This window comes from Psychrobacillus sp. PGGUH221, assembly GCF_042055255.1.
In the GTDB taxonomy this organism is placed as follows: Bacteria; Bacillota; Bacilli; order Bacillales_A; family Planococcaceae; genus Psychrobacillus.
The window spans coordinates 1-57,671 of the sequence record NZ_JAQMHQ010000003.1; the positions used below are offsets into that span (position 1 = coordinate 1).

The 57,671-nt window shown below is 35.2% G+C and carries 51 protein-coding genes and 1 riboswitch; of the genes, 27 read left to right on the top strand and 24 right to left on the bottom strand.

Annotation, left to right across the window (positions count from 1 at the left end):
• The 4 genes from PGC35_RS05865 to rlmN all read left to right on the top strand — a co-directional run.
• On the top strand, positions 1 to 206 hold a 206-nt coding region (locus PGC35_RS05865; RefSeq protein ID WP_375218496.1), incomplete at its 5' end, for a hypothetical protein.
• Positions 207 to 224: 18 nt separating this feature from the next.
• Positions 225 to 3,812: a dynamin family protein gene (locus PGC35_RS05870; RefSeq protein WP_375218497.1), complete on the top strand. Its 3,588-nt coding sequence runs from the start codon at positions 225 to 227 to the stop codon at positions 3,810 to 3,812.
• 18 nt (positions 3,813 to 3,830) lie between these two features.
• Positions 3,831 to 4,649: a sulfurtransferase gene (locus PGC35_RS05875; protein WP_375218498.1), complete on the top strand. Its 819-nt coding sequence runs from the start codon at positions 3,831 to 3,833 to the stop codon at positions 4,647 to 4,649.
• A 530-nt stretch (positions 4,650 to 5,179) separates the two neighbouring features.
• The gene (rlmN, locus tag PGC35_RS05880; RefSeq protein ID WP_056829566.1) at positions 5,180 to 6,247 is read left to right on the top strand and encodes a dual-specificity RNA methyltransferase RlmN; all 1,068 of its coding nucleotides are present in this window, start codon (positions 5,180 to 5,182) and stop codon (positions 6,245 to 6,247) included.
• Positions 6,248 to 6,263: 16 nt separating this feature from the next.
• Here rlmN and ytzI read toward each other — a convergent pair whose 3' ends face one another.
• Together ytzI and PGC35_RS05890 are read right to left on the bottom strand one after the other, a co-directional pair.
• A complete protein-coding gene (gene ytzI / locus PGC35_RS05885; RefSeq protein WP_156316774.1) occupies positions 6,264 to 6,407 on the bottom strand; it encodes a YtzI protein in 144 nt (47 codons plus the stop codon).
• A gap of 72 nt (positions 6,408 to 6,479) precedes the next feature.
• The gene (locus PGC35_RS05890) at positions 6,480 to 8,228 is read right to left on the bottom strand and encodes a GGDEF domain-containing protein (protein ID WP_375218499.1); all 1,749 of its coding nucleotides are present in this window, start codon (positions 8,226 to 8,228) and stop codon (positions 6,480 to 6,482) included.
• A gap of 239 nt (positions 8,229 to 8,467) precedes the next feature.
• Between PGC35_RS05890 and PGC35_RS05895 the strand changes: the two genes are divergently transcribed.
• Genes PGC35_RS05895 through PGC35_RS05905 form a run of 3 tightly spaced genes read left to right on the top strand, consistent with a single transcriptional unit; the run spans position 8,468 to position 11,327 of the window.
• Positions 8,468 to 9,484 carry an ABC transporter substrate binding protein gene (locus PGC35_RS05895; protein WP_375218500.1) on the top strand — a complete coding sequence of 339 codons (1,017 nt, stop codon included), beginning with the start codon at positions 8,468 to 8,470 and terminating at the stop codon, positions 9,482 to 9,484.
• A gap of 18 nt (positions 9,485 to 9,502) precedes the next feature.
• Positions 9,503 to 10,537 (top strand): ABC transporter permease, encoded by a 1,035-nt coding sequence (locus tag PGC35_RS05900; RefSeq protein ID WP_375218501.1) that lies wholly within the window; start codon positions 9,503 to 9,505, stop codon positions 10,535 to 10,537.
• Positions 10,530 to 11,327, top strand: a complete 798-nt coding sequence (locus tag PGC35_RS05905) for an ABC transporter ATP-binding protein (RefSeq protein WP_375218502.1) — start codon at positions 10,530 to 10,532, stop codon at positions 11,325 to 11,327. The genes PGC35_RS05900 and PGC35_RS05905 overlap by 8 nt, the downstream gene beginning before the upstream one ends.
• 100 nt (positions 11,328 to 11,427) lie before the next feature.
• Here PGC35_RS05905 and PGC35_RS05910 read toward each other — a convergent pair whose 3' ends face one another.
• The 4 genes from PGC35_RS05910 to PGC35_RS05925 form a co-directional block, all read right to left on the bottom strand.
• Positions 11,428 to 12,906: a catalase gene (locus PGC35_RS05910; RefSeq protein ID WP_375218503.1), complete on the bottom strand. Its 1,479-nt coding sequence runs from the start codon at positions 12,904 to 12,906 to the stop codon at positions 11,428 to 11,430.
• A gap of 171 nt (positions 12,907 to 13,077) precedes the next feature.
• The gene (gene ilvA / locus PGC35_RS05915) at positions 13,078 to 14,340 is read right to left on the bottom strand and encodes a threonine ammonia-lyase IlvA (protein WP_375218504.1); all 1,263 of its coding nucleotides are present in this window, start codon (positions 14,338 to 14,340) and stop codon (positions 13,078 to 13,080) included.
• A gap of 236 nt (positions 14,341 to 14,576) precedes the next feature.
• Positions 14,577 to 15,752: an amidohydrolase gene (locus PGC35_RS05920; protein WP_375218505.1), complete on the bottom strand. Its 1,176-nt coding sequence runs from the start codon at positions 15,750 to 15,752 to the stop codon at positions 14,577 to 14,579.
• A gap of 19 nt (positions 15,753 to 15,771) precedes the next feature.
• Entirely contained in the window at positions 15,772 to 17,091 is a 1,320-nt protein-coding gene (locus PGC35_RS05925; RefSeq protein ID WP_375218506.1) for a YfcC family protein, read from the bottom strand.
• Between the two features lie 423 nt (positions 17,092 to 17,514).
• On the opposite strand from PGC35_RS05925, the gene PGC35_RS05930 reads away from it, so the two are divergent.
• The 3 genes from PGC35_RS05930 to PGC35_RS05940 all read left to right on the top strand — a co-directional run bounded on the left by PGC35_RS05930 (position 17,515) and on the right by PGC35_RS05940 (position 19,970).
• Entirely contained in the window at positions 17,515 to 18,063 is a 549-nt protein-coding gene (locus tag PGC35_RS05930; protein ID WP_375218507.1) for an NADPH-dependent FMN reductase, read from the top strand.
• A gap of 210 nt (positions 18,064 to 18,273) precedes the next feature.
• The gene (locus tag PGC35_RS05935) at positions 18,274 to 19,170 is read left to right on the top strand and encodes a DMT family transporter (protein ID WP_375218508.1); all 897 of its coding nucleotides are present in this window, start codon (positions 18,274 to 18,276) and stop codon (positions 19,168 to 19,170) included.
• A 26-nt stretch (positions 19,171 to 19,196) separates the two neighbouring features.
• Positions 19,197 to 19,970 (top strand): IclR family transcriptional regulator, encoded by a 774-nt coding sequence (locus PGC35_RS05940; RefSeq protein WP_375218509.1) that lies wholly within the window; start codon positions 19,197 to 19,199, stop codon positions 19,968 to 19,970.
• A 10-nt stretch (positions 19,971 to 19,980) separates the two neighbouring features.
• On the opposite strand, the gene PGC35_RS05945 is transcribed toward PGC35_RS05940, so the two are convergent.
• The gene (locus PGC35_RS05945) at positions 19,981 to 20,970 is read right to left on the bottom strand and encodes a 5-oxoprolinase subunit C family protein (protein WP_375218510.1); all 990 of its coding nucleotides are present in this window, start codon (positions 20,968 to 20,970) and stop codon (positions 19,981 to 19,983) included.
• Positions 20,967 to 21,695, bottom strand: a complete 729-nt coding sequence (gene pxpB / locus PGC35_RS05950; protein ID WP_375218511.1) for a 5-oxoprolinase subunit PxpB — start codon at positions 21,693 to 21,695, stop codon at positions 20,967 to 20,969. Before pxpB ends, PGC35_RS05945 begins: the two co-directional genes overlap by 4 nt.
• 246 nt (positions 21,696 to 21,941) lie before the next feature.
• Here pxpB and PGC35_RS05955 point away from each other — a divergent pair, with 246 nt between their 5' ends.
• From PGC35_RS05955 to PGC35_RS05965, 3 genes are all read left to right on the top strand, one after another.
• Positions 21,942 to 22,703: a LamB/YcsF family protein gene (locus PGC35_RS05955; protein WP_375218512.1), complete on the top strand. Its 762-nt coding sequence runs from the start codon at positions 21,942 to 21,944 to the stop codon at positions 22,701 to 22,703.
• Between the two features lie 90 nt (positions 22,704 to 22,793).
• Positions 22,794 to 23,936, top strand: a complete 1,143-nt coding sequence (locus PGC35_RS05960) for an NRAMP family divalent metal transporter (RefSeq protein ID WP_375218745.1) — start codon at positions 22,794 to 22,796, stop codon at positions 23,934 to 23,936.
• 35 nt (positions 23,937 to 23,971) lie between these two features.
• On the top strand, positions 23,972 to 24,754 hold the full coding sequence (locus PGC35_RS05965) for a putative hydro-lyase (RefSeq protein WP_375218746.1): 783 nt from the start codon (positions 23,972 to 23,974) through the stop codon (positions 24,752 to 24,754).
• 105 nt (positions 24,755 to 24,859) lie between these two features.
• On the opposite strand, the gene gltC is transcribed toward PGC35_RS05965, so the two are convergent.
• On the bottom strand, positions 24,860 to 25,762 hold the full coding sequence (gltC, locus tag PGC35_RS05970; RefSeq protein ID WP_375218513.1) for a glutamate biosynthesis transcriptional regulator GltC: 903 nt from the start codon (positions 25,760 to 25,762) through the stop codon (positions 24,860 to 24,862).
• Between the two features lie 124 nt (positions 25,763 to 25,886).
• Here gltC and gltB point away from each other — a divergent pair, with 124 nt between their 5' ends.
• From gltB to hisF, 4 genes are all read left to right on the top strand, one after another.
• Positions 25,887 to 30,419 (top strand): glutamate synthase large subunit, encoded by a 4,533-nt coding sequence (gene gltB / locus PGC35_RS05975; protein WP_375218514.1) that lies wholly within the window; start codon positions 25,887 to 25,889, stop codon positions 30,417 to 30,419.
• Between the two features lie 18 nt (positions 30,420 to 30,437).
• Complete coding sequence (gene gltD / locus PGC35_RS05980; RefSeq protein WP_375218515.1) at positions 30,438 to 31,919, top strand: glutamate synthase small subunit; 1,482 nt, start codon at positions 30,438 to 30,440, stop codon at positions 31,917 to 31,919.
• Between the two features lie 96 nt (positions 31,920 to 32,015).
• Complete coding sequence (gene hisH, locus PGC35_RS05985; protein WP_375218516.1) at positions 32,016 to 32,615, top strand: imidazole glycerol phosphate synthase subunit HisH; 600 nt, start codon at positions 32,016 to 32,018, stop codon at positions 32,613 to 32,615.
• Between the two features lie 13 nt (positions 32,616 to 32,628).
• Positions 32,629 to 33,402, top strand: a complete 774-nt coding sequence (gene hisF, locus PGC35_RS05990; protein WP_056829603.1) for an imidazole glycerol phosphate synthase subunit HisF — start codon at positions 32,629 to 32,631, stop codon at positions 33,400 to 33,402.
• A 54-nt stretch (positions 33,403 to 33,456) separates the two neighbouring features.
• Here the strand turns inward: hisF and cdaS are convergent, their stop codons facing one another.
• A complete protein-coding gene (gene cdaS / locus PGC35_RS05995) occupies positions 33,457 to 34,086 on the bottom strand; it encodes a sporulation-specific diadenylate cyclase CdaS (RefSeq protein WP_056829606.1) in 630 nt (209 codons plus the stop codon).
• A gap of 272 nt (positions 34,087 to 34,358) precedes the next feature.
• On the opposite strand from cdaS, the gene PGC35_RS06000 reads away from it, so the two are divergent.
• Positions 34,359 to 35,174, top strand: a complete 816-nt coding sequence (locus tag PGC35_RS06000; protein WP_375218517.1) for a hypothetical protein — start codon at positions 34,359 to 34,361, stop codon at positions 35,172 to 35,174.
• Positions 35,175 to 35,406: 232 nt separating this feature from the next.
• Here the strand turns inward: PGC35_RS06000 and PGC35_RS06005 are convergent, their stop codons facing one another.
• The 4 genes from PGC35_RS06005 to PGC35_RS06020 form a co-directional block, all read right to left on the bottom strand.
• Entirely contained in the window at positions 35,407 to 36,066 is a 660-nt protein-coding gene (locus PGC35_RS06005) for an HAD family hydrolase (RefSeq protein WP_375218518.1), read from the bottom strand.
• A 112-nt stretch (positions 36,067 to 36,178) separates the two neighbouring features.
• Positions 36,179 to 36,829, bottom strand: a complete 651-nt coding sequence (locus PGC35_RS06010; RefSeq protein ID WP_375218519.1) for a spore coat protein — start codon at positions 36,827 to 36,829, stop codon at positions 36,179 to 36,181.
• Between the two features lie 199 nt (positions 36,830 to 37,028).
• A complete protein-coding gene (locus PGC35_RS06015; protein WP_375218520.1) occupies positions 37,029 to 37,619 on the bottom strand; it encodes a branched-chain amino acid aminotransferase in 591 nt (196 codons plus the stop codon).
• A complete protein-coding gene (locus PGC35_RS06020; protein WP_375218521.1) occupies positions 37,616 to 38,182 on the bottom strand; it encodes an SLOG family protein in 567 nt (188 codons plus the stop codon). Before PGC35_RS06020 ends, PGC35_RS06015 begins: the two co-directional genes overlap by 4 nt.
• A 101-nt stretch (positions 38,183 to 38,283) precedes the next feature.
• Here PGC35_RS06020 and PGC35_RS06025 point away from each other — a divergent pair, with 101 nt between their 5' ends.
• Together PGC35_RS06025 and PGC35_RS06030 are read left to right on the top strand one after the other, a co-directional pair.
• Complete coding sequence (locus PGC35_RS06025; protein ID WP_056829617.1) at positions 38,284 to 38,520, top strand: YuzF family protein; 237 nt, start codon at positions 38,284 to 38,286, stop codon at positions 38,518 to 38,520.
• A 16-nt stretch (positions 38,521 to 38,536) separates the two neighbouring features.
• Positions 38,537 to 39,430: a manganese catalase family protein gene (locus PGC35_RS06030; protein WP_375218522.1), complete on the top strand. Its 894-nt coding sequence runs from the start codon at positions 38,537 to 38,539 to the stop codon at positions 39,428 to 39,430.
• 28 nt (positions 39,431 to 39,458) lie between these two features.
• Here PGC35_RS06030 and PGC35_RS06035 read toward each other — a convergent pair whose 3' ends face one another.
• From PGC35_RS06035 to PGC35_RS06060, 6 genes are read right to left on the bottom strand one after another with little or no spacing between them, the layout of a single operon-like run.
• Positions 39,459 to 40,652, bottom strand: a complete 1,194-nt coding sequence (locus PGC35_RS06035; protein ID WP_375218523.1) for a CaiB/BaiF CoA transferase family protein — start codon at positions 40,650 to 40,652, stop codon at positions 39,459 to 39,461.
• A gap of 28 nt (positions 40,653 to 40,680) precedes the next feature.
• Positions 40,681 to 41,823 (bottom strand): alpha-hydroxy-acid oxidizing protein, encoded by a 1,143-nt coding sequence (locus tag PGC35_RS06040; RefSeq protein WP_375218524.1) that lies wholly within the window; start codon positions 41,821 to 41,823, stop codon positions 40,681 to 40,683.
• A gap of 11 nt (positions 41,824 to 41,834) precedes the next feature.
• Positions 41,835 to 42,611, bottom strand: coding sequence for an enoyl-CoA hydratase/isomerase family protein (locus tag PGC35_RS06045; protein WP_375218525.1), 777 nt, complete (start codon positions 42,609 to 42,611; stop codon positions 41,835 to 41,837).
• A gap of 14 nt (positions 42,612 to 42,625) precedes the next feature.
• The gene (locus PGC35_RS06050) at positions 42,626 to 43,297 is read right to left on the bottom strand and encodes a methionine ABC transporter permease (protein ID WP_053589712.1); all 672 of its coding nucleotides are present in this window, start codon (positions 43,295 to 43,297) and stop codon (positions 42,626 to 42,628) included.
• Positions 43,294 to 44,313: a methionine ABC transporter ATP-binding protein gene (locus tag PGC35_RS06055; protein WP_375218526.1), complete on the bottom strand. Its 1,020-nt coding sequence runs from the start codon at positions 44,311 to 44,313 to the stop codon at positions 43,294 to 43,296. Before PGC35_RS06055 ends, PGC35_RS06050 begins: the two co-directional genes overlap by 4 nt.
• Before the next feature lie 59 nt (positions 44,314 to 44,372).
• Positions 44,373 to 45,200: a MetQ/NlpA family ABC transporter substrate-binding protein gene (locus PGC35_RS06060; RefSeq protein ID WP_056829628.1), complete on the bottom strand. Its 828-nt coding sequence runs from the start codon at positions 45,198 to 45,200 to the stop codon at positions 44,373 to 44,375.
• Positions 45,201 to 45,293: 93 nt separating this feature from the next.
• Positions 45,294 to 45,404, bottom strand: a riboswitch (SAM riboswitch).
• A gap of 150 nt (positions 45,405 to 45,554) precedes the next feature.
• Between PGC35_RS06060 and PGC35_RS06065 the strand changes: the two genes are divergently transcribed.
• The gene (locus tag PGC35_RS06065) at positions 45,555 to 46,055 is read left to right on the top strand and encodes a PPC domain-containing DNA-binding protein (protein ID WP_375218527.1); all 501 of its coding nucleotides are present in this window, start codon (positions 45,555 to 45,557) and stop codon (positions 46,053 to 46,055) included.
• Positions 46,056 to 46,450: 395 nt separating this feature from the next.
• Here the strand turns inward: PGC35_RS06065 and PGC35_RS06070 are convergent, their stop codons facing one another.
• Positions 46,451 to 47,614, bottom strand: coding sequence for a pyridoxal phosphate-dependent aminotransferase (locus PGC35_RS06070; protein WP_375218528.1), 1,164 nt, complete (start codon positions 47,612 to 47,614; stop codon positions 46,451 to 46,453).
• Between the two features lie 85 nt (positions 47,615 to 47,699).
• On the opposite strand from PGC35_RS06070, the gene PGC35_RS06075 reads away from it, so the two are divergent.
• The 4 genes from PGC35_RS06075 (at position 47,700) to PGC35_RS06090 (ending at position 50,389) form a co-directional block, all read left to right on the top strand.
• Positions 47,700 to 48,485: a carbon-nitrogen family hydrolase gene (locus PGC35_RS06075; RefSeq protein WP_375218529.1), complete on the top strand. Its 786-nt coding sequence runs from the start codon at positions 47,700 to 47,702 to the stop codon at positions 48,483 to 48,485.
• Between the two features lie 20 nt (positions 48,486 to 48,505).
• The gene (locus PGC35_RS06080) at positions 48,506 to 48,988 is read left to right on the top strand and encodes a PaaI family thioesterase (protein ID WP_053589706.1); all 483 of its coding nucleotides are present in this window, start codon (positions 48,506 to 48,508) and stop codon (positions 48,986 to 48,988) included.
• Positions 48,989 to 49,076: 88 nt separating this feature from the next.
• Entirely contained in the window at positions 49,077 to 49,652 is a 576-nt protein-coding gene (locus tag PGC35_RS06085; protein ID WP_331457310.1) for a YitT family protein, read from the top strand.
• A gap of 401 nt (positions 49,653 to 50,053) precedes the next feature.
• Positions 50,054 to 50,389, top strand: coding sequence for a hypothetical protein (locus tag PGC35_RS06090; RefSeq protein ID WP_375218530.1), 336 nt, complete (start codon positions 50,054 to 50,056; stop codon positions 50,387 to 50,389).
• 930 nt (positions 50,390 to 51,319) lie between these two features.
• Here PGC35_RS06090 and PGC35_RS06095 read toward each other — a convergent pair.
• Positions 51,320 to 52,600, bottom strand: a complete 1,281-nt coding sequence (locus PGC35_RS06095) for an MFS transporter (RefSeq protein ID WP_375218531.1) — start codon at positions 52,598 to 52,600, stop codon at positions 51,320 to 51,322.
• Between the two features lie 210 nt (positions 52,601 to 52,810).
• Here PGC35_RS06095 and PGC35_RS06100 point away from each other — a divergent pair, with 210 nt between their 5' ends.
• Both PGC35_RS06100 and PGC35_RS06105 read left to right on the top strand, forming a co-directional pair.
• Positions 52,811 to 54,352, top strand: coding sequence for a Ppx/GppA phosphatase family protein (locus tag PGC35_RS06100; protein WP_375218532.1), 1,542 nt, complete (start codon positions 52,811 to 52,813; stop codon positions 54,350 to 54,352).
• 5 nt (positions 54,353 to 54,357) lie between these two features.
• Positions 54,358 to 56,466, top strand: a complete 2,109-nt coding sequence (locus tag PGC35_RS06105; protein ID WP_375218533.1) for an RNA degradosome polyphosphate kinase — start codon at positions 54,358 to 54,360, stop codon at positions 56,464 to 56,466.
• Between the two features lie 14 nt (positions 56,467 to 56,480).
• Here the strand turns inward: PGC35_RS06105 and PGC35_RS06110 are convergent, their stop codons facing one another.
• Together PGC35_RS06110 and PGC35_RS06115 are read right to left on the bottom strand one after the other, a co-directional pair.
• On the bottom strand, positions 56,481 to 56,756 hold the full coding sequence (locus PGC35_RS06110) for a hypothetical protein (protein WP_375218534.1): 276 nt from the start codon (positions 56,754 to 56,756) through the stop codon (positions 56,481 to 56,483).
• Complete coding sequence (locus tag PGC35_RS06115; RefSeq protein ID WP_375218535.1) at positions 56,753 to 57,637, bottom strand: TetR/AcrR family transcriptional regulator; 885 nt, start codon at positions 57,635 to 57,637, stop codon at positions 56,753 to 56,755. Before PGC35_RS06115 ends, PGC35_RS06110 begins: the two co-directional genes overlap by 4 nt.
• Positions 57,638 to 57,671 lie beyond the last annotated feature (34 nt).

Genomic DNA, 57,671 nt, shown 5'->3' on the forward strand with positions numbered 1-57,671 from the left:
TCCTGCGCAAGCTCGTCGCAGAAAATCAAGATCTTTTGCTCCTGCGCAAGCTCGTCGCAGAAAATCAAGATCTTTTGCTCCTGCGCAAGCTCGTCGCAGAAAATCAAGATCTTTTGCTCCTGCGCAAAGCTCGTCGCAGAAAAACAAAGGAACGCTTTTGCGTTCCTTTGTTTTTTGCTATGATATACATAATTGTCGAATTATAAAGGAGATTTTTTTTTCAAATGGAGAATTTAGAAAATATACAACTATTAAAAGAGAAAAATGCTTTGCTTGCTACTCTTTTTCAACGAAATTTAGATGAGGAACGTTTTGCAAAGGCTAAATTGTTTGCAGATAAACTGGAAAATGGCACATTCACTATTGCGTTTGCAGGACATTTTTCTGCTGGAAAATCTAGCATGATTAATGCTCTAGTAGATGAGCAGTTACTTCCAACAAGTCCAATACCTACTTCGGCAAATATTGTTACTGTAAAAAAGACAAATAATAATTATGCCCTCGTTCATTTTGTTGATAGAGCACCTGTAAGATTCTCAGGTGAATATGATATTCAACTTGTAAAAAAATACTCAAAAGACGGAAGTAAAGTATCTCAAATTGAAATTGGTCATTCAACCTCCAGTTTACCAGAAGGTATTACTGTTATGGATACTCCAGGAGTGGATTCAACGGATGATGCACATAGGATATCAACTGAGTCAGCTCTTCATCTGGCAGATATCGTTTTTTATGTAATGGACTATAACCATGTCCAATCTGAGCTAAATTTTCAATTTACAAAGCAATTGCTTCACTATAACGAAAATGTTTATTTAATTGTTAACCAAGTGGATAAGCATCGAGAAGAAGAGCTTTCCTTTGACGCTTTTAAGCAATCCGTTGCAAATGCTTTCAAAGCATGGTCCGTTGAACCGAAGGATATATTTTTTACCTCTTTAAAAGATAAACAGTTTATACATAATGATTTTAAGAAGGTACAAGAAATTGTTCTAAATTCTATTAATAACAAAGAACAATATTTTATTACATCTGCACATGCGACATTAGAGAAACTAGCGGATGAGCATAAACAGTATTTAGAAAATGAAAAAGCTGCATGTCTAGAAACTTTTGATGGACAACTAACAGAAGAGGAATGGAATAATAAAGAAGATATTAAAGAGCAACTTGAAATAGCTCAAAAGCAATCTGCATTACAAGATATAAGTCTATGGAAAAAGACGTTTGAAGAACAACGAAAAGAAATCTTAGAAAACGCTGTAATTATGCCATATGAGGTGAGAGACTCACTCAAGACTTATGCTGAGAGCATGCAAGGTTCATTTAAAGTAGGTTTTATAGGAAGCAAAAAGAAAACAGAAGAAGAGCGATCTAAACGCCTTGAGGATGCAAGAATTCTACTTGAGAAGGTTGTACTAACGAATATTACCGTACATCTGAAACAGCTTATGAAAAGTATGCTAAAGGATGTTTCTTTGTTAAGCAATGAAAGAGCCAATGAAATTGATGGGTTGGATTTCGAAATATCCTCATTGTTTATTGCAGATTCCTTACATGAAGGTGCTGGTATAACCGGAGATTCTATTCTTCATTATGCAAACAGGGTTCAAGAAACAGTCAACCGATTTTTTGTACGTGAGACAGATATTTGGAAAGAAAAAATGATCATCGCAATGAATGAAAATCCGGTGGAAGACACAGAAAAAGCAGATCAAAAAACTGAAGTTCTCAATGAAAAAATACTAGCTATCCAATCATTGGAAGAAATTGACGAAAGAATACATGGTTTTGAACAGGAAACAAAGACTCCGGCTTTAGCTATAAGGAAAGAACGGGATCAATTATTAATAGCATGGGATGAGGAACGAAATAGTTTTCAAAAATCTATTGCCGAATATGATCCAAGCTTGGAAGAACAGGTACAAGAATTAGAAACAATAGCTCCCATAGAACAAGAAGAAGAAAATAGTATACTATCTCCCGAGCAAGTCTTAAAGCGAGCAAACAGAATTGGTGAGGTATTAAAAGAGTTACCAGCTTTTAAAGAGGAAGCTGAGATTATTAAACGAAAAGCTAAAAGAGTTGAAAATCAACAATTTACAATTGCATTATTTGGTGCTTTTAGTGCAGGGAAATCTAGTTTTTCTAATGCGTTAATGGGTGCTAATGTATTGCCAGTTTCACCAAACCCAACAACTGCTGCAATAAATAAAATACGCCCAATATCAGAAAAACATCCACATAATACTGCTGATGTTACATTTAAAACAAAAGAGCAATTATTAGAAGATGTATCGTTTGCTTATAAACAATTAGGAATAACTATTATGTCTTTAGATGAAGCATTCGATCAAGCAAGTGGGGCAATAAATCAAACAGTCTCAGAAGAGGTTCATAAATCTTTTATTTCCGCTTTTCATAAAGGGTATCCAACATTTCAAAGTCAACTTGGAAATGTGTTACGGGTGAATGGCGAAGAATTTGAAAGTTATGTGGCGGAAGAAGCTAAAAGCTGTTTTGTAGATTTCATTGATTTTTATTACGATTGTGAATTGACTAGACTTGGAGTTACATTAGTTGATACTCCGGGAGCAGATTCTATCAATGCAAGACATACAGGGGTTGCATTTGACTATATACGGAATGCGGATGCAGTATTGTTTGTGACTTATTTTAACCATGCATTTGCTAAGGCTGATAGAGAGTTTTTAATACAACTAGGTCGAGTAAAAGATGCCTTTGAATTGGATAAAATGTTCTTTATCGTTAATGCCATTGACCTTGCAGAAACAGAGGAAGAAGCAAACCTTGTGAAACAATATGTGCAAAATGAGCTTCAACGATTTGGCATTCGTTTCCCAAGAGTATATGGTATTTCAAGCTTACAAGCACTTAAAGAAAAAGTAGGACATTTACCTGTACACGAAGGAATGGTGCAATTTGAAGAAGCCTTCCATCGTTTCTTGGAAAAAGATTTAAAGCAAATTGCGGTTTCATCACTAGATGAAGAGGCGTCTCGCCAACAAAATAAATTATTAACATTAATAGAGCAAACAGAAAAGAACTTAGCTAGAAAAGATGAAAGGTTAAAAGAATTACGTGAGCAAGAACAAAAAATTCGCAAACGTTACTCAAATTCCATGTCTTCTGTAATAGCGAAGGAAGCTAAGCAAGAACTAGAAACTTTGTTGTACTATGTATTACAACGAGTATATTATCGTTTCAATGAATTCTTTAAAGAGGCATATAATCCTTCTTTGTTTAGTAATCAATCAGCAAATACAGCACTTGGAATTGCATTGAAAGAACTGTTAAGTATGCTTCGTTTTGACTTGGAGCAGGAAATGCGTGTAACAAACTTTCGAGTACTGCAGTTTATACAAAAACAAATTAAACAGTTAGAAAAAGAAGAAATACGTGTGCTAAAAGAATGGAATGAAAGTTTTACTTTTACACCTCATGAGAGTGAAGACCGTGATTTATTAGAATTTGTTGGTCCTTTTGAGGAAATTCAAAAATATGAAAACGTAAAATCTTATTTTAAAAACAATAAGTCTTTTTTCGAGAAAAACGATAAAGAGAAGCTTCGTGATTCCTTATCTGAGCAAACGAAAATCGAAGCGGAAAGCTACTTAAAGCTGGAGCATGATCGACTTACAAAATGGGCAGATCAATATGTAGATATCGAGACAGAGGCAGTTCGATTAAAGTGGTTAAACGAGTCAATTATTCAAATTGATGCCGAACGAAATCTTTTAGAGCAAGAAGAAACCCTTGCCAAATGGAAAGAGATTTATGCCAAAATTTAATTGAAGGGAGAGAATAACATGAGCAATATTTTTATTGATTTGGATAAAATAATTGGAAAAAATGTTCGATTTATTGATACTCGTTTTGATTTAGGAAATGTGAATGCAGGAAAAGAAATGTTTAGGATGGAACATTTAGAAGGAGCAATCTATTGGGACTTGGAAAATGATTTGTCCGAAATGGGAAGTGAAAATGGACGCCATCCAATGATTTCAAAGGATAAGATGACAAATCTAATTCAAAAGGCAGGATTGCTTTTAGATGATCATATCGTCATTTATGATCAAGGAGGTTCACCATTTGCTTTAAGAGCATACTTTTTATTGGAATGGGCAGGCTTTAACCATGTTCATGTACTTCGTGAAGGATATGAAGAGGCGAAGAAGAAATTGCCTGTTTCCAATGAAGAAATTGAAATTAATGCTTCGTCTATTTCCCCAAATTGGAAAGATGAAATTTATGTAGATGTAAACAAGGTGAAAAAAATTGTTAGTGGTGAAATGGATGCACAGTTAATTGATGCACGATCTGCAAATCGATATCGTGGAGAAATGGAACCAATAGATCCTGTTGCTGGTCATATTCCGACTGCTCTAAATTTCGATTGGGAACAACTTAAAAGTGATGGTAAGTTTCTGCAACAAGAGGATTTACATGAAAAACTAACAGGATTAACTGATAAATCAAAGCCTGTCGTTGCTTATTGCGGTAGTGGGGTGACTGCTGCACCACTTTATGCAAGTTTGAAGGAAGCCGGGTATGAAAATGTCCAATTATATGTAGGCAGTTACAGTGATTGGATTCGAGAAAATGAAGTAGAAACAAGTAAAAAGTAGTCTTAAAGGAACTAATTAAAAAGTTGAAAATTGCGCCTGAAACCTCCATTTGAAATGGAGAAATTCAGGCGCTTTATTTTTTTCTAAGACTTGTTAATTGATACTGTTGTTAATTACTAGTTAAAAAGTACAAACTTTCAAAACCGTGGTTTTAAACTCCATGCATTGATGAAATGAATACGAAACTATATCCGCAGGTGTCATCAGGATTTGCGCCTTATACGCCGCATGAGCGTGAAGAATGAGACTCCGCGTAAGGATGTGGGAGTGAGTGAAACGAATGACTCATCATGCGTAGCGTGAGGCAAGCGCACGTCCGAGTGATTGGCAACGCTAGATGAACAGATTTCTTTCTAATACAACAAAGAAGTTTAACAGAGCCATTCCAATAAATACGGACAAGAGTGATTTATTTAGGGAAAAAGCTAAATTTATATCTTTTATTTCTTTTTTTTTGTATAATTAATTGTAGAATGTAAACATTTATAGTATAATGGGCAAATTGTACACGAATGAAATGAGGAATATTAATGCAGAAATCAATTTATGGTCTAACAAAGGATCAGTTAATAGAGTGGTTATTAGAACATGGTCAAAAGAAATTTAGAGCAGAACAGGTTTGGGATTGGTTATACATTAAAAGAGTGCAAAGCTTTGATGAGATGAATAATGTCAACAAGGATTGTCTTCAATTGTTGAAAGACAACTTTGTCATTCAGACGTTGAAAGAATCTGTAAAGCAAGAATCTGCCGATGGAACCATTAAGTTTTTATTTCAAATGCAGGATGGGAATCTTATTGAAACAGTGTTAATGCGTTTTAAATATGGACTGTCTGTTTGTGTAACGACACAGGTAGGGTGTAACATTGGTTGCAGTTTCTGTGCTAGTGGATTGCTTAAGAAAAGTCGTGATTTAGACGCAGGTGAGATTGTAGGGCAAATTATGAAAGTGCAAGAGCATTTGGATAATTTAGGTAAGAGTGAGCGAGTAAGCCATATCGTAGTAATGGGTATCGGAGAACCATTCGATAACTATACAAACTTAATGAGCTTCTTACGCGTCGTGAACGATCAAAAAGGACTTGCGATTGGAGCAAGACATATTACTGTTTCAACAAGTGGACTTGCTAAGAAAATCTATGATTATGCTGATGAAAATCTTCAAGTGAATCTTGCTGTTTCATTGCATGCACCAAATGATGAGCTTCGTTCACGTATTATGGTCATCAATAAAGCATTCCCTATTGAGAAGGTAATGGCTGCAGTTGATTACTATCTAGAAAAAACGAATCGCCGAATTACTTTTGAATATATTCTGCTTAAAGATGTAAATGATCATGTAGAGGAAGCACAACAATTAGCAAAACTGTTGGAAAACAAACGTCACTTATCTTATGTGAATCTAATTCCTTACAACCCAGTAGACGAGCATGGCCAATATCAACGTAGCTCGGAGGAATCCATTAGTGCGTTTTTCCAAACGTTGAAAAACAAAGGAATTAACTGTGGTGTTCGTATGGAGCAAGGAACTGATATTGACGCAGCTTGCGGGCAACTACGAAGCAAACAGATAAAAAAACAAAAAACTACTGTATAACACAAAACGCATCACCTTATGGTTGATGCGTTTTTTCATTTTTTTCTTTTGGTATTTCATCAATTGTATGTTTAAATGCGTAACCTTTATTTATGGTGAAAAAAGAAAGGCACATAACAAGAATAAAAATAAATACTGTCAAAATCAAAACCCAAACCATCTTTTCTCCTCCTAAATCATGTTCAACCATTATCATAGCACATGGGATTAGAGGCTTATACAAATTTCATTTTCATATATCTAGGAGTGAGTTGCTTCCAGCGAGTTGTTTGCATTGTTTTTTTAAATAACTTGCTTTTTCTGAAAGTTCATAAATAGATAAAACAGTTTTGTTTGTAACACCTGCGATGGAAATAGTCAAAAGTGGAAAATGCTCTTCAATTCCATGACGGTTTTTAGAGATTATACTTCCTTTTAGAAGATCATGCGAATGATAGAAGTGTTCAACGGAAGAATTGAATTCCTCTATAACTTTTTCACATAATTCCTTACTTTTATGGGTATGGACAATCATGATGAAATCGTCACCACCTATATGTCCTACAAAGCCATTCTCTGGTGCATTTTTTTCTAATATTTCTGCTAATCTTATAATGACTTTATCGCCCTTTTCAAATCCATATACATCGTTATAGGGCTTAAAATTATCAATATCAAGATAAAGAACTGTTAACTCATCAGCGCTATCGATACAGTTTTGTAATTCTTTTTCAATCATTATATTACCAGGCAACTCAGAAAGTGGATTTAAATGCTTGGCATAGTCAATTTCTAACTGCATACTTTTTTCAAGTAAATCTTTTACCGTTACAACTCCAAAGTATTCGTCTTCTTTTGTAATCGTTATGAAATCGTATAAATGAATCGGATCACGTTTCATGGCAATTTTAGCAACTACATCAATAGGTGTGGATGCATCCACTTTCATATAATTTCTACTCATAATTGCGGTGACTGGCTTAGTATTATAAAGACTGTATCCGTACGGGCCACTAAATTTTAGATGTAACTTGTTTCTTGTAATAACTCCAATTAATTTATTTCCATCTTTTATACAAAAACCTGGTAAGGCATCGTTAGAATCCATCAATTTACTAACTTTAGAAATAGATGTATGACTTGCAATAGTACGTAAGGGAGTAGCGATTTGTTCAATGGATGTGTCCGTTAAACGATTGGAGCTTATTCTATTTTTTCGAACACTTTCTAACTCGATAAGTTTTTTTAATTCTTTTCTAACAGGGAAGAGTTGTTTATTTGGTTTTTGTATGAAGTATCCTTGTCCATAATGAACTCCTATATCAATTAAAGTAAGCAGCTCTTCTTGTGTTTCAATTCCCTCGGCAATAATATGTATTTGTGAATAATTTGCAAATTCACTTAAACTTTTCACGAGAAGTTGTTTAGTACGATCTTTTTCTATATCACGAATGAGCTTCATATCAAGTTTAATAAAGTGTGGACGTACATCTGTTATGACATTTAACCCTGAATATCCAGAGCCGACATCGTCAATTGCAATTTGGTAAAACTGCTTTTTATAATGTTCAACAGTACTAATAAAATCCTTTAAATTATTAATCGCTTCTCTTTCCGTTATTTCAAAAACAATTGAATCCGAATCCATATTAAATCTACTTAGAAATTCTTTCGTAAATCCTTGTTTGAACTTTGGGTCATTCATAATATTAGGATTCACATTAATAAACAATTTTCCTTCTGCCTTTAAGTGATGTGCATATTTTAATGCATTTCCTCGACATAAATTTTCGAGCTCCCATAGTTTTCCACTTTTCATAGCATAATCAAAAAGTACTTCTGGGTTTTGTAAAGGAGTATTTTCGGGACCTCGAGATAATGCTTCATATCCATAAATATGGCCGTTTTGAAGCGAGATAATTGGTTGGAAAACAGTTTGAATTGCTTTTTCTTCAATTATATAAGAAAGTAAATCTCCGTAATCTATTTCCTCAATTGCCATCTAACTTTATCCTCCTACAATGAGCAAATTCTCGTCAATTTATATTATAAAAAAGTAATGTCAAGAACATGTAAAGAAAATGTAAAGATTTCATTTAACGATTAATATCTTCATATATTTATCAAAATATTTTTAATGTTATTGACTATCAGTCAATTGCAGTGTAACATATCTTTAAATTGACACTTTAGCGAGTTGAATCGGTAGTGTGAATGATTTAATTAGGGGGTTTTAGAAAGATGAGAAAAAGTATAAAGAGATTAGCATTTATTCTTATTGGGGTTGTTCTTCTTTTAGCGGCATGCGGAGGAAAAGATAATTCAGGTTCAACCGCTACTTCAAGTGAAGGAGCAAGCTCAAATGGAAATGGGGATGCTAAAAAGGTAAAAATAGGTGTGACTCAAATTGTAGAACATCCATCTCTAAATGCGGCTTTTGAAGGATTTCAAAAAGCATTGGAAGATGCAGGCATAGAAGCAGACTATCAAATTGAAAATGCTCAAAATGACAATAGTGCCAACACTACGATTGCAAATAACTTAGTAAGTTCTGGTGTTGATTTAATATTTGCGAACTCTACGCCAAGTGCTCAAGCAGTAGCAAGTTTAACGAAAGACATTCCTATCGTTTTTACATCTGTGACAGATGCAGTAAGCGCTGAACTTGTTCAATCGATGGAAAAACCAGGAGCAAATGTTACAGGTACTGTAGATACTCAACCAGAAGCGATTCCTAGTACAGTAAAATTTTTAAAAGAAGAACTAGGATCTAAAAATGTAGGAATGGTGTTTAATTCAGGTGAACAAAATTCACGTGCACAAGTAGACGCAGTAAAAGCAGAGATGAACAAGGTAGGATTAAATGTAGTGGAAGCTTCAGTTTCCACATCAGCTGAGGTTAAACAAGCTACGGAATCCTTAATCGGAAAAGTAGATTCACTATATATAATTACGGATAATACGGTAGTATCCGCGCTTGAATCAGTTGTGTCAGTCGCAAATGATAATAAGTTACCTATGATGGTTGGTGAATTCGACTCGGTAAAACGTGGTGGATTAGGTGCTTATGGTTTTGAGTATTTTGATATCGGATATGAAGCAGGTGAAATGGCTGTTAAGATTTTAAATGGAGAAAGCACACCAGCTGATCTACCAGTCCAATATCCTCAAAACTTAAGATTTGTAATGAATAAAGAAACTGCTGATTTGCTTGGCTTAGAGATTAAAGACGAGTGGAAAGCAGAATTTGCAGAATAGATAGGAGATTGATTCTTTATGTTTTCAGCTATTTTTGGATCTGTTGAGCAAGGAATCATCTATGCAATCATGGCACTCGGAGTGTATCTTACATTCCGAGTACTTGATTTTCCGGATTTAACGGTAGATGGAAGTTTCGTTACGGGAGCTGGAACAGCAGCTACGATGATCGTATTAGGATATCATCCGGCACTCGCAACATTAGTAGCAATACTAGCTGGTTTTATAGCTGGCTGTATAACTGGTTTATTACATACGAAAGGCAAGATTAATCCTTTGCTGTCAGGTATTCTAATGATGATTGCTCTTTACTCCATTAATCTAAGGATTATGGGGCTAACAGTTGAGAATTCGATTGGAAGACCGAATATTCCACTTCTAAACTCTGAAACATTGTTTAGTCAGTTTTATAGTTGGTGGGGGAGTTTAGGAATTGATGAAGTCATAAATAATTTTTTGAGAAGTATAGGAATAGAGTTTGTTCCTTCAACTTGGGGAACGATTGTTATCGTTGCAGTTTTAGTTCTTGCTATTAAACTAATAGTAGATTGGTTCTTGAAGACAGAAGTTGGCCTAGCTATCCGTGCAACGGGAGACAATAAAAAAATGATCAGAAGTTTTTCAGCTAATACTGATACTCTCGTTATTATAGGTCTAGGTATTTCAAATGGTCTTGTTGCTCTCTCTGGTGCACTAATAGCACAATATGCAAAATTTGCGGACATTGGAATGGGTATCGGAATGATTGTCATAGGTTTAGCATCCGTTATTATAGGTGAAGCAATTTTTGGTACAAAAACAATTGTACGAACTACTTTAGCGGTAATTGCTGGAGCGATAATCTATCGTATTGTACTTGCACTTGCACTTCGTGTGGAATTATTAGATACCGGTGATATGAAACTAATCACAGCAGTTATCGTTATTTGTGCATTAATTCTACCTCAATATTTTGATAAGCGACGAGAAAAAAGTAGAAAAGCTAAGCGTCATGCTGAGCGTGCCATTTCCAATGTAAATGTGATAAAGCGGGAGGGGAATGACCTTGCTTAAACTACAATTTATTAATAAAATATTTAATGAAGCGACTGCAGATGAAAAAATTGCACTTGATGAAATAAATTTAGAACTAAAAGCAGGGGATTTTGTAACAGTCATCGGAAGTAACGGGGCAGGAAAATCAACGATGATGAATATGATTTCTGGTGCACTAACACCAGATTTTGGGCGTATTTTAATAGATGGAAAAGATGTGTCTAAACTTGCAGAATATAAACGATCTCAGTTTATTGGTCGTGTATTCCAAGATCCAATGGCTGGTACTGCGCCTTCGATGACTATAGAAGAAAATCTTGCTCTTGCATACTCAAGAAATAAAAAGCGCGGGTTAAAAACTGGTGTTGATAAAAAAAGACGAGCGTTTTTTGTACAATCGTTAGAAATGCTCCATTTAAATTTAGAAAATAGATTGAATGCAAAAGTTGGATTACTATCGGGAGGGGAGAGACAGGCGCTCTCTTTATTGATGGCGACATTTACGAATCCTTCCATTTTATTGTTAGATGAGCATACTGCTGCACTTGACCCATCTAGAGCAGAGCTAATTACTAACCTAACAAAGCAACTTGTGGAGAAAGATAAACTGACGACACTAATGGTTACGCACAATATGCAACAAGCTTTGGATTTAGGAAATCGTTTAATTATGATGGATAAAGGCCAAATTATTTTAGAGGTAAATGAAGAAGAGAAAAAGTCACTCACAATTGAAAAGCTTATGGATGAATTCCAAAGGATTCGCGGTGAAAAGTTAACGAGTGATCGAACACTGTTATCAGTATAAAAAAAGAGCTACTACCTAAGTCATTATTGACATAAGGAGTAGCTTTCTCGTATAAAGAGAGCTGTCTTTCTACAAGAAAGACAGCTCTTTCTTGTTACTATTAAGCCATAGCAGCTTCAATATTGCCCCATGGAATATCCATTGCTTCTGCAAGACCTTTACCGTATGCAGGATCTGCTTTGTAGCAATGAATGATGTGGCGAACTTTAATATGTTCTTCTACGCCCGTCATATTACGAGCAGTGTTTTCAAACAATACTTGTTTTTGTTCTGGACTCATAAGATTGAACAATTTACCTGGTTGTTCATAGTAATTGTCATCGTCTTCACGGAAGTCCCAAATTGATGCTTCGCCATTGATAGCTAATGGTGGCTCTTTGAATTCAGGTTGTGCTTTCCATTGACCATAGCTGTTTGGCTCATAGTGAAGTGTTCCGCCTTTGTTGCCATCTACACGCATAGCACCATCTCTATGGAAAGAATGAACAGGACATTTTGGTTGGTTAACCGGAATTTGATGGTGGTTAACTCCTAAACGATAACGTTGAGCATCTCCATATGAGAAAAGTCGACCTTGTAACATTCTATCAGGGGAGAAGCTAATACCAGGTACTACATTCGCTGGTGTGAAAGCAGCTTGTTCCACTTCTGCAAAATAGTTTTCTGGGTTACGATTTAATTCCCATTCACCAACTTCAATTAGTGGGAAATCTTTTTTATACCAAACTTTTGTTAAATCAAAAGGATTATAAGGCATATTATTTGCTTGTTCTTCTGTCATCACTTGGATATACATTTTCCATTTAGGGAAGTTACCTTGCTCAATACTATCGAAAAGATCACGTTGATGACTTTCACGGTCTTTACCAACTAGCAATTCTGCTTCTTGATCTGTTAAGTTTTCGATAGGTTGCTGAGAGCGCATGTGGAATTTAACCCAAACACGTTCGTTGTTTGCGTTGATCATACTGAATGTATGGCTACCAAATCCATGCATATTACGGTATGTTGAAGGAATACCACGGTCACTCATGACAATTGTTACTTGATGAAGCGCTTCCGGCAAAGAAGTCCAGAAGTCCCAGTTGTTATTTGCACTACGCATATTCGTACGTGGGTCACGTTTAACTGCATGGTTTAAATCTGGGAAGTTAAGTGGATCACGGAAGAAGAATACTGGAGTATTATTACCAACTAAATCCCAGTTACCTTGTTCAGTGTAGAATCGCATTGAAAAACCACGGATATCTCGTTCTGCATCAGCAGCCCCACGTTCGCCAGCTACTGTGGAGAAACGAACGAACATTTCTGTTTCTTTTCCGATCTCAGAGAATATACTAGCTTTTGTATATTGAGTGATATCATTAGTTACAGTAAATTTACCGTAAGCAGCAGAACCTTTAGCATGCATGCGGCGCTCAGGAATAACTTCTCTATCGAAGTGAGCTAATTTTTCTAATAACCACACGTCTTGAAGTAATAATGGTCCTCTTGGTCCAGCTGACATGGAGTTTTGATTATCTACTACAGGTGCTCCAGCTGCAGTTGTCAATTTGTTATTATTTTGATTCTCTGTCATTGACTATTTCCCCCTAGATTAGAATATTTATAATACAAGAATGATTATATCAAAGGAATAAATATTTTGCTAGGAATCTACTGAGAGAAATTTATTTTTTTTATTTGTTTCTAATTTGGAGACAAAAACACTCGTGAAACCTAGATTTCACAAGTGTTTAAACAGTGATTATTATATTAAAAGCTCAAAGAGAGTACTGTCTTTATTCACTTCTTTATAAGAGAAGCCATTCTCACTTAGACGGGAAATTAGACCATTATAGTCCGAGCTATTTTTCAATTCAACTCCTACAAGGGCTGGTCCGCTTTCCTTATTGTTCTTCTTAGTATACTCAAATGTCGTAATGTCGTCGTCCGGTCCAAGTACTTTATCTAAAAACTGTCGCAGCGCCCCAGCACGTTGAGGGAAGTTTACAATAAAGTAATAAAGTAGGCCTTCATGCATTAATGACTTTTCTTTAATTTCTTGCATTCTACCAATATCGTTATTCCCACCACTGATAATGCAGACGACAGTTTTTCCTTTTATTTCGTCTTGAAATAAGTCGAGAGCGGTCACAGGAAGTGCTCCTGCGGGTTCTGCAATGATTGCGTGTTTATTATACAAATCTAATATGGTTGTACAAACTTTGCCTTCTGGAACGAGAAGGATATCATCTACATATTTTTGGCAAACATCATAATTGAGATTACCAACACATTTTACTGCAGCACCATCTACAAATTTATCGATAGATTCTAAAGCTACTGGTCCATTGTTTTCTAAAGCAGCTTTCATGCTGCCGGCCCCAGCAGGTTCGACTCCAATAATTTTAGTTTTTGGTGATATGTTCTTTATATAAGTAGAAACTCCAGATATTAATCCTCCACCACCAATACTTCCGAAAACAAAGTCAATGGGTTCTTCCATGTCATTCATTATTTCCACAGCAACAGTACCTTGCCCAGAAATAATTTCTCGGTCATCAAATGGATGGATAAAAATCCGATTCTCAGCTTCAGCATAAGCGATAGCGTTAGTAGCAGAGTCATCAAAAGTATCACCTGCGAGAATTATTTCAACATACTCACGACCAAACATTCTCACTTGGTCGATTTTTTGTTTTGGAGTAGTAAGAGGCATGAAAATCTTTGCGGTAATTTGCAAATGTGCACATGCATAAGCGACTCCTTGAGCATGATTACCCGCGCTAGCACACACGACTCCTTTTTCCCTTGCATCATTCTCAATTGTTTTAATCTTATAGTAAGCTCCACGGAGTTTAAATGAGCGAACATGCTGCAAATCTTCTCTTTTGAAATATACTGTACAATTATATTTTTCTGATAAATACTCATTTTTTTGTAAAGGTGTATGAATAACTACATCTTTCAAAAAATGATGTGCTATTAGCACATTTTCTACTTGAATGGTTTTCGTATCTGTTACTTGCATATAGATAATGACTCCTCCAATTTAAAGATTAATATATTTTAACACACTACAGTAGTAAATCGCCATTATTCTTTCGAAGAATTCGAAATAATGTAACAACTATATTCCTTACAAGGATGTTATTAGTGGTTGTATTACAGAGGTGTTACTGGTGCCTGGCACCAGTAACACCTCTGTAATAATATAGGAGGAGGTTACCTAATATATGGCGACCTCCTCCTGTAAGTTTTATATTTTTACTTCATACATAGGTGTTCAGCTATTTTAACGAAATACTCTGTACCATACTGTAGAGCTTCTTCATCTACCATGAACTTTGGATGATAAAGAGGGTAGTTGTTTCCGAGTTCTTCATTGTAAATACCAAGAAATTGCATAGAGCCAGGACTTTTACGTAGATATGCTGAGAAATCTTCTCCACCAAAGAAAGGTTTATCTATATGAATGACATTTTCTTGCCCAAATACTTCAATAGCAGCTTTTCTTGAAATCGTAACACTTTCTTTATCGTTAATAACAGGATCGTATCCTTCCATCCAATTAATCTTAAATGATGCTCCGTGTGCTTCTGAGATTCCTTTAACTATCTGATTGACATACTTTTTTGCTTCTTCTCTGCTCACACTATCAAGGGAGCGAAGTGTTCCCCCGATATAGGCAGTTTCTGGTATAACATTTAGTACATTGCCGCTTTGAAAAACAACAACAGATAAAACAGGAACATTTAATGCTGAAATTTTTCTAGCTGTTATTTGATGAAGATTGGAAACTACTTCTGCTCCAATTGCAATTGGATCTATAGATTTTTCGGGCATTGATGCGTGTCCGCCTTTACCTATTATGGTAATTTCAAAATCGTCAATTGCTGCACATAAGACATCATCCTTCATTGTAATCGTACCTGATTTAACGAATGGATCCACATGTAATGCAAATATATGGTCAACATTGTCAACGACACCTACATCTACTAGTCCTAACGCTCCTCCAGGGCTTACTTCTTCTGCGTGTTGGAAGATGAAACGAATTTCTCCACTAATTTCTTCTCTTTTGGAGGAAAGTACTTTTGCTGCACCAAGTAACATGGCAGTATGTGTATCGTGTCCACATGCGTGCATGACACCCTCTTTTTTGGATTTAAAAGGAACGTCTGCTTCTTCTACTATCGGAAGTGCGTCGATATCTGCTCGAAAAGCAATAGTAAGAGGGGAGGCAGAAGGCTTTAATCCTTTAAGTACTGCTAGCACACTTGTTTTAGTTGGCCTTGATATTTCTAAACCAGAAAATGATTGCAACAGTTGATAAATGTAATTCGATGTTTCCACTTCTTCAAATCCGAGCTCAGGATTCTCATGAAGTTGCCTTCTCCATTTAATTACTTCTTCTTTAATTGTTGTTTCCTTTATTGTCATTATTCATTAACTCCTTTAATTAGAATGGACCATAATTCGTGAATTGTGCGAACATTAAAAAGCAAATGGAAATTGCTATTAATATTCCTATGAACGGGAAGACCCATTTTAGCCATTTCGTATAGGGGATACCATTTAAAGCTAGTGCTGCTATTAAAACACCTGATGTTGGGAAAATGAGATTGGAAATACCGTCTCCAGTTTGAAAGGCAAGCACGGCTGTTTGTCTTGTAACACCAATCAAATCTCCTAGAGGTGTCATAATAGGCATCGTCAGTGCTGCTTGTCCACTTCCAGATGGAACGATAAAATTCATACACATTTGGGTAAAGAACATACCAAGTGCGTTAATAGCAGGAGGGAGATTCCCAATTAGACTTGACGCATAATATAAAATAGAATCTAACAGCAATCCATCACGTACGATTACTAGAATAGTTTGAGCGACTCCAATAATTAAAGCCCCAGAAATCATTTCCTTTGCACCATCAATAAATCCTTTAGACATATCGCTAGGGGAGAGCTTACAAATAAAACCTATAATAATCCCAAATAACAAGAATATCCCAGCGATTTCTGAAATATACCATTGAAGTTTGATAACCCCATACATGAGAATAATGAAGTTTAAAAGCAAAGCATACAAAGAGATTTTATGTCTCATTGAAAGTTTGAAATTTTCTTCAATTGTATCAGTGGATTGTCTAGTATATTTTCCAAACACACCTAACTCCGGGTTCTTTTTAACTTTCATTGCATGACGGTAAATATATAAAACTGTTGCTAGATACATTACAACAAATAGTGCAATTCTCAGCTCAATACCTGAGTATATTGGAAGCTCAGCTATACCTTGAGCTACACCGACGTTAAATGGATTTGTAATACCTGTAAGAAAACCGACCATAATACCAAGCATGACTATAGCAAATCCAGTAAGCGCATCAAATCCTAAAGAAATAGTCATAGGTACAAGGATTGCTAGATAAACAAGAGAATCTTCTGCCGAACCAATTAAAGTGCCTAACAAAGAAAATACTAAAACCATAATTGGTATAAGCAATTTTTCTTTAGAAGAATATTTCAAGGATACTATTTGAATAAAAGAATTTAATGCACCAGTCATTTGTATTATTCCAAGTGCTCCACCAAATAGTAGTACAAAAAGTATAATAGGCGCGGCTTCAGTCATACCAACATGAACATTACTAAATATATCAAAAAAACCAACAGGTGCATTTTCAACAAAATGAAATGTGGAAGGGTCCACTACTTGTCGTCCATTTACTTCCACTTGATCGTATTGTCCAGCGGGAAAAATATACGTTAATATAGCCACTATTAATACTACACAAAACAAGCATCGATAGATATTTCATTCGTTAATTTACTTTTTACATTTGATTTTAAATTTCCTTTTTCTATGATTTTTGCCAATACAATTCCCCCTAGTTTGTCGTTAATTTCCTTATTAATGTAGCAATCCTTTCAGAAGTTAGAGTTTTGGAAGAATCACTTCGACTTTTCCGGTATACGGAAAACGTTTTCAATATTCGGAAATATTAAAATTAATTATATATTTTATTTTTTGGATGTCAATATGTTCTGAATATAAAGAATATTGTTCCTGTATTTGTAAAAGAGGTTGCAAACATAGTCTATGCATTTTTGGGGATCGCAGTGCTATACTAAAAAACGTGTTGACTTGTCGAATATTGTACATTCGATAACTAAAGATTATAAGGAAAGAGGAGATTTACAAATGGCAATTAAAGTGGCAGCAATTATAGGTAGTAACAGAAAAGAATCTTACAACTTAAAACTAGTGGAGTACATGAAAAAACGCTATGCAGACAAATTAGACATTGAAATCGTATTAATCAACGATGTAGAGATGTTTAGTGCTGATATTGAAGAGAATCCTCCAAAAGGGGCAATGGATTTCAAAATGAAAGTTCGTAATGCGGAAGCGGTGCTATTCGCAGTACCTGAATATAACTTTTCAATCCCAGGAGTTTTGAAAAATGCAATTGATTGGATGTCTCGTAGCGGACATGACCTAAAAGATAAACCAACTTTTATCGTAGGTTCTTCTATGGGCGTACTTGGTAGTGTTCGTGCTCAATTGCATTTAAGAGAAATCATCTCGAATCCAACACTACAACCAAAACTACTTCCTGGAAATGAAGTATACATTGGTGCAATTCATACAAAATTGAATGAACAAAATGAAATTACTGACCAAGGTACAAGTGATTTCCTTGATTCCGTAGTTAACAATTTTGTTGAATTTTACAATAAAGTTAAATAATTTTAGTAATTAATAAAACAAACGTGAAAAACGTGAATTTCACGAATTTCATGTTTGTTTTTATTTTCTTTTCGTGCCAGGCACCTGTAATCTATTTGTAATATATGAGAGGGACTAGTCAATTTTTTGTTTTTTTTGATAGATGGTTTTTTTCTTTGGGTGTATAGTGGATTCATAGACTTGGTTTAGTTTTGAAGGGAAGTTATAATGTTGAGTAAGGCATTTACGAAATCGACAATGGCACTATTAGTGCTTATTTTAGTGTGGGGTGCTAGTTGGCCAATTTATAAATTAGCGTTACCTTACACACCTCCGTTGCTATTTTCTGGAATGCGGGCAACGATTGGCGGAGTCTTGTTAGGAATCCTATTGTTGAAAAGGTTAGATAAAATTAATTGGCGGGAAAATTGGAAGTTATATTGTATTTCGGCTTTATTTAATACAACATTATTTTTTGGAATACAAACTGTAGGGTTAAATTATTTACCTGGAGGCTTGTTTTCGATACTTGTTTATTTTCAACCAGTGTTATTGGGTTTGTTCGCATGGATTTGGTTAGGGGAATTTATGACCCCAGTTAAAATTATTGGTCTCTTGATAGGATTCCTAGGAATATTAATGGTTAGTTTAGATGGGTTAACTTTTCATGTGTCCATAATTGGGGTTGTTCTTGGGATAGTCACAGCAATATGTTGGGCATTTGGTGTGATTTACGTTAAAAGTATAAGGGATAGAGTAGATGCTTACTGGATGGTTTCCTTACAATGTATCATTGGAGGAGCGGTTCTTCTTGGAACAGGGACATATTTTGAAAGTTGGTCTGAAATTCAGTGGAATAGTACATACATATTTGGTTTAAGCTATGGCGCAATTTTTGGGATTCCTATTTCTTATATTATCTACTACAAGTTGATTAATGAAGGGGAAGCAAGCAAAGTAGGCTCATATACGTTTCTTGTACCAATTATTGCTGTCTTTATAGGTGCTGTTTTCCTAGATGAACCAATTACCTACTTGCTTATTATTGGATTAATCATGGTTGGTGCTAGTATTTTTATCGTTAATTTTAGAAGTAAAAAGAAGCTTATTAATTTTGTTAAAGAATAAGAGAGTTACTTGTTAAAGGAGAGTATATGAAAAATAAAACAGTAGTTCGTTCGATGGATATTTTAAATTTATTTATTGATCATGCGGCTTTGACATTTCAAGAAATAATTGAACTTTCGAAGATTCCTAAATCATCCGTTTATCGAATGTTAATATCTTTAGAGGAAATGGGTTTTGTCGTAAAAGGCGCTGATTCTAAATATCGGTTAGGTCTCCTCTTTCTTACTTATGGAAATCTCGTTTCTTCAAGATTGGATATACGACAAATCGCATTTCCTATCATGCAAGAATTACATAATGAATTAAAAGAAGCGATTAATTTAATTATACGGCAAGGTGACGAAGCCATTTACATTGAAAAAGTAGATGTATACCAAAAAGTCCGATTATACACTGCTATTGGAAGAAGAAGCCCTTTGTATGCTGGAGCTTGTTCAAGAGTCATTTTATCTTTTTTAGAAGATGATGAAATCAATTCTTATTTAGAAAATGTAGAATTAAAGTCTTTTGCTATGGGAACAATTACGGATAAAGAGATTTTGTTAGAGAGTATAAAAAATGCAAGAACAAATGGTTATACGATTAGTCATTCCGAATTAGAAGACCATACCTCAGCTATTGCTGCTCCTATTTTCAACAATAAAGGAGAAATCATAGGTGGAATTAGTATAGCTGGAATTGAAGCAAACTACCAAAAAGATCAGGTCGATTTCTTTGCAAAAAAAGCAATAGATGCTGCGAATATAATTTCTGAAAGATTAGGCTTTGTAAATAAAAATCCTCTATTCCAACGTGAATAGAGGATTATTTTTAATTACTAACTATTTTATAATGGATTGCATTTTTTATGTTTTTTATCTGCTGCTCATTTTTAAATATTTCATTTTCAGCTTCAGCAAGCGTGACTTCCTTAAAGCGTATTGTTCCGGTTGGTTGAATCTGAGCGAGACTTGGTAAGTCAGCAGTTATCACTTGTGCTATTTTAGGATAGCCCCCAGTAGTTTGACGGTCTGCCATCAGGATAATTGGTTGTCCATTTGATGGGATCTGGACAGTTCCAAACGTAACTCCTTCAGATAAGAGCTCAAAATTTTCAGCTAATGATAGGGTAGGACCATCTAATCTGTATCCCATTCGATCGGATTGGACTGTAAGGGTATAAGGTTTTTCGAAAAAAATGTTTTGGCTTTCCTGATCAAAACGGTTAAATTCAGTTCCTTTTAGCACTCGAATATACTGATTCTGTTCAAATCTTATCAAATTATTAAAGTCTACAGACCAAGTTGCATCACTGTTTTTCAACTGTTCAATAAGCTTTTCGCCAATTTCACTTACTTCTCCTACTGAAAAAATATCTCCTTTTTGCAACGCTCTCCCTTTAAAGCCACCAATATTTGCACGTAAATAGGTACTTTTACTCTTCATAATTTCCGGGATATCTATTCCACCTGCAAAAGCAACGTATGCTCTACTTCCTTTTATAGCTGAATTGAATTTTAAGACAGAATTTTTCTTTATTAAGATTGGTCGCCACGACAGAACTTTATTTCCGTCAATCGTAGGGAGAAAATCTCCTCCAGTTATTGAAATTAAGGTATCTTCATCAAATTGAAGCGTTGTGCCGAATAAAGTAATCTCAAGTGTGGCTTCATTTTCTTTATTTCCAACTAAAAGATTTGCCAGTCTTAAAGAATAGCTATCCATCGCACCACTAACTATAACTCCAAACTTTTGCGATCCATATCGACCTATGTCTTGAATCGTAGTTAGTAGTCCGGAATGCAACACTCGTATGCTCATTTCTTCAACTCCTTATAATTTAAATAATCACTGGAAGAAATCGGCACAAAGCGGATAATATCGCCAGCTTGCAATAAGGTAGGAGGGGACATTTGAGGTAGAAACAAATCTAGCGGGGTGCGTCCAATGATCTGCCATCCACCAGGAGTCTCTAGTGGATAAATACCAGTTTGTTTACCTGCTATTCCAACTGATCCGGGTCTTATTGATAATCTAGGTGTTTCTTTTCTAGGTGTAGCTATACGTTCATCCATTCCACCCATAAAAGGAAAACCAGGTGCAAAACCGAGCATGTAAACTAAACATTCACTCTTTGAATGAATGCGAATAACCTCCTCTGGTGAAATGTTGTGATATTGAGCGACTGTATCTAAATCTGGTCCATATTCTCCTCCATAACAAACAGGGATAGAAATTACCCTAGCAGACTCGTTTTTATTTTTCGTCATTTTTTTTACTAAATTTTTCATATGAATAGAAACAAATTCAAAGGAATTTAAGTCACTTTTCTGGGAAGTATGAACAATATATGGATTATAATACACAGTTATATTGTTATAAGCTGGAACAAATTCTGTTAATCCTTCAAATGGACTATTAGCTAGTAGTTCGGATAGATTTTTAACTTTTTGATGAATAGCTTTATCTATACCTTCTCCGAGCTGTACAATTAATGCGGAATCTCCCAAAGGTTTTATAATGCAATCAGAATAGGAATTAGGCATACAAACAGCTCCTTTAGTTTCGAAATATGGTAATGAAGTTCTTAAAAATGAAATATTACAATTATTATAATTCTCTAAAATCAAAATACAAGCTATAGTTTAAAAAATAATTAAATAAACAATTGCAAAATAGTATCTATTCAGAAAAAAACGATTGTGCTAATATTAAGTTTAAGTTTCAAAACTTCGGTTTCATAATTCGGAACTAAAGTATTGTGATGCTAATAGAAGTTTAGGAGGGATAAAATGTTTCGAGTAGATATAAATTGCGACTTAGGGGAAAGTTTCGGTCGATACAAATTAGGAGAGCAACAGGAAATACTAAAATATGTTACATCAGCGAATATTGCATGTGGATTTCATGCTGGAGATCCAAGTGTAATGCGGGAAACTGTCAAGTTAGCTATTGAAAATGGCGTTAAAATTGGTGCACATCCTGGTTTGCCTGATCTAAATGGATTTGGTAGAAGAGAGATGAAAATAACTCCCCAAGAGGCATATGATATGGTAGTCTATCAAATTGGTGCGCTTAATGGGTTCTTAGCTACTTTTGGTGAGCAGATGCAACATGTAAAACCGCATGGTGCATTATTTAATATGGCTGCTAAAGATTTTGAATTGGCCAAAGCGATAGCCCAAGCGGTATATGATGTATCTCCTTCACTTGTCTTATTTGGGTTAGCTAATAGTGAATTAACTGCGGCAGGAGAAAAAGTGGGCTTACGAACAGCTCATGAAGTATTCGCGGATCGTACATATCAGTCAGATGGTTCATTAACTTCGCGTCACCAGAGTAATGCTCTAATAATAGATACTAACGAGTCGATAGCCCAAGTTGTGAAAATGGTGACGGAAGGAATCGTAATTTCACAACAAAATACAGAAGTACAAATAAAAGCAGATACAGTTTGTATTCATGGAGATGGAGAACATGCTGTTTCATTTGCCCGAAATATTAAAGAAACTTTAAAAAATAATAATGTAAGCGTTTCAGCTTTCGTTGATTAAGGGGGAGAACATGTGGGAGAACAATTAATACCAAAAGACAGTACTAAAAAGACAGTAGGGAAAAGTGTCTTACTAGGGGCGGCTTTTTTGATGGCGACCTCAGCTATAGGACCGGGATTTTTAACACAAACAACAGTTTTTACTGAACAACTAGCAGCTAGTTTTGGATTTGTCATTTTGATTTCACTTTTACTGGATGTTGTTGCTCAAGTAAATGTTTGGAGAATTATTGCTGTTTCAGGGCTTCGTGGACAAGAAATTGCCAATAAAGTATTGCCGGGTTTAGGGGTGCTATTGGCGATTCTAATAGTAATGGGTGGACTTGCATTTAATATTGGGAATGTTGCTGGAGCAGGCCTTGGTTTAAATGCGATGCTTGGTTTGGATCCGATCACTGGCGCAATTATTAGTGCGGCATTTGCGATTTTTATATTTGTTGTGAAAGAAGCAGGAAAAGCAATGGATAAGGTTGCTCAAATTGCTGGATTTGTCATGATTGCTTTAATGGTTTATGTTGCTTTTTCTACTTCACCACCAGTTGGCGAAGCGATTGTACATACGTTTGCTCCTTCAGAAATTAGTATTTTTGCCATTGTGACACTAGTAGGTGGAACAGTTGGTGGTTATATAACTTTTGCAGGAGGTCACAGACTTTTAGATGCAGGAGTAAAAGGTGTGGAGTCATTACCTGATGTAACGAAAGGTTCTGTAACAGGTATTGTAGTAACGGGAATAATGCGTGTTGCATTATTTTTAGCAGTACTAGGGGTTGTGTCACAAGGATTACAAATTGATCCTGCAAATCCACCAGCTTCTGTTTTTAAACTTGCTGCTGGTGAAATTGGTTATCGTATGTTTGGTGTAATTATGTGGGCAGCTGCAATTACATCTGTTGTTGGTGCGGCTTACACATCCGTATCATTTATTCGTTCATTCCATCCTTTAATAGAGAAATACCATAACTGGATTATTATCGTTTTTATTCTTACATCAACTATAGTTTTTGCTTTAGTAGGAAGACCAGTTAATATTCTTCTTCTTGTTGGTGCTCTAAATGCACTAATTTTGCCAATAGCACTAGGTACGTTATTAGTTGGAGCATACAAGAAAGAAATTGTGGGAGATTACAAGCACCCAATTTGGTTAACAATTACTGGGGCAATCGTAACTATTATAATGGGTGTGTTAGGAATCATGACGCTAATAGAACAAATTCCATTGCTTTTTAAATAGGAAGGGGTAGTTGACCGATGATTAATTATGGAACAATGGCTCCAAATGAGATCCGTAAATTAATAAGTTCTGCGCAAATTACAGGTCCGACAGCTGGTATGGCTAAAGGGTATACACAAGCAAATTTAGCTATTTTGAAAAAAGAATATGCTTTTGACTTTTTATTATTTTGCCAAAGAAATCCAAAGTCTTGTCCATTGGTAGATGTTACGGAAGTAGGTTCATATAATCCGAGTACTATTGCAAATGGGGCGGATATTCGAACGGATATTCCAAAATATCGTATTTATAAAGACGGTGTTTTTACAGAAGAAGTGACTGATATTAAGGATTACTGGGAAGATGATATGGTAGCTTTTTTAATTGGTTGTAGCTTTACCTTCGAAACGCCGTTGATTGAAGCAGGCATACCAATTCGACATATTGAGGAAAACTGCAATGTACCGATGTACAAAACAAATATTGAGTGTGCAAAAGCAGGTGTTTTCGAAGGTCCAACTGTAGTAAGTATGCGTCCAATGTCACAAGCTGATGCGATTCGAGCAATACAAATTACTTCGCGTTTTCCAGGAATGCACGGAGCTCCGATACATATTGGGGATCCGAGTATTATTGGTATCAATGACATCCATAAGCCTGACTTTGGCGATGCTGTTACAATCAAAGAAGGTGAAATCCATGTGTTTTGGGCTTGCGGCGTTACACCACAAGCGCCACAAGCGGTTGCGATGCAGAGTAAACCTTCGATCATGATTACGCATGCTCCGGGCTGCATGTTCATCAGTGATTTGAAAGACGAAAAATTAAGCGTATTATAACAAACAAATGAATGCCATTTAAAAACAAACATGAAAATCGTGAAATACACGTTTTCATGTTTGTTTTTATTTTGGTGCCAGGCACCTGTAATACTTTTGTAATAATTATTGGTATTGTCCAAGTAAGGAGAAGAAACGGATAACGAAATGGTGAAACACTTTTTCTGAAGGAGACAACTCTCTTGAAGCTGGGCTAAGGATACCGACCGTTCTTCGGATGGCAGGTGAGTCTATTGGGATTTTTGTGGTAAATCTCGGAGTGGAGTCGGTAAACGTACTATCGGGTAGTAGACTTACTCCTATACCTGCTGCAACTAGACCTTTAATAGCGTCCATATCCTCACCTTCCGACGTAACTTTGGGTGTGAATCCAACAGAATTACATGCTTCAACGACAAGTTTGTTTAATACATAGCCTTCAGGGAATAAAACAAAATTTTCATTTCGTAAATCAATTAAAGGAATCCTATTTTTATTGGCAAAAGTATGATGGCTTGGTAAGAGTACTGAAAAATCTTCCGTAAATAAAATAGTGCTATTTATCAATTCATCCTTTGGGGGGAGAGGACCTAAAAATGCAAGGTTTAATTCTCTATTTTTTACAGCATCAATCAAATAGTTATAAGATCCTTGGCGTAGATGGAAGGCTACATTTGGATGTTCTTTTTTAAAAGCAGAAATAACTGTTGGCAATAAGTGGCCAGCTAAACTGGTTGGAAAGCCAATTTTAATAACTCCTTTTTCAGGATTTAAGTATTCATCAATTTGTTTTTTAGCATGGTCAATAGCTTGCAAAGCGAATATACTATGTTGCATAAATATTTTCCCGATAGGTGTTAACTTAACATTCCGCCCCACGCGTTCGAACAATTCTACCCCAAGTTCCTCCTCCAAATTTGCAATTTGTCTACTTACAGCTGATTGAGCGACATGCAAATTAATGGCTGCTTCCGAAATATGTTCACGTTCTGCAACTTCTATAAAATACCTCAATTGACGTAGTTCCAAATTCTCACTCCTCTAATCAATCTAAAAAGTAGATGATTTATATCCAAATTATATATTGTTTATATTATTTTGAAAACCTACAATATTCATAAGTAACATGTAAGGTAAATTGGAGGGATTTAATATGACTTTTCATAAGCTACCAAAAGCACAAGGGCTATATCAACCTGAATTTGAGCATGACGCTTGTGGGATTGGTTTATATGCACATATAAAAGGTTTAGCTACGCATGACATAGTTAAAAAAGGATTAGAGATGCTATGTCGTCTCGATCATCGTGCTGGAAGAGGAAGTGATGGTCAAACGGGAGATGGCGCAGGCTTAATGGTTCAAATACCAGATGTGTACTTTCGAGTAGTGTGTAATGAATGGGATTTACCAGCCAAAGGCGGTTATGGGGTTGGAATGTTATTCTTTACAGATGATGACAAAGAACGTGAAGAAATCGAAAAAAAGTTTAACGAGACAATCCAATTAGAAGGACAGCAACTAATTGGATGGAGAACAGTTCCGATTAACGCCAATGCGTTAAGTAAAACAGCAAAAGAGACAGTACCAGTAGTTCGTCAAGTCTTTATAAAATCGTTAAACGAAATGGATTCTCTTGCTTTTGAACGAAAATTGTTTGTAATAAGAAAACAAGTAGAGCATTGGGCACAACAACAATCAAAGAAATTTTATTGTGCAAGCTTATCAAGTCAAACGATCGTATACAAAGGGTTATTAACTCCTGATGAAGTAGATTTATTTTATCTTGATTTGCAAGATGAATTATTCACATCGGCTTTTTCACTTGTGCATTCACGATATAGTACAAATACATTCCCAAGTTGGGAAAGAGCGCATCCTAATCGTTACATTGTCCATAACGGTGAAATAAATACTTTACGCGGAAATGTAAACTGGATGAAAGCTAGGGAGAAACAATTTGTTTCTGACGCATTTGGAAAAGATTTGGAAAAAGTATTGCCGATCATTGATACAAACGGTAGTGATTCATCAATGCTTGACAATGCATTTGAATTTTTCGTACTAGCAGGAAGAACTCCTGCTCATACTGCTATGATGCTCATACCGGAACCATGGACAGAAAATCCTCACATTAGTGAAGAGAAAAAAGCATTTTATGCTTACCACAGTTCTTTAATGGAGCCTTGGGATGGTCCAACCGCAATTTCATTTACAAATGGGAAGCAAATAGGAGCAATTTTAGATCGAAATGGATTACGACCAGCTCGTTATTACGTAACGAAGGATGACTACATCATTTTCTCTTCAGAAGTTGGAGTTGTGGATGTTGATGAGGGTAATATCTTATATAAAGAGCGACTGAGTCCGGGAAGAATGTTGCTGATAGATTTAGAACAAGGACGCATTATTTCTGATGAAGAAATTAAGCAGGAAATGGCAAGTGCATTTCCATATAAGCAGTGGTTAGATGAGAACAAACTTACTCTGACAACCGTTCATGAGGAGCCTGAGCAATTAAATAATCTTTTATTTCAACAAAAAGCATTTGGCTATACGTATGAAGATATTCAAAAGTATATTGTTCCAATTTCCTTAGATGGCAAAGATCCGATTGGTTCGATGGGGAACGATACACCACTTGCAGTTTTATCAGAACGTCCACAATCATTGTTCAACTATTTTAAGCAGCACTTTGCACAAGTTACGAATCCTCCCATTGATTCTATTCGTGAGCATATAGTTACTTCGACGATGACATTGCTTGGTGCTGAAGGTGATTTGCTACAACCAAATGCCTTAAATGCTAAAAGAATATTTTTAGATAATCCAGTTTTAACGAACAATCAATTAAAAAATTTACTAGAAATGAAAGATCCTAATTTCCAATATGGTTTAATCGGTTTAGAAATGACAGAAGATTTAGACTTTGACTTAGAGAATATTTCTAAAATGGCGGACCGTTTTATGGAACAAGATAAAACCATTTTAATTTTATCTGACCGAATGATCAATAACGAACAAGTCACTATTCCTGTATTACTTGCTGCTAGTAGTCTTCATCAGCACTTAGTTCGTACAGGAAATAGAACAAAAGTGAGTATCATAGTTGAATCAGGGGAAGCCCGTGAAGTACATCATTTTGCAGCGCTTATAGGATACGGTGTTGATGCCATTAATCCTTATTTAGCTTTTGCAACCATTGGTGAAGCGATTCAGAATGGTCATATAGATAGTAGTTATAAGGAAGCGATTTCTAAATATAGTAAAGGAATTGCAGAGGGTGTAGTAAAGGTAATGTCAAAAATGGGTATCTCTACAGTGCAAAGTTACCGTGGAGCGCAAATTTTCGAAGCTGTTGGCATTAGCAAGGATGTTATAGAACGTCACTTTACTGGTACAGTTTCTCAATTGGATGGAATTGATTTGGGGACAATCGCCGAAGAAGCAAAAAGACGTCATAATCAAGCGATTGACTCTACACAAGTTTCCCTAGAATCGGGAAGTGATTTCCAGTGGAGAAGTACAGGAGAGCACCATGCTTTTAATCCTAAAACAATTCATACGCTTCAATGGGCTACACGTAAAGGAGACTATGGTTTATACAGACAATATGCGGAAATGGCAAATGAAGAACGAATAGGCTTTTTACGTAATTCATTTACATTTAAACCAAAAAACAAGCGAATACGACTTGATGAAGTTGAATCCGTAGACTCCATCGTAAAACGATTTAAAACTGGCGCTATGTCGTTTGGTTCCTTAAGCCAAGAAGCTCATGAAACTCTTGCGATAGCAATGAATCGATTAGGTGGAAAAAGTAATAGTGGAGAGGGTGGTGAACATCCTAGTCGTTATGAACTTGATGCAAATGGGGATAACCGAAGAAGCGCTATCAAACAAATTGCATCCGGAAGATTTGGAGTGAAGAGCCATTATCTTGTTCAGGCAGACGAACTACAGATTAAAATGGCACAAGGAGCAAAACCCGGGGAAGGCGGACAATTACCAGGTAATAAAGTTTACCCTTGGGTAGCGGATGTTCGTGGCTCTACGACTGGTGTTGGTTTAATATCCCCCCCACCACATCACGATATTTATTCAATTGAGGATATGGCTCAATTAATACATGATTTGAAAAATGCTAATCGCACAGCTCGTATAAGCGTCAAACTAGTAGCGAAAGCTGGAGTAGGGACAATTGCAGCAGGAGTAGCAAAGGGTGCAGCAGATGTTATTGTGATCAGCGGTTACGATGGAGGGACAGGAGCATCACCTAAAACGAGTATAAAACATACTGGACTTCCGTGGGAGCTAGGACTAGCAGAAGCACATCAAACACTCATGTTAAACGGCTTACGTGATCGAGTGAGGTTAGAGACGGACGGTAAGCTCATGACAGGAAAAGATGTAGTAATGGCTGCTTTATTAGGTGCAGAAGAATTTGGATTTGCGACCGCTCCTTTAATTGTTTTAGGGTGTGTTATGATGCGTGCTTGTCATTTAGACACATGTCCGGTTGGTATTGCCACTCAAAATCCAGATCTACGTGATAAGTTTACAGGAAGTGCAGATTATGTAGTAAATTACATGCGTTTTGTTGCTGAAGAAATGCGCGAATATATGGCAAATCTAGGATTTAGAACAGTGGAAGAAATGGTTGGACGTACGGATGTATTAGAAGTGAGTAAACGTGCCAAAGAACATTGGAAAGCAAAACAGCTAGATTTTGCTAATTTGTTATTCCAAGTTCAAGGAAATAGAACATACTCAACTCCACAAAATCATAAGATTGATGCTTCTTTTGATTTACGTGAACTACTTCCTAAAGTGGAGAAGGCAATTACGAATCAAACAAAAATTGATTTACAATATCCTATTTCGAATACAGATCGAGTAGTAGGAACTATAATCGGAAGCGAAATATCTAAGCAGCATGGAGAAAGAGGATTAGCCGACGATTCCATTATTTTACGCTTTACTGGAGCAGCTGGCCAAAGCTTTGGTGCGTTTGTTCCGAAGGGGATGTCCATGTACGTAACAGGTGATGTTAATGATTACTTTGGGAAAGGATTATCTGGAGGAAAACTAATTGTCACGGCACCACTTAAAGGAGCTGCAGAAGGAAATGTTATAGCAGGTAATGTTGCATTATATGGAGCAACTAGTGGAACTGCATTTATCAATGGACGTGCTGGGGAGCGCTTTGCAGTTCGAAATAGTGGGGTAGATGTTGTAGTAGAAGGTATAGGGGATCATGGATGTGAATACATGACTGGTGGTCGTGCAGTCATTTTAGGGGATGTAGGAAAAAACTTTGGGGCAGGAATGTCCGGTGGTATTGCGTATGTACTTGTTGATGATGTGAACGGATTGAAAGAAAAATGTAATATGGAAATGATTGACTTTGAGAAGATAAGTTCTTCAGATGAGTTGCATTCTTTACGCCAATTGATTATGGATCACTACTATTACACAAAGAGTTCGAAAGCGATGAACATTTTAGACAGATGGGAAGAAATGTCTAATCGATTTGTAAAAGTAGTGCCAAATGATTACAAAATAATGCTAGAAAAAATCCAAGCATTTAAATTGGAAGGTTTAACGGATGATGCAGCAGCAATGAAAGCATTTTTATCTACTTCAAATAACAAAGATAAAAAAGAACTAGAACTATTGAAAAAGTAGTGGAGAGGGGAGTAACTTATGGGTAAACCTACAGGATTTATGGAGTACGAACGTGAAAAAGGTAAAGAGGTGGCCCCTCTCAAACGGGTAAAAAATTGGAGCGAATACTCAACAAAATTAACGGATGAATCCCTTCAAAGGCAGGGGGCTAGATGCATGGATTGTGGAACCCCTTTCTGTCACATGGGAATTGAAATAAGAGGAGCGACAGCAGGCTGTCCGATATATAATTTAATTCCGGAGTGGAATGATTTAGTTTATAAAGGAAAATGGAAAGAAGCTCTAGTGAGATTACAAATGACAAATAATTTTCCAGAGTTCACAGGTAGGGTATGTCCAGCCCCATGCGAGGGATCATGTACACTTGCTATTTCAGATCCAGCAGTGTCGATTAAAAATATCGAGCGTACCATTATAGACAAGGCATTCGAAAACGGATGGATTACACCAAGAATTCCGTCTAAACGTACTGGAAAAAAGATTGCAGTAATTGGTTCAGGTCCAGCTGGGCTTGCAAGTGCTGATGAGTTAAATCAAGCAGGTCATTCTGTTACTGTTTTTGAGAGGTCAGACAGAGCAGGCGGATTATTAATGTATGGTATTCCGAATATGAAACTGGAAAAAGAGATAGTGCAACGCCGAATTCATTTGCTGCAACAAGAGGGAATCGATTTTGTTTTGAATACGGAAGTTGGGAAGGATATTTCTGCGGAACAATTAAAAGCAAACTTCGACGCAGTTATTTTATGTATTGGAGCTCATAAGCATAGAGAGCTTCATATGGAAGGTAGCACTTCTCAAGGTGTTTATTATGCGATGGATTATTTAACAACTACAACAAAAAGTTTACTAGATTCCAATTTTACAGATGGTCAGTTTATTAATACAAAAGGTAAAGACGTAATTGTTATTGGTGGTGGGGATACTGGAGCAGATTGTGTGGCTACTGCGATACGACAAAAATGCCGAAGTATCGTACAGTTTGGTAAGCATCCTCAGTTGCCTGTATCAAGAGCTGAAGATAATCAATGGCCAACTGATCCGAATATATATAAATTAGAATATGCATATGAAGAAGCAGCTGCAAAGTATGGGAAAGATCCACGTGAATATTTAATACAGACTACAAAAATGGTAGCTGATAGAAACGGAAATTTAAAAGAACTTCACACTATACAAATGGAAAAAGTATTAGGAGAAGATGGATTTTTCTATTTTAAAGAGCTACCTGGAACAGAAAAAGTCTGGCCAGCACAATACGTATTTGTTGCTATTGGATTTGAAGGAGCTGAACATTCATTAGCGGAACAATTTGGAGTAAATATTGTAAATAAAAAAATTGCTGCTTCTACGAAGGATTACTCCACTAATATTGAGGGAGTTTTCACTGCAGGTGATGCTAGAAAAGGGCAAAGTTTAATCGTCTGGGCAATTAAAGAAGGGCGAGAAGTAGCGAAAAAAGTAAATGAATATGTAAGTAAAAAACCAGTCATTTTATAAATGACTGGTTTTAGTCTGCTAGTGCACTAAAGTTTTTGTTTTAATTTTAATAGATAGATGGCATAATAATAGCATACTAAAAGTGGAGGCATGAGAATGATTGGCATTATAGATTACGGAGCAGGAAATTTACATAGTGTGATGAAAGCAATTGCTCGTTTAGAATATGATACAAAGCTAATTACGAAACCATCCGATCATGATGAATCGATTACAAAGTTGATATTACCTGGAGTGGGTAATGCAAAAGTTGCTATGGAAATATTAAATGAATCGGGTTTAAGTGATTATTTAAAGAGTGAAGTCGTAAAAGGAACTCCATTGTTAGGAATTTGTCTTGGTATGCAACTACTTTTAGAATCAAGTGAGGAAGGGAATGTTCCTTGTTTAGGTCTCTTAAAAGGGACAGTACCGGAATTTAAAGTGGATGCCGAAAAGATTCCACATATGGGTTGGAATCAAGTGAAAGATGTTCGGCAACATTTCTTATTCAACAACATCCCAGATAATACTGATTTTTATTTTGTACATTCGTTCTTTGCAAATCCATTAGAAGAAAAGGATGTACTAGGAACAACTAATTATGGGATAGATTTTGCAAGTGTAATAGGAAATGAGCAAGTAATGGGTGTTCAGTTCCACCCTGAAAAAAGTGGGAAATTCGGGATCCAATTATTAGATAATTACTGTAAGTGAGGAGTTCATATATATGCTAAGAAAAAGAATAGTTCCTGCAATCGATGTATTAAATGACAAAGCAGTTAAGTATGTACAATTTAGAAATCCTACTATTATCGGTGATCCTGCAGAACTTGGGAAGAAGTATACGGAAGATGGTGCAGATGAATTAATTTATTTGGACACGACGGCTTCACTAAAAAACCAAGACTTAAAAATTGAATGGATTCGTAAAGTAGCAGAACAAGTGTACATTCCATTTTCAGTAATCGGCGGTGTCCGAACAGTTGATGACTTCAAAAACTTGCTTCGAGCAGGAGCAGATAAAGTTGGAGTGAACTCAGCAGCAGTACAAAGACCTGAGCTTTTAAGGGAAGCAGCAGATATATATGGAAAACAATGTGTAGTATTAGGGCTAGATGCGATGCCAATATATAATGATCAAGAAGAAATAATCCGTTGGGAAGTTTATACACACTCTGGTCATGAAAAAACAGGGATGGATGTTGTCGAATGGGCTCAGCAAGCGACAGAACTGGGTGCTGGAGAGATTATTTGTACAAGCATCCACAAAGATGGGATGAAAAATGGCTATGATGTAGAGCTAATTAAATTACTCTCAGAAAAGACAAATGTACCAATAATTGCGTCTGGCGGTGCTGGAAAGTTGGAACATATTGAAGAGGTATTTTCAGCTGGCCAAGCAGATGCTGCACTTGTTGCTTCAATGATTCATTATGGTGATTATACAATTTCTGAAATTAAGGCCTATTTACAAAACAAAAATATTAATGTTCGTTTATAAATACAAAAGGAATCGCCATAGAAATTAGCGATTCCTTTAATTTTATCCAATAGATTAATTAACTATTAACGAGCTATTTGTCACGACAGGATGTAGCTCCCCGTCAATTGCAAAAGATACTCTTCCTGTCTCTTCCGAAACAACTATTACGAGTGCATCACTTTTTTCAGATAAACCAATTGCCGCACGATGACGTGTACCTAGTTTCTTGTCTCCTACAAATATACTCGACAAAGGAAGAACATTTGATGCAGAATGTATTTGATTGCTTCTTACTAAGACCGCCCCATCATGAAGTGGATTACCAGGGTAAAAAATAGATTCTAATAAGGAGTGTGTTAGTTTTGCGCCGATGGGAGTACCTGGTCTTAAAAATGGATTAAGTATATCATTACGCTCAATTACAATTAATGCACCATGTCTTTGGTGTGATAGATGTTGAATAGCACTAGAAATATCTAAATACATATCAGTGAATGGAGATAAATAACAATTTAAATAAAAAGAAGCGGCAACTGCTTCTGCCTTTTCAAATTGTCCTTTAATAGTAGCGAGCCCTCCTAAAAGGCAAAAGTTGTCATTATCTAATGTAGTTAAACCTTTATTGATTTCAACCGAGATAGTTTCCAACTCTATTTTTAATTGTTCTTTTAGAGGTGAAAAGTCACAATTGGATTGTTTCATTTATTAAACCTCATTTCAACAAATGATGATTGTTTTGGTAATTAGATTGTATGGTAAATAGTTTACCCTAAAAGCATTAGTTCATTCTTTAATATCCCGTATAACAAATCTATCCATATGCTTGCTAGTCACAATGTCTATATAATCTCAATAAAGGGGAAGAAGTACTAAGTTATGATAGATTGGGTAAACTCTAAGAGTACAGTCGATTTAAATGCAATAATTTATAATGAATTTTATAAAGACTAGTCTTTTATTGGGGAGTATAATACATGGAAAAAGAAATGGTGCAGTTAAAAGATGATTTGACTTTAGTTCAATATCTGGAAGAATTATTTGAAAAGGGAAACGGAGAAATCCAAGTAATACATGAAGCTATGTACAAGTTTATTGCTATTAATAATAATGAAATTATAGATGACCATTTAAAAGCCGTTAGACAAGAATTAGCTAAAATCTATATTTTAGTTGGAAGAATGCAAGAAGGTAAAATTAATCAAACAGATTTTCGATATACATCATTAGATATTGAATTGTTTTTTGTTAAATATCGAACAGTGATTGACCACATTATCGAATCCATTAAATTGTATTTCGAGATCCCACCTAAGCCTAGAAAAAATTTATGGGAGATATTTGAGATTCTCAATAAAAAAATAGAAGAGCACCAATTAGAAGATTATCCTTTACTCAAAAGTAGTTTGTGGTTTAAAGATATAGCAAACTATAGAAATGGTTTAGTTCATGGGGGGAGTAATTGCATGGTATTTAAGCATGATACCGAAATAATCTTTCAAATTTTTGATTTAAATTTTGATAATATCATTAATGACCTGGAATATTTAAAATATGAAAAGAACGTTTACTACTTTAGATACTTCTTAGTAGTATATATGGCATATCTACACTATTTTTTAAATGACATTTTCAACCTAATGATTACTTTAAATGGTGGAAATATTAAGTCTCAACCCCAATTTATAGAAAACGAGATGCCATTTGGTACGATTGATAATAGTGACATTATAAAGTCTTGGTGTAAAGATTGTATTAATGCCATTGAAGAAGAATTAACTAAATTTAACTAATCACTAATTTAATGGATTTTTCATTATTTTTGGAGAAGAAAGTAGAAAAAAGTAAATTTGCATTTTAATAGGCGACCTTCTCTATAATTGAGTTGGTCGCCATTTAATATAATTATCTGAGGCAATCGGAATTTTTCTCCGCTAAATATACGATAAAAAAGTGGGATTCTCCATAGTTTTTTATACCAAATGCCTTAAGTGGAACGAAAGATAGTTCTTTTTTGTTAACTTTCTATAATATTTCCCAGCCTCGTTCTTTTGCTATATTTCTAAGCTTTTCTTCTGGTTTTACCGCAACGGGGTTTCCTACTAGCTCTAACACCGGTAAATCTGAGTAGCTGTCCCCATAAGCGAAACTATTTTCCCAATCTATTTGTTTATCCTTTAAAATTTTCAAGATATTTTCTGTTTTGCGAGATCCATTTATGTGCGTAATGGGGGAATGGATATCTATTTTATCCTCTTTGTAATGTATGTCTGTACCTATAATTTGGTTAAAGGTCATCCCAGCAGTAACGCGTTGTAAAAACTGTGTATATGCTCCCGAAACAAGTAAAATATGTACATCTTCAGATTGATGCTTTTCTAATCTTTCTACCACATCTTGATTAAAATCTTTTTGCATTTTATCTTTTAATTCTTCAAAATAAGCATCCATTTCAGCAGTAGATATTCCGCCGAAAGCTTCTAAATACAATTGCATGGATCGTGCTTTCATTTTTGAAGTAGGATAAAGTTTAAGTTTATTCGCAATATAAGGAGGTACGATTGATCTATAAAAACGTTTATAATTTGTTTTATAAATGGGGTGTTCTTTTAAATGATTCATTAACAATTTAAATGTTTCTTCGGCATATAATGTTCCGTCAAAGTCAAAAATTGCGACACGCATATAATTCACCCTTTTCATTTGTAATAATATACTTTAGGTAAATTATACGTTATTTCGGAATAGAAACAATGTATTTAAAAACTCGTCCCCACAGAAGGGACGAGAAAGGGAATTAACTCATCATTTTTCCTTGTACAGGAGCATATGCGTTTAACATTGCTTGCATGCTTTGTTGATCAAGTTGTGGTACTTGGTAGTAGTGATGCTTGTTTTGATAAATAGAAAGCTCATAAGCCATTTCTATGCAGTTTGGAATTGAATCTGCAAGAACTCGACGCACTACTGGGTTTGTAGTTTCTAAAGCAGCACCAGTTTTAATTGTTGCAGCAGCTTTTGCAGCTCCCAGTAAATAACCAGAAATCATTTCGTCATTAATTTCATTTGCATTTTGCATAGGCTTTTTCGGTTGAGAAGGCTTCGTTCCATATACAAAGTCATTGCCTTGTTGCATTTTATAGCTTGTTGTTGGATGTGAAGGGTCTTGTCCAGTTTTAAAGCATTCAACCGTAATATTATATTCATCAAGTGCAAATGCATATTGACGATCCAAGATGTTCAACAATTCTTGGTCTTTTACATGTGGACGTAAAATTGTTTTCAAGTTTAAACCAGATAAAACAGTTGATAAAACTTCATGAACATCAAATACTTCATGACCACCATGATTCATTTGTTGAGAGATATTTCCGGTTTGCATATTTTGATGAGTTTGACCTTGACCTTGAGCTTGAGCTTGACCTTGACCAAATGGGTTTTGAGTCATTCAATAATTCCTCCTTGTAGAAAATGTGATGAAACCATCCTCATTAGTTTGACCACAATATTTGTTCATATGCATAAAACAGGGGAAATTAAAATATTCAAGAAAATCTATGTTACAAATCCATTACAAGTGCCAGGCACCAGAAACAAACGGAAAAAATAAAACAATCATGAATAGTTGAATTCATGATTGTAAAGTATTATTTATTATTTTCTACTGCTTCTACTAATGAGAAGATAAAGGAATACAAAAATTGATAAGTTTGTTCAATCGTAGTGTCTTCGTTAAATCCTGCCATATAATTTAGTGGTAAGTTCACTTCCCATAATCCATCTTCACCAGAAAACATTAAGCTATAGTTCATCTTTTCGGAATCAAAATGTTGATTTAAGTAATCTCGTATAGACCCACCAAATTTCTTTTGTAATGCTAATCCAAACATTGCTGTGTATACTTCGAATACTTCGTCGAATTCTAATGCAATAGCATCTACATTAATAATATCAAAGCTTTTAGATTCTACATATACATATTCAGTTTGGTTTTCTTTGACATGGGAAAGTGGAGATTGAAAAAATTCCTTAGTACCTTTAGAAACCGTTTCATCTGTTTCTTTAACGAATCGTTCAATTATAGCATCAGAAAACTGCTCATTTTTTTCAGTTATTACTACTTTTTGTTCGGCAGAAAGTAATTGATGTCTTTCAGCATAATCTTTTTCTTCTATCAATAAATTAATTTTCACGCCATTTGCTTCGTTGATTTTTTTGGACAATTTTTCAGTTATCATAAATAATTATTCCTTTCTTCCTCTGCGATTTCTTCTGCTATCACTTGAAGGTCATATGCATCAATTATGAATAAAGTGTAGTTTTCTTTTTCAGCAAATTGTTGTGCAAGTTTTTTAAAATGTTTGGGAGACCCTTCGTTTTCTTCGTCGTAGACAATTAGAATTCCATCCGAATTTCTAAGTAGGAATTTATTTTTTTCGATGAATTGCCATGGTGCCTCGTAAGGTCTTTTAGTAATACTTGTATGATAATCCGCTTGAAAAAGCAAATTTCTATACTTTTCTTGTTTTTGCTCATTCCAATTTTTTTCTTGTTCCAGAAAAGGGGTTATTATAGCTAATTTTAAATGCGGAAAATCGACTTTCATCTCTAGTAATACTTCGGCAGCCCAAGTTTCAACCCCTTGTTGACCACTTAATATTACCCATTCAAGGCCCTCATCCATTAGTAAAAGCAATTGATTGTATATTGCTCTTTTTATAATAGGTATTCCTGCATGTGAATCATTAAAAATACCCAATTCATGTGCTTTATAACCAGTTATAACTAAACGTTTTGTCATTCTTTTCGACCTACTTTGTTTTACATCTACATTTTATCATACCACTTAATTGTCACCATATAAATATTCATCTCATACACTAGTGTGATTGTATAGAAAGGATGGTTAAAGTTAATCCAAATTCACAGCCAAATGTTGAGTTTGTCAGTAATGTTGAATCTTATCTTTACCAACAGCTTATGAGATTGAATGGACAACATATTGCAGTTCAAACTACTAGAAGTACACTTCAAGGAATATTAACAATGTTAACTCCGGATCACATTGTATTAGATGTTAGCGGCACTCCTTTTTTTATACGAAACCAGCAAATTGTTTGGGTTACACAAGCGCTATGAGGGAAGGAGAGACTATATGTTTCAACGTGTAAACAAGCTATTAATAGAACTTCCCAACGTAGAATATGGTGATGCAAATGCTGCTTCGGCTGTTCAAGAGCTGTTAGGTGGAAAATTTGGTGAAATGTCCACATTAAATAATTATATGTACCAATCCTTTAACTTCAGAGGGAAATCAAAATTAAAGCCTTTTTATGATTTGGTTGCCAGTATCACAGCAGAGGAATTTGGTCATGTAGAGCTTGTCTCCAATACAATTAATCTTTTGCATAAAGGAACTTCATTTACTGGAGACCCAGATATAACTCCGCTTCAAAATGCTACAGATAAACGGAACACCTACGCCTTCATTGCAAATGCACAGACTTCTTTAGCTGGAGATTCAATGGGTAATCCATGGAGAGGAGACTATGTGTTTTCAAGTGGAAACTTGGTACTAGACTTGCTTCATAACTTTTTCTTAGAATGTGGCGCTCGTACACATAAAATGCGTGTATATGAGATGACAGACCACCCTGCTGCTAGAGAATTAATTGGCTATTTACTTGTTCGTGGAGGTACACATATTCTTGCGTATGCAAAAGCGATAGAAATGGCAACAGGAACAGATGTGACAACGATGCTTCCTATTCCAAGTTTAGATAATCGCGTTTTTGATCAAGCAAGAAAGTATGAGGAACGTGGTTACGGAAACGTATTATTCACATGGAATAATGTAGGCGACTATAAAGATATAAAATATATTTGGAAAGGGACTAATCCAGCAAGTGGGGATCAGCTCTTTGTAAAAGAAGGTAGTCCAAAAGGATATGATATTCCTGATTTAGAGTCAAAACCTGAAGAATTCGCACCTGGCATAGGACCTGATGAATATGCAGCAATTGCTAAAAGATTAATGGCTAATATGTAAAAAGAAAGGACCGAGTGTGAACTCGGTCCTATTTGTTAATTACTTTTTTACTTAAAAGGTCATTAATTTCTTCTACTGAAAATCCTAGCTCATTCAACACTTCACTATTATGTTGTCCCAATAGGGGAGCAGGGCTCTTGAATTGTCCAGGTGTTTCTGAGAATTTTGCAGGGAATCCAAGTGTCTTCATCGGACCAGCTACAGGGTGTTCATAATCTAAAATCATTTCTCTAGAAAGTATGTGTTTATCCGAAAGAGTTTGGTCATAGGAATAAATTGGCCCTGAAGGAATCCCGTGCTCATCTAAAAGATTCAGCCAATAGGATGAGTCGTGTTCTTTTAAAATATTTTCAATTTCAACTTCTAATTCATCGACATGAAGTGAACGTATACTATTTGTTAGAAATCGCTCATCCGATATCCACTCTGGTTTATTTACTACTAATAAGCAAAATTTTTCCCAAAGCTTTTGATTGGCTGCGCCGATTAAAATAAATCCATCTTTCGTTTTGTAACCTTGATAGGGTGCAGAAACTCGGTGTGCAGTACCATTCCTTCTTGGCACCTCGCCTTTTCCAAAGTATGCAGCAGCTTCCCAAACAGTCCAAGCAAGTCCGGAATCTACTAACGAAACGTCAATATACTGACCATTTCCTGATTTCAATCGATGGATATATGCAGCTAAAATAGATTGTATTGCTGTTTGAGCTGCAGCGATATCATGGATTGCAATACCTACCTTTACAGGCTTTCCAGTGCGTTCTCCTGTCATTTCGATTAAACCGGAGAGACCTTGAGCCATAATATCAAAGCCACCTTTATTCTTGTAAGGTCCAGTTTGGCCATAACCAGATATAGAACAATAAATAATAGCAGGATTAATTGATTTTAACGAATCATAATCAATACCAAGTTTCTTCGTAACACCTGGACGATAATTCTCGATGAAGACATCTGCATCTTTTATAAGTTTATATAATATTTTCAAGCCTTCTTCTGTCTTCAAATTAAGACATATCCCACGTTTATTTCGGTTGACCATCATATACATATAACTTTCTTCGTTAATATATGGACCCATTGTTCGGGTATCATCGCCCTTAGGAAACTTTTCCACTTTAATAACATCAGCACCCATATCTCCTAGCACCATTGTGCAATAGGGACCAGCAAGAACTTGTGATAAATCAATTACTTTCATTCCTTTTAAAGCTTGTTTCATTTCCAACTTCCCACCTTTAAATCTGCCATTAGCTTCTAACAATTTTTAATTTGCGAAGCTCCTCTAAATTACGAGCGCCACTCAAAGAAATAGACACATTTGTTTCTTGAAGGAAATTTTCAAGAACCCTTTCCACACCAGCTTGCCCACCACTAGCAAGCCCCCAGACAAAAGGACGTCCGATGCAAACTGCAGTTGCACCTAGTGCTAGAGCTTTTACCGCATCTGAACCTCGTCTTACGCCACTGTCAAATAGCACAGGGATTTGCCCATTTACGACTTCTACTATTTCCGGAAGGGCATCGATACTTGCGATAACCCCATCTAACTGACGACCACCATGATTTGAAACAATTATTCCATCTATCCCTTTTTCAATTGCTAGCTTTGCGTCTTCAGGATGGAGAATACCTTTTAGCAAAATCGGCAATGAAGTATACTCTCTTAATTCTTCGATATTGTTCCAATTTAAAGTAGGATGATAGATGTTCTCTATCATACTATCAATAATGGCATCCATCGAATGATCTGAAAGGGCAGCCATAAAAATAGGGTCAGAAGTATAATTTCCTTGACCAAAACCACGTTTAAGTGGGGAGAACTGATTTCGAACATCTTCTTCACGCCAACCAAGCATAACTGTATCTACCGTTAACACAATTGCTTCATACCCGGCAGCTTCTGCTCTTCTAACCATGCTAAATGAAATTTCTTTGTTTTGAGACCAATATAATTGGAACCATTTCGAACTGCCCTTTGTTGCTTCTGCGATTTCTTCGATTGAATAACTAGATACGGTACTTTGTATATATGGATAATTAAATTTTGCCGCTGCTTTAGCAACAGCAATTTCCCCATCCTCATGTGCGATTTTATTTACTCCTACAGGAGCTATGAAAAGGGGATGAGGATATGTATGTCCAAGGATAGTTACTTCTGTATTTAAAGTAGAAACATCAGTAAGAAATCTTGGTACAATAGAATACTTTTCAAATGAATTGCTATTTTTACGATATGTTTCTTCACCGCCAGCAGATGACCGGATGTAACCAAATGGACCTGCATCTAATTTTTCCTGTGCAGCTTGTTCTAATTCACTAAAATTAATAGGGTATTTTTCATTAGAACCAATATTATCTAGTAACAAATCATTATTTTTTATAGTTGACATGAGCTCACCTCTTAAGAAAAATTAGGTTTTCTTTTCTCTAAAAATGCTTGAATTCCTTCTTTATAATCATCTGAACTGAATGAATCTAAAATTAGTTGTTCAATTTCTTTCGTTTCTGCATTTTCACCGTCTATAATCGATTGGATTACTTGCTTGATGCCATTATTTGCTACAGAAGATTTACGGGTAATTTTTTCGGCAAACTCAAGACATTTCTCTTCAATCTCTTCCATAGGAAATACATAATCGATTAAACCTAATTCTTTTCCTTCTTCAGCAGAGATTAAAGAAGCAGTATAAAGTAATTCTTTTGCTTTTGAAGGACCGATTAATTTCACTAAACGCTTAGTACTTGTTAAGTTATAAATAATTCCGATATTTGAAGCGGTAATACCAAGTTTACTTCCTGAGGTAGCAAATCTAAAATCACAAGAATTAGCTAGCTCTAACCCACCACCAATTGCCAATGTTTTAATAAGAGCTATTGTTGGTTTTGGAAAACGATACAATTTCTCAATAGACTCCAAAGTTGCATCATTATAATCTTTTGCTTTTTGTGCGGAAAAACGATTTTCAAGGAATTCTGATATGTCAGCTCCAGAAGAGAAGGCTGATTCGTCCACACCTTTTAAAATTAATATTTTTATTTTAGAATCACTTTCGAGCTCATCCAAAATAATACCTAGCTGTTTAAACATAGCGAGTGAAAAAGAGTTTTTCTTCTCTGCCCGATTAATAATGAGAGTAGCGATTGATCCGTTACGTTCAACATACAAATAGTTAGTCATATGAAAACCTCCGATTAATCTTTCTTCAATCTTGCTGCTAATCTATTGCCGATGGATTGAATACTTTGTACGAGGATAATTAAAATAAAGACAGTAGCGTACATTACATCAACTTCGTAACGTAAATGTCCAAAACGGTAGGCTAAATCTCCAAGTCCACCAGCTCCGACCATTCCAGCCATGGCAGTTGCGCCAATTAAACTAACTGTTGAAATAGTTAATCCTAAAATGATAGAAGGGCGTGCTTCTCTTAAAAGTACATGCCAAATTATCGATCTAGTTTTTATCCCCATCGCTGTATAGGCCTCAATTACACCATTCTCTACTTCAAGTAAGGCAGACTCCATTAAACGTGCGATATAGGGAGCGGTATAGATAACTAATGGAACTATAACTCCTTTAACACCGATTGTTGTACCAACAATTATTTTCGTAAAAGGAAGTATAAAAAAGAGTAAAATGATAAATGGAACTGAACGTACTATGTTAATAAATAAATTACTAATTTGATACAAAACTTTATTTTGTAATGCCTGACCTGGTCTAGTTAATACGATTAAAATTCCTAAAGGAATTCCGATTAGGACAGAGAAGAACAGTGAAATACCAACCATTTGGAATGTTTCAATCACTGATTTTCCGATAATCGGTAACCATTGCTCTGTAAACTGTTCATATCTGTTCATGATTGTCCCTCCAAATCCTCAGTACCAACTCCGTGGTCTTCGAGAAATTTTAGTGCAGCAGTTACTTGTTCCTTCACACCAATTAAATGAACGACAATGTTTCCAACGATCCCATTTTTTAATTCAATAATATTAGCAGTTAAAATATTTGGCTGAACATTGAACTTTTGGCTAACTTCTGCGAGTAGAGGCTTACCTGTACTTTCTCCAACAAATGTTAAACGTGTAACAGCTCCTGTAACATTTAACTGAGTAATCAAAGTAGGAGAGAGATTTCGCTGACTAATTGTACTTAAAAACTTTTTAGTAGTTGGATGACTTGGTTTAGTGAATAGATTAATAGCAGTGTTCTGCTCAACCACTTCTCCATTTTCCATTACATATACATAATCACAAATCTTTTGAATCACATTCATTTCATGCGTGATCAGTAAAATTGTTATTCCTAGTTCTCTATTAATTTTTAATAATAGTTCTAAGATAGAATCGGTTGTTTCAGGATCAAGCGCACTAGTTGCTTCGTCACTTAATAACACTTCCGGTTCTTGCGCAAGAGCACGTGCAATTGCGACCCTTTGCTTTTGACCACCTGATAATTGATTTGGATAGTTATGATGTTTATCAGTCAGCCCTACAATTTCTAAGTATTTGTTTACTCTCGTTTTTACTTCTGTTTGATCATACCCAAGAAGTTTTAGAGGGATGGCTATATTATCGTAAACAGTAGCTGTTTTTAATAAGTTGAATCCTTGGAAAATCATTCCGATTTTATTTCGGACTTCTCTTAGTTTAGGAAGGGGAAGGGAGGTAGCTTCCTTGCCGTTAATGATAACTTTGCCTTGAGTAGGTTTTTCTAGCAGGTTTACGCAACGAATGAGTGTACTCTTTCCGGCCCCGCTGTATCCTATTACTCCATGAATTTCGCCTTTTTTTACATGAATATTGACATTCTTCACTGCTTTTACAATGCCATTCTTGCTGTTAAATTCTTTCGATATATTTTCTAATACAATCATTGTTTGTCTTCCTTTCTAAAGAAAACGTTACCAAGGTCGGTAACGTTTTCGAATATTATCTACTCTTCCCAGCTAGGTAATACAGAACCTTGAAATTCTTCTTCGATGAATTTTTTAACTTCTTCTGATTGATATGCTTTTACAAACTTTTGAATCGTTGGGTCGTCTTTATTCTCAGCGCGTACAACAATGTAGTTTACATAAGGTGAATTAGATGACTCTAGTAAAATAGAATCTTCTTTTGGATTAATACCCGCATCTAAAGCAAAGTTAGTGTTGATTGCTGCTGCATCAACTTCGCTTAACTGTTTAGGGATTTGAGCTGCTTCTAGCTCAATGAATTTTAAATTTTTTGGGTTTTCTTCTAGATCATAGATGGAAGCAGTTTCTCTTTTATCCTCTTTTATTTTGATTAGTCCATGTTCTTCTAAAATGTATAGTGCACGAGCGCCGTTAGTTGGATCGTTAGGTAAACCAAAAGTTGCTCCGTCTGGAAGATCATCGATTGAGTCAAATTTGTCTGAGTAAACTCCCATAGGATTTAGAATTGTTTTCCCAACAGGTACTAAATCTGTTCCATGGTCTTCATTAAAAGTATTTAAGAAGGGCTCATGCTGATAACTGTTAGCATCTAAGTCTTCTTCAGATAGTGCAGTGTTTGGAAGTATGTAATCAGAGAAAACTTTTAATTCAATTTCCAGACCGTCTTTTGCAGCTACTTCTTTTGCAACTTCAACAATTTGTTCATGGGGACCTGCTGTAACTCCTACTACTAATTTTTTCTCATTTAACGCTTCCGTTTTTTCTCCTTCACTAGAGCTATCCCCACATGCTGCAAGTGCTCCAGATAAAAGTACTGTTGATAAAAGCAAACCAAATTTTTTCATTTCTTTTCCTCCTATAATTTATTAGTATTGTTGAATAAATATAAAAAGCCTCTCTTTCACAGAAAGAGAGGCACACAAAAATATGATTGTCCTCTCTTATCTGTCAAAACAAATGTTTTGCAGGATTTAGCACCTTTCTACATTAAAAATGTAGATGGTTGCCGAGCTTCAACGGGCCAGTCCCTCAGCTACTCTTGATAAGAGATAAAAGCTATTTAATTTTTCAGCTATTCCATAAAAGTTAATTTACTACATCAACTTATTAAAGTCAACAAATTTTTTCTAGTTGAAATTTTCAGTCGGGTTAGTTTAAAGTTATTATCAATAAATAAATATGCAGGGATGATGAATTTTATGTCTTTAATAAGAGCAAATTATGCCACTGGTCAGTTAGGTAAAACTGTTGGTGCAAGACTAATTTATGGAACAGATTTACTAGAAGGAATTGAGCAATTATGTAAAGTAAATTGTATCGAATATGCAACAATCATAAGTTGTTTTGGAAGTTTTCAACGAAGTGGTTTTGTTTATCTTGTATCGAATAAAAGCTCTAAAATTGGTGTTGGATATAATGACCTTATAGTAAAAGAGGGTCCAATAGAATTTTTACAAGGGACAGGTGTTGTATGTAAAAGGGAAGGGGAATACGAAACTCATTTTCACGGGTCCATGTGTGATCAACATGGCAACATTTTTGGAGGTCATTTTATCAAAGGAGAAAACACTGTTATTACGGTTGATATAGTTTTAGCTGAAGTTACTGGAATGGAGTTTCATCGTAAGTTTGATGAGGAAACAGGAGCAAACCAATTTTACCCAGTGGATTCTAATAAAACTTCAACAAATAATCTGTAATAAAAAACCCGATTTACAAAAGTAAATCGGTCGGGTAAGTTGTAGACAAAAAGAAGTTTGCTAACTCTAGTTTGTTATGACAAACTCGAATTATTTTATAAAGGATAAATAAGGTTTTCCGAAGCTTACCCCTCGCTTTCCGCGGGCGAGCGCCGAGCCTCCTCCGCAGCTCTCGCTACGTGCGGGGTCTCGTCTGTCTCGCTTTCCCGCAGGAGTCGAGTGGACGCTTCTCCAAACTAATAAATTGCTACCCTATTATTTTCTATATACTTAGGAAGAATAATATTGAGGTAAAAGAAAATGACGGCAAAAAATCAAAAATAATGAACGTTCAATTAGCAAACTGCCTTTATTCTACAATCTGAGCAATTTACAAAAGTAAATCGATATTTTTATTAAAATAGATTTAGTTTTTCAATACGATTTATAGCTTCTACCAATCGAACTTCATCCACTAATAACCCAACACGGACATAGCCTTCACCAAAGGATCCGAAACCATTTCCAGGAGCTACAGCTACATCGGCTTTTTCTAAAAGTAAGTTTGCAAATTCTTGACTTGTGTAACCTTTTGCAACTGGTAACCATGCAAAAAAGGAGCCTTTTGGTGCTTTGACATTCCATCCTATTCTTGAGCAAGCATCTACTAATGCATTTCTTCTACCTTCATACAAAGAAACAAGTTCATTGACACATTCCTGGCTCTCATTTAGTGCAGCAGCGGCAGCAGTTTGGATTGCAGGGAACAGACTAACAAATAAATGATCTTGAATAATATTGATCGCTTCAATTATTTTTGGGTTTCCAACTGCGAAGCCAACCCTCCAACCCGCCATATTATAAGTTTTAGAAAGGGTATACATCTCTATACCTACATCTTTTGCACCTTTAACCTGTAAAAAGCTGATTGGTTTTTGACCGTCAAAACCAATTCCTCCATAGGCAAAGTCGTGAACAATCGCTATATCTGATTCTTTTGCAAGTGCAACAGTCTCTTCAAAAAAATCCTTTGTTGCAGTTGCCCCAGTAGGATTGTTTGGATAATTTAAGTACATTAACTTCGCATCTTCTTTTTGTATTTCTGTTAATTTACTGTAATCAGGAAGAAAGTTGTTTTCTTCTAGTAAAGGCATTGTTTCAAATCGAACACTTGCTAGCCCCACACCTGATAAGTAATCTGGATAACCTGGATCTGGTAAGAGCATTAGTTCATTTTCGTTCATCATCGCTAATGGTAATTCAACTAGACCAATCTTCGTTCCGAACATTATTGCTACTTCGGTATATGGATCTATTTCTACATTGTACTCACGTTTATAAAAGTCTGCAGCTGCTTGTTTTAACTCATTTATTCCTCGAAAAGGGGAGTATTTGTGTGCTAAAGGATTTGTTGCTGCATCTTGCAATGCTCTAACTATATGTTCAGGAGTAGGTTGATCTGGATTGCCCTGACCTAAGTTTATGACATCTCTTCCTTCTGACACAGCTAATGCTACTTTTTGAACAAGTGTTGCAAAAAATTGAGTAGGTAAATTTTTTAGTCGATTTGAAAATTCCATGTGTGATACCTCTTTTTCTAAATAGTTGCATAGATTAGACAAATCTTATAATCTTTTTAGTATTATGTCTATAGGTGGTGGCGAAATGAAAGTTGCATGTGTTCAATTAGATATTGCGTTTGGAGCGCCAAAAGAAAATTTTTTGAAGGTTGAAGAAAAAGTAAGAGAAGCAGCCTCTTTAGGAGCTAAAATTGTTGTATTACCAGAGATGTGGAATACAGGGTATGATTTAAAGAGATTAATAGAAATCGCGGACTTGGAAGGCGAAACTACGAAAAAATTATTTTCTCGATTGTCCAAAGAATTAAACATTCATATAGTTGGGGGATCTGTTTCTACCAAAAAAGGGGAGCAGTTTTACAATACAATGTACGTTACAAATTCTCATGGAGAGATAATTTCCGAATATAACAAGGCACACCTATTTAAATTAATGGATGAACACCATTATTTGGAAGAAGGTAATGAAAAGAACCTATTTACATTAGATGGTGTCAAAATGGGTGGAATTATTTGTTATGATTTACGCTTCCCTGAATGGACACGAGCTCATGCATTAAGTGGTGCAAAGGTAATGTTTATTCCAGCTCAATGGCCAGATGCACGAATTGATCACTGGAAAATATTGTTGCAGGCAAGAGCTATTGAAAATCAAATTTTTATTGTTGCTGTAAACCGTGTAGGAAGTGATCCAAACAATTCATTTGATGGTAATTCGATGGTAATAGCCCCATGGGGAGAAGTATTGTGGGTAGGCGAAAATGAAGAAAAGGTTAAACTAGTGGATATTGATATAAATGAAATTGAAGATGTTCGAAAAAGAATTCCTATATTTCAAGATAGAAGAGAAGTATTATATAAGTATCTTTAAAAACAAGGGGGATTTGAGAGATGGAAGAAAATATTCGCGCTATTCAGGATGACTATCCAGATGATTTTGCTTGGTGTTATGGGTGTGGTAGATTAAACGAAGACGGGTATCATTTACGAACGTACTGGAATGGGGACCAGACGGAAACTGTATATGAGCCAAGAGAAGAACATATTGCAATACCAGGATTTGTGTACGGAGGATTAATAGGTGCACTAGTAGATTGCCATGGGACAGGATCCGCATCTCTTGCTTTACATCGGAAGAATGGTCATGAGCCGGGAAGCGGTGAAACACCACCTCGTTTCGTAACAGGCTCATTGCATGTTGATTTCTTAAAACCTACTCCGAAAAATGTGTTGCTTAAAGCGATAGGTACAGTAGAAGAGATTCATCCGAAGAAATGGAAAGTGACAACTGAAGTATTTGCAGGTGACGTACTTTGTGCTAAAGGAGAAGTAATTGCAGTTGTAATGCCGTCAACTTTTGCCCAATCAAAATAACATAAGATTACCGAACACAGGATTATTTTTTTCCTGTGTTTTTTTCATTCCTCAAACATATATTTTTATATGCGGAAAGGTGATGATCATGTTTTTACAAAAGTCTCTTATTATTTTTTTAGGAAGTATTTTAATAGCAATCGGAATCAATTTTTTTATTGTTCCTTATCATCTATTGGACGGCGGAGCCATTGGTATAAGTTTAATCATTCATTATTTATTTAATGTAAAAGTTGGGATTGCTATTATTTGTGTCAGTTTGCCGATATTTTTAATAGCTTGGATGAACTATCGAACATTTTTTTATAATGGTATTCATGGATTATTATTTTCTTCAGTAATCATTGATTTCTTCTATCCTTTACATATTGCAGGGCAGAAATTAATTACGAATGAATTGGCTGGAGCGATAAGTGGTGGGATTTTTGTTGGCCTAGGAATTGGTTTAATGCTTCGATCAGACATAACAATTGGTGGAACAGATTTACTTGCTCAGATGATCTCTAAAATGTTACGCATTAATCCGGGATTAGGGATTCTATCGATTGATATATTAGTAGTAGTCATGGGGAGTCTCCTAGTCGATTCTGTATCATTATTGTATTCTTGCATCACTGTAGTTTCTGTTGGTATTACCACTACTCTTTTAGCCAAAAAATATTAAGAAGACTGAATAACCGGATTAAGTAAGAACAAAGAAGGGGATATAGAATGCGAGAGGGGTGACGGAAACTGGATACAATTTTATATATTGTTTTTACACTTGCTTATTTAATATTTCTCGTAGTTGGATTAAAAGGAATCAGAAAGGAAGGCCTGCATAAGTGGACTAATGTTATCTATTTAATTGTAATAGCACTTGTTTATGATAATTTTATCATTGCAATTGGTAGATGGATTGGAGAAAGTTCTTTCTTAGAAAGTTTAAATTTAGCGAGGTTTTGGTTTCATGCTCTTTTTACACCACTCTTAGTTATATTTTCAGTTGGTTCACTTCAGGAAAGTGGGGTCAAATGGGCTCAAAAGACTTGGGTAAAAGCTGCAACTATTATTTATACACTAGGTATGATTGGATTAGAGCTTGTTGTTGAAACAATTGGACTCAAATTAATACCAATACAGGAATTTGGTGTTCTAAGGTACGGAACAATAGAAGAGGTTTCTGGACCACCATTAATGATTTTGTTTGTAACACTGATACTAATTTTATGTAGTGTTGTTCTATGGGTAAAAACAAAGTGGGTGCTGTTTTTTATAGGTGTATTTATCATGACGATTGGAAGTGCGATACCTATAAATGTTGAAAGTGGGGCAGTGACCAATGCATTTGAGTTATTTCTCATTTTCACTCTTATTTGGACTAAAAGAAAGCTCATTCAAAACAAAATTTCAGTAAAGTAGATTCTGGTCCTAAATGAGCAAATTAATTAGGGTTTAGGTTATATGGAATACTACATATCTATATGCATTCGAAGCTTGCCGAACGTTTGCTTGAGCCGCTATTTGCACTAGGCGGAGCCATCTGTCTCATACTGACGTCATGCGCTTAGGAAGGCGCGAATGCAGTTGTCAGCGATTACGATTAAAAGGTTTTCTTGAAGAACATAAATACTGTAATCAATGACTTATAAAAAGGGATTTTTTTATCAACAGTGGAAAATAGGATGTGCGCCTCCCACGCCGCAAGACCGCGAAGAATGAGACCCTTAAAAAAAGCGACTCATCCTGCAGAGGCTCATGCAAAGCGTGTGGCAAGTGCACATCCGTGTTTCAAGTATTCTATAGTGCTAAAACACTTTTTTAGTTTACCAAAACTTTCATTATGCTAAACATGGCATCCAATTTACGAACCAAATGGTGTTTCGGTACAAGTTTCTCAATGTTAGCATTTCAAGTTGTTCACGTTCATTGATTTGGTTTTTGGTCATCATGATATTCAACACCTCAACTTCTTAGAAGATTTAGAACCTCAACACTTTTTAAATTAGCCAACACTAGTCGATTGGAGTGGAAGGCGCGAAGACTCCTACGGGAACAGCACGAGCCGAAGCACCCGGACTGAGCGTAGCGAAATTAATTTCTGCGACGAGCTTGCGCAGGAGCAACGTTTTTTCTGCGACGAGCTTGCGCAGGAGCAACGTTTTTTCTGCGACGAGCTTGCGCAGGAGCAAGGGGGAAGGCTGAGGCAGTGCCCGTGGAAAGCGTAGCGCCTGAAACGGAAATTGACGATTTCTTACTATGTATTGTAAATAAAAAAAACTATAGACAATTTCAAATTTCTTTGAGTTTGTCTACAGTCTGAAGAGACATGCTTAGCATGTCTCTTGTTTATTATGATGTGGAAACAACTTCATCAACTGGTGCTGCTTCTTTTGGTTCAGGGACTCTCGATAGAATGAAAAGGCCGATAATAAATAAGACAACTAAACTAAACACGCCATAGTTTGATTTTCCTGTAAGTTGAGCAGTAAATGCTACTAATAGTGGACCCATAATAGAAGCAAACTTGCCGAAAATATTGTAAAATCCAAAAAACTCATTTGAATTTTCTTTTGGTACTAATTTCCCGAAGTATGATCTACTGAGAGCCTGAATACCGCCTTGGGAAGTTGCAACTAGCATTGCTAAAATCCAAAAATCCACAATTGTTTCTAAGAAAACTGCGTAAATACATACAATGATATAAATTATTATGCCGACATAAAGCATTTTCTTCTCGGAAAATTTTCCTGCAAGTTTGCCAAACAGTATAGCGAATGGTGCAGCTACTACCTGAGTCGCGAAAAGCACTAGTAATAGCCCGGTAGTGTCAAGTCCTAAATCTGTACCATATGCAGTAGACATACTAATAATTGTTCCGACTCCATCAATATAGAAAAAGTACGCTAGTAAAAATAAGAACAATGCTCGGTATTTTCGTATTTCTTTAAATGTATTACCTAAGCGTTTAAAGCTTTGAATAACCGGGTTACCATCACGTTCAATAAAGTGTATCTGTTGGACATTTTTGAATAAAGGAATAGAAAACACGATCCACCATGTAGCTGTAATTAGGAATGCAATCCGACTAGCATTAATGCTTGAAAGAGGAATTACTTCCTTGCCTGCTAACAAAATAATAACAATACTAATTAAAAAGGGGATAGTGCTACCAATATAGCCTAAACTGTATCCTCTTGCTGAAACTTTGTGCATTCGTTTATCCGTGGTTACATCAACAATAAATCCATCATAAAAAACATTTGCGCCAGTTGCTCCGAGTGCTGCTAATGTATAACAAATTAATAATAGTAACCAATTATCATAGGGAACAAATGCTAGTAATGCAGTAAATGTAACTCCAAGTACAAAGAAAAAAGTGAAAAATTTCTTTTTCATGCCGCGATAATCTGCGATTGAACCTAAAATTGGACCAAGCATAGCTAAAATAAATGTGAATATAGCGATTGTATAACCAAGATAAGCCGTTGAATCCGACCCATCTACACCAGCAGCTGTCGCAGAAGATTTATAAAATATTGGAAATACTGCAGTTGTAATAATGATCGAGTAAGCGGAAGAACCCCAATCATAAAGTGCCCAACTATTTTCTTGCTTTGTAAATTTCCCCATTTCTTATTATTCCCCCTCTTTATTACTAATATTGTACATTAACAAAATTCATTACGGTATATAAGAAGGAAAAATTACTTAATTTTTACAATACAATTGGATATTGTACAATAAAATATATTCAGAAATTTAAGAATACATTATTTACAAAAGCTTAACATTTAGTTAAGTAAAATCGGATAAAATTAGTAATAGAGGAGTGAGAGTTTTATGACGATAAAAACAGATCAAAAAGCAATTATTGATATTGGGTCAAACACTATTCGACTTGTTGTATATAGCTACAATTCCTCTCAAGGCCTTGTTGAACATCATAATTTCAAAACAGTAGCAAGATTGAGTATGTACATATTGAGAAATGGAAATTTAAGTACAGATGGTATTAACATATTAATAGAAACACTTACCAAATTTAAAGAGATATTATTAGATATAAAAGTAAATGATGTATTTGCTGCAGCTACTGCTGCGATCAGGCAAGCAAAAAACCAGAAAGAAATTTTAGAAATTGTGAAGTCTGAAGTAGGGTTAAACCTACAAATTTTATCAGAGGAGCAAGAAGCATATTATGGGTACTTTGCAGTAATTCATTCTACTAATATCTCCGATGCAGTAACAATTGATATGGGTGGTGGAAGTACCGAGGTTACGTATTTTAAAGATAAAAACCTTATTCGTTTTCATAGTTTTTCATTTGGAACAGTCTCATTAAAAGGAAAGTTTATGAAAGGGACAACCATTACGGATGAAGAAAAGTTAGAACTCATAAATTACGTGAGTGAACAGTTCGGTTCTTTAGGGTGGTTAAACCAATTACAAGTACCGATTATTACAATTGGAGGAAGTGCGCGAAATTTAGCGCTTGTTGATCAGCAACGAAAAAGCTTTCCTTTAAATGGAATTCACCAATATGAATTAAAGAAAGAAGACATACAAGAAATTAGTTTTATGTTTGCGCAATGTTCAGCGGATGGGTTGAAAAAAATAGACGGTCTTTCAAGTGATCGTTCAGATATTATTATCCCTGCGTTAGAAACATTTCGTACTTTAATGGAAGTAGTGGATGCTCCGTCAATGGTTTATAGTAAAAAAGGTTTACGCGAAGGTATAATTTTTTCTCAGTTGGTAGAAAAATTTCCGGAAGATTTTAATAAAAATGAAGTGATTAAGAAATCCATTCGTCATATATTAGGAAAGTTTCATGTACATGAATTGGAAGTTTCTCATTTATATGAAATATTTCAAAAGATATACATGTCCTTTGTACAATGGAAATATATTCAACCATTAGAAAATGAAGAACTTTTATATTATGCGTATCAGCTTTATCATATCGGAAAACATATAGATCAAGATGCTACCAGCGAACATACATTTTACCTAATAACAAATCTATCCATAAATGGTGTATCTAACGAAGAACGATTCAAGCTTGCCTTACTTGCTTCCTATCAAAATAGAGAGACTTTTAAACGATACGTAAATTCATTGCCAGCTTTTTTGAATGAGAGAGAAATAAAACAACTACGTGATATTGGTGCGTTATTTAGATTTATAAAAGGATTAGATATACTGAGTAGATCAACGATTAAGGATGTTTTTCTTGAAAATTTAGCAAACAACGTAACAATAACATTTGTTGTTTCTAATAATTTTATGTTGGAAAAATATCAAGCGGAAAAATTAAAAAAACATGTAGGAAAAATATGTAGTAAAGACGTACAGATAGAATTTAAGATTTTGGAGGAATAAACTACATGAGCTTGGAGAGTACAGAAGATCATCGATTTGATGACTATGCTTATTATAATAATCGAGAAATCAGCTGGCTTGCCTTTAATGAACGGGTTTTACAAGAGGCTGAGGATGAAACCAATCCTTTACTTGAAAGATTAAAGTTCTTAGCGATATTTAGTTCAAATTTAGATGAATTTTTTATGGTAAGAGTTGCTGGATTACAGGACCAAGTAAGAGTTGGATTTAACAAACCTGAAAATAAGGCGGGTCTAACAGCTAAACAACAATTGGAGCAAATTTCGATCATTACAAGAAATCTTGTAAGTAGACAAATGAAGATTTATAAAGATTTAATCGAGTTGAAGTTACCTAATGAAGGAATTTCTTTGTTAACTTTTAATCAATTATCACATGAACAAAAACAAGAATTAAATACAATTTTTGAAGAGCAAATTTTTCCTGTTTTAACTCCCATTGCTGTAGATGCTTACCGACTATTTCCGATTTTGCTGAGTAAGACGATGAATATTTTAGTTATGATAGAAGATGAAAATAATATATCTTTAGAACAATCTAAGTTTGCTATTGTTCAGGTTCCATCTGTCTTAAATCGATTCATTCAGGTTACTACAAAAGATGGTTCATTTGCTGCTGTGCTTTTAGAAGATGTAATCATCGAAAACATACATAAATTATTTCATGGATATCATATTAAATATGCCAATCCATTTCGTATAACCCGTAATGCTGATTTAACCATCCATGAGGAAGGTGCCCGTGATTTATTAATCGAGATTGAAAAAGAATTAAAGAAACGAAAATGGGGAGCTGTAAGTAGACTTGAGGTTAAATCAACCGAAATAAAGCAGAAAATTCTACACTATCTGTTAGATGAGCTAGAAATATCTTTTGAAGATGTTTATAAAATAGAAGGACCGTTGGATATTACATTTTTATTTTCATTTATTAAGGTATTTGAAGGGAAATATGATCATTTATTTTATCAGTCATTTATACCTCAACCTCCCAAAGATATTGCAACGGAGGAGGATATATATATGAAAGCCTTAAAACAAGATTTATTCTTTCATCATCCATATGAGTCCTTCCAACCAATTGTAGACTTTGTTGAAAAAGCTGCAGATGACCCAACTGTTTTAGCTATAAAACAGACCTTATATCGCGTAAGCGGAAATTCACCAATAATAAGAGCTTTAAAAAGAGCTGCGGAAAATGGAAAACAAGTTACCGTTTTAGTTGAACTTAAAGCTCGTTTTGATGAAGAAAAGAATGTTCATTGGGCGAAAGAATTGGAAAAAGCAGGATGCTTAGTTATATACGGGATGCATAATTTAAAAACTCATTCCAAAATAACGCTAGTCGTTCGAAGAAGGAATAAAAAAATAGAACAATTTGTCCATTTAGGAACAGGTAATTATAATGATCAAACTGCCAATATATATACTGACATGGGGATTATTACGACAAATAAACAAATAGGGCAGGATGCTACCAGATTTTTTAACTTTTTAAGCGGTTATACAGATAAGCCAGAATACAAAAAATTAGTAGTCTCTCCTTATGATATTCGAGATAAATTTCTCTATTTAATTGATGAAGAGATAGAATATCATAAAGCTTTTCATAACGGTCATATAATTCTCAAAATGAACTCGTTAACTGATAAGGATCTAATATTAAAATTGTATGAGGCTTCGGCAGCTGGTGTGAAAATTGAGTTGATAGTTCGAGGGATTTGTTGTTTAAGACCACAGATTAAAGGCGTAAGTGAAAATATTATTGTTATAAGCATTGTTGGAAGATTTTTAGAACACTCACGAATCTATTGGTTTCATCGAAATGGGGCCTCTAGGTTGTATTTATCCTCTGCAGATATGATGACTAGAAATATGGTAAAACGAGTGGAAATTTTATTTCCAATTTTGTCTCCATCCATTAAAAAAAGAGTGATTGATATTTTAAAGTTAGAAATAAATGACACAGCAAAAGCGAGAATACAAGATTCCAATGGTAATTATCATTATAGGGAAACAGATGGTTTAAAAATTAATAGTCAGGAACAATTACTTGATAATGCTACAAAACTGAATATACTCCAATTAAAATAACCACTATATAGTGGTTATTTTTTCTTTAGAGCTGCTTGGGAAACCTCAAAAGCTAAATCGTCATTTCCGAATAGCTGTAAAACTTGTAGTAATGTATCCGTATTGACTTGTAGACTATTTTTTTCAGTATCATCTATTATTGATACAAGTAATTCGTTGTCCTGTTGGGAAGGGTAAGCTTGTTTATATAATTTAACGGCATCTATTTCATGGTTTACGCACCATTGGGCATATAAGCTTATCATCATTTTTTCATCATTTTGATATTGCTCAATAACTTTATCGTTCAATTATTATCAGCTCCCCATTTGTCTATCATTTGCCACAAGTTAAAAATAATCGGTAAAGATCTTTGTTCCAAAGTTGTTCCGGAAAACGATTCCGTTAATGTGGGAATGATTTTTTCTAGTAAAAATAGGCGTGGCTTTTCTTTCGAAAATTCTTCTAAAACAAATTCAAGTGCTTGCAGATCATTTTGATTCATTTTTTCTTTTTCTTCTAAATAAAAGTTTTCTAGTTGCTCTACAACCTGTTGTTTTGATTTTATTTCATCAACTGTATTTAAATCAAAGAGTGACTTGTTCAATAAAGAGTCGTTTGTCTTCGTCATCTCATAAATAATCGACTCAATTCTTCTCATGACAAACTTGACTAATTGATCAAGTGAAATATTTGCTATTTGATTAATCCATGGGTGTTGCAATTGTTGAACCATGCCAATGGCCAATACAGCACAATCTGTAGAGACATTTCTTGTTTTCTCACCGAAAATATCTTCAATTCTCTTCGACAACCAATTGATTTCTTCAAAATAATTCTTCTTTATTAGATCTCGTAACTCTATATCTTGTGAATGGATAATAGATGCAAAAAGTGGAAAAAGTTTTTGGTCTCTATATATATTCATTCGAACAGTCAATTGCTCGATCAATACATTTAAATCAGATCCATTTTGTGATGTATGCAACTCTCTTCTTTTTATCAAAATTTCTTCTCTAGCGCTCTCTATTATTGCTACAATACACTCGTTTTTAGAGGAGAAATAATTATAAAAGGTCCCCTTTGAAATATTTGCTTCTTCAATAATATCTTGAACGGATGTAGATCTAAAACCCTTTTCAATAAAAAGATTTTTTGCGGCTTGTAATACATTTCTTTTTTTTATATTCATATTTTCACCTTTTAGACTAATAGTATAATTCCTA

Excerpts from the sequence above, each read along its gene's own strand:
- PGC35_RS06010 (WP_375218519.1), bottom strand. The coding sequence starts at position 36,829 with ATGACTCAAAACCCATTTGGTCAAGGTCAAGCTCAAGCTCAAGGTCAA.
- PGC35_RS05940 (WP_375218509.1), top strand. The coding sequence starts at position 19,197 with ATGAAAAATAAAACAGTAGTTCGTTCGATGGATATTTTAAATTTATTT.
- PGC35_RS05890 (WP_375218499.1), bottom strand. The coding sequence starts at position 8,228 with ATGGCAATTGAGGAAATAGATTACGGAGATTTACTTTCTTATATAATT.
- PGC35_RS05955 (WP_375218512.1), top strand. The coding sequence starts at position 21,942 with ATGTTTCGAGTAGATATAAATTGCGACTTAGGGGAAAGTTTCGGTCGA.
- PGC35_RS05900 (WP_375218501.1), top strand. The coding sequence starts at position 9,503 with ATGTTTTCAGCTATTTTTGGATCTGTTGAGCAAGGAATCATCTATGCA.
- ilvA (WP_375218504.1), bottom strand. The coding sequence starts at position 14,340 with ATGCAAGTAACAGATACGAAAACCATTCAAGTAGAAAATGTGCTAATA.
- PGC35_RS06075 (WP_375218529.1), top strand. The coding sequence starts at position 47,700 with ATGAAAGTTGCATGTGTTCAATTAGATATTGCGTTTGGAGCGCCAAAA.
- PGC35_RS06005 (WP_375218518.1), bottom strand. The coding sequence starts at position 36,066 with ATGCGTGTCGCAATTTTTGACTTTGACGGAACATTATATGCCGAAGAA.
- PGC35_RS06105 (WP_375218533.1), top strand. The coding sequence starts at position 54,358 with ATGAGCTTGGAGAGTACAGAAGATCATCGATTTGATGACTATGCTTAT.
- PGC35_RS06060 (WP_056829628.1), bottom strand. The coding sequence starts at position 45,200 with ATGAAAAAATTTGGTTTGCTTTTATCAACAGTACTTTTATCTGGAGCA.
- PGC35_RS06070 (WP_375218528.1), bottom strand. The coding sequence starts at position 47,614 with ATGGAATTTTCAAATCGACTAAAAAATTTACCTACTCAATTTTTTGCA.
- PGC35_RS05870 (WP_375218497.1), top strand. The coding sequence starts at position 225 with ATGGAGAATTTAGAAAATATACAACTATTAAAAGAGAAAAATGCTTTG.
- PGC35_RS05920 (WP_375218505.1), bottom strand. The coding sequence starts at position 15,752 with ATGACAATAAAGGAAACAACAATTAAAGAAGAAGTAATTAAATGGAGA.
- PGC35_RS06090 (WP_375218530.1), top strand. The coding sequence starts at position 50,054 with ATGATTGGATTAGAGCTTGTTGTTGAAACAATTGGACTCAAATTAATA.
- PGC35_RS06040 (WP_375218524.1), bottom strand. The coding sequence starts at position 41,823 with ATGTCAACTATAAAAAATAATGATTTGTTACTAGATAATATTGGTTCT.
- PGC35_RS05930 (WP_375218507.1), top strand. The coding sequence starts at position 17,515 with ATGGCAATTAAAGTGGCAGCAATTATAGGTAGTAACAGAAAAGAATCT.
- PGC35_RS06100 (WP_375218532.1), top strand. The coding sequence starts at position 52,811 with ATGACGATAAAAACAGATCAAAAAGCAATTATTGATATTGGGTCAAAC.
- PGC35_RS06015 (WP_375218520.1), bottom strand. The coding sequence starts at position 37,619 with ATGATAACTGAAAAATTGTCCAAAAAAATCAACGAAGCAAATGGCGTG.
- PGC35_RS06045 (WP_375218525.1), bottom strand. The coding sequence starts at position 42,611 with ATGACTAACTATTTGTATGTTGAACGTAACGGATCAATCGCTACTCTC.
- rlmN (WP_056829566.1), top strand. The coding sequence starts at position 5,180 with ATGCAGAAATCAATTTATGGTCTAACAAAGGATCAGTTAATAGAGTGG.
- PGC35_RS06050 (WP_053589712.1), bottom strand. The coding sequence starts at position 43,297 with ATGAACAGATATGAACAGTTTACAGAGCAATGGTTACCGATTATCGGA.
- PGC35_RS06115 (WP_375218535.1), bottom strand. The coding sequence starts at position 57,637 with ATGAATATAAAAAAAAGAAATGTATTACAAGCCGCAAAAAATCTTTTT.
- PGC35_RS06085 (WP_331457310.1), top strand. The coding sequence starts at position 49,077 with ATGTTTTTACAAAAGTCTCTTATTATTTTTTTAGGAAGTATTTTAATA.
- PGC35_RS05945 (WP_375218510.1), bottom strand. The coding sequence starts at position 20,970 with ATGAGCATACGAGTGTTGCATTCCGGACTACTAACTACGATTCAAGAC.
- PGC35_RS06065 (WP_375218527.1), top strand. The coding sequence starts at position 45,555 with ATGTCTTTAATAAGAGCAAATTATGCCACTGGTCAGTTAGGTAAAACT.
- PGC35_RS05875 (WP_375218498.1), top strand. The coding sequence starts at position 3,831 with ATGAGCAATATTTTTATTGATTTGGATAAAATAATTGGAAAAAATGTT.
- PGC35_RS05910 (WP_375218503.1), bottom strand. The coding sequence starts at position 12,906 with ATGACAGAGAATCAAAATAATAACAAATTGACAACTGCAGCTGGAGCA.
- PGC35_RS05960 (WP_375218745.1), top strand. The coding sequence starts at position 22,794 with ATGGCGACCTCAGCTATAGGACCGGGATTTTTAACACAAACAACAGTT.
- PGC35_RS06035 (WP_375218523.1), bottom strand. The coding sequence starts at position 40,652 with ATGAAACAAGCTTTAAAAGGAATGAAAGTAATTGATTTATCACAAGTT.
- cdaS (WP_056829606.1), bottom strand. The coding sequence starts at position 34,086 with ATGAAACAATCCAATTGTGACTTTTCACCTCTAAAAGAACAATTAAAA.
- gltB (WP_375218514.1), top strand. The coding sequence starts at position 25,887 with ATGACTTTTCATAAGCTACCAAAAGCACAAGGGCTATATCAACCTGAA.
- PGC35_RS06025 (WP_056829617.1), top strand. The coding sequence starts at position 38,284 with ATGGTTAAAGTTAATCCAAATTCACAGCCAAATGTTGAGTTTGTCAGT.
- ytzI (WP_156316774.1), bottom strand. The coding sequence starts at position 6,407 with ATGGTTTGGGTTTTGATTTTGACAGTATTTATTTTTATTCTTGTTATG.
- PGC35_RS06095 (WP_375218531.1), bottom strand. The coding sequence starts at position 52,600 with ATGGGGAAATTTACAAAGCAAGAAAATAGTTGGGCACTTTATGATTGG.
- pxpB (WP_375218511.1), bottom strand. The coding sequence starts at position 21,695 with ATGCCTAATTCCTATTCTGATTGCATTATAAAACCTTTGGGAGATTCC.
- PGC35_RS05895 (WP_375218500.1), top strand. The coding sequence starts at position 8,468 with ATGAGAAAAAGTATAAAGAGATTAGCATTTATTCTTATTGGGGTTGTT.
- PGC35_RS06055 (WP_375218526.1), bottom strand. The coding sequence starts at position 44,313 with ATGATTGTATTAGAAAATATATCGAAAGAATTTAACAGCAAGAATGGC.
- hisH (WP_375218516.1), top strand. The coding sequence starts at position 32,016 with ATGATTGGCATTATAGATTACGGAGCAGGAAATTTACATAGTGTGATG.
- PGC35_RS06030 (WP_375218522.1), top strand. The coding sequence starts at position 38,537 with ATGTTTCAACGTGTAAACAAGCTATTAATAGAACTTCCCAACGTAGAA.
- PGC35_RS05965 (WP_375218746.1), top strand. The coding sequence starts at position 23,972 with ATGGCTCCAAATGAGATCCGTAAATTAATAAGTTCTGCGCAAATTACA.
- gltD (WP_375218515.1), top strand. The coding sequence starts at position 30,438 with ATGGGTAAACCTACAGGATTTATGGAGTACGAACGTGAAAAAGGTAAA.
- PGC35_RS06000 (WP_375218517.1), top strand. The coding sequence starts at position 34,359 with ATGGAAAAAGAAATGGTGCAGTTAAAAGATGATTTGACTTTAGTTCAA.
- PGC35_RS06080 (WP_053589706.1), top strand. The coding sequence starts at position 48,506 with ATGGAAGAAAATATTCGCGCTATTCAGGATGACTATCCAGATGATTTT.
- PGC35_RS06020 (WP_375218521.1), bottom strand. The coding sequence starts at position 38,182 with ATGACAAAACGTTTAGTTATAACTGGTTATAAAGCACATGAATTGGGT.
- hisF (WP_056829603.1), top strand. The coding sequence starts at position 32,629 with ATGCTAAGAAAAAGAATAGTTCCTGCAATCGATGTATTAAATGACAAA.